This window comes from Mesorhizobium sp. STM 4661 (assembly GCF_000359125.1).
GTDB lineage: Bacteria > Pseudomonadota > Alphaproteobacteria > Rhizobiales > Rhizobiaceae > Mesorhizobium.
Genome location: NZ_CAAF010000054.1, coordinates 53,807 through 98,594 on the forward strand (window position 1 = coordinate 53,807; position 44,788 = coordinate 98,594).

At 62.9% G+C, this 44,788-nt stretch carries 45 protein-coding genes and 2 pseudogenes (1 of these 47 only partly in view); 38 read left to right on the forward strand and 9 right to left on the reverse strand.

Annotated features, from left to right (window positions below; all coding sequences use genetic code 11):
* The 3 genes from MESS4_RS17510 to MESS4_RS17520 all read left to right on the forward strand — a co-directional run.
* A protein-coding gene (locus MESS4_RS17510; RefSeq protein WP_006333486.1) for a tagatose-1,6-bisphosphate aldolase crosses the window boundary here: on the forward strand, window positions 1–670 show its 3' portion. The gene continues 236 nt to the left of window position 1, outside the view; 670 of the gene's 906 nt are visible here — the last part of the coding sequence; the start codon falls outside the window, past its left edge; its stop codon occupies window positions 668–670.
* A gap of 35 nt (window positions 671–705) precedes the next feature.
* Window positions 706–2,157, forward strand: coding sequence for an ROK family protein (locus tag MESS4_RS17515; RefSeq protein ID WP_006333488.1), 1,452 nt, complete (start codon window positions 706–708; stop codon window positions 2,155–2,157).
* A 106-nt stretch (window positions 2,158–2,263) separates the two neighbouring features.
* A complete protein-coding gene (locus MESS4_RS17520; protein WP_006333490.1) occupies window positions 2,264–2,731 on the forward strand; it encodes a DUF1203 domain-containing protein in 468 nt (155 codons plus the stop codon).
* A 421-nt stretch (window positions 2,732–3,152) separates the two neighbouring features.
* Here the strand turns inward: MESS4_RS17520 and MESS4_RS17525 are convergent, their stop codons facing one another.
* Window positions 3,153–4,451 (reverse strand): outer membrane beta-barrel protein, encoded by a 1,299-nt coding sequence (locus tag MESS4_RS17525; RefSeq protein ID WP_006333493.1) that lies wholly within the window; start codon window positions 4,449–4,451, stop codon window positions 3,153–3,155.
* Window positions 4,452–4,650: 199 nt separating this feature from the next.
* Window positions 4,651–5,766, reverse strand: a complete 1,116-nt coding sequence (gene ald, locus MESS4_RS17530; protein ID WP_006333494.1) for an alanine dehydrogenase — start codon at window positions 5,764–5,766, stop codon at window positions 4,651–4,653.
* A 159-nt stretch (window positions 5,767–5,925) separates the two neighbouring features.
* On the opposite strand from ald, the gene MESS4_RS17535 reads away from it, so the two are divergent.
* On the forward strand, window positions 5,926–6,399 hold the full coding sequence (locus tag MESS4_RS17535; RefSeq protein WP_006333495.1) for an Lrp/AsnC family transcriptional regulator: 474 nt from the start codon (window positions 5,926–5,928) through the stop codon (window positions 6,397–6,399).
* Here MESS4_RS17535 and MESS4_RS17540 read toward each other — a convergent pair.
* Entirely contained in the window at window positions 6,396–7,058 is a 663-nt protein-coding gene (locus tag MESS4_RS17540) for a 5-formyltetrahydrofolate cyclo-ligase (RefSeq protein ID WP_006333496.1), read from the reverse strand. The genes MESS4_RS17535 and MESS4_RS17540 overlap by 4 nt on opposite strands.
* 56 nt (window positions 7,059–7,114) lie before the next feature.
* On the opposite strand from MESS4_RS17540, the gene MESS4_RS34995 reads away from it, so the two are divergent.
* The 3 genes and pseudogenes from MESS4_RS34995 to MESS4_RS17550 all read left to right on the forward strand — a co-directional run.
* Complete coding sequence (locus tag MESS4_RS34995; protein ID WP_280110239.1) at window positions 7,115–7,237, forward strand: hypothetical protein; 123 nt, start codon at window positions 7,115–7,117, stop codon at window positions 7,235–7,237.
* On the forward strand, window positions 7,234–8,499 hold the full coding sequence (locus tag MESS4_RS17545) for an NAD(P)/FAD-dependent oxidoreductase (RefSeq protein WP_006333501.1): 1,266 nt from the start codon (window positions 7,234–7,236) through the stop codon (window positions 8,497–8,499). Before MESS4_RS34995 ends, MESS4_RS17545 begins: the two co-directional genes overlap by 4 nt.
* 15 nt (window positions 8,500–8,514) lie before the next feature.
* Window positions 8,515–9,456: pseudogene (locus MESS4_RS17550) on the forward strand (5'-nucleotidase C-terminal domain-containing protein); the annotation flags it as partial.
* A gap of 30 nt (window positions 9,457–9,486) precedes the next feature.
* Here the strand turns inward: MESS4_RS17550 and MESS4_RS17555 are convergent.
* Window positions 9,487–10,758 carry a cyclopropane-fatty-acyl-phospholipid synthase family protein gene (locus MESS4_RS17555; protein ID WP_006333506.1) on the reverse strand — a complete coding sequence of 424 codons (1,272 nt, stop codon included), beginning with the start codon at window positions 10,756–10,758 and terminating at the stop codon, window positions 9,487–9,489.
* Window positions 10,759–10,997: 239 nt separating this feature from the next.
* Between MESS4_RS17555 and MESS4_RS35000 the strand changes: the two genes are divergently transcribed.
* From MESS4_RS35000 to MESS4_RS17635, 17 genes and pseudogenes are all read left to right on the forward strand, one after another.
* On the forward strand, window positions 10,998–11,132 hold the full coding sequence (locus tag MESS4_RS35000) for a hypothetical protein (protein ID WP_006333508.1): 135 nt from the start codon (window positions 10,998–11,000) through the stop codon (window positions 11,130–11,132).
* Window positions 11,133–11,237: 105 nt separating this feature from the next.
* Window positions 11,238–11,534: a Dabb family protein gene (locus MESS4_RS17560; RefSeq protein ID WP_006333509.1), complete on the forward strand. Its 297-nt coding sequence runs from the start codon at window positions 11,238–11,240 to the stop codon at window positions 11,532–11,534.
* Between the two features lie 42 nt (window positions 11,535–11,576).
* Entirely contained in the window at window positions 11,577–12,455 is an 879-nt protein-coding gene (locus tag MESS4_RS17565; protein WP_006333511.1) for a VOC family protein, read from the forward strand.
* Window positions 12,452–13,294 (forward strand): 3-deoxy-8-phosphooctulonate synthase, encoded by an 843-nt coding sequence (gene kdsA, locus MESS4_RS17570; protein ID WP_006333512.1) that lies wholly within the window; start codon window positions 12,452–12,454, stop codon window positions 13,292–13,294. The genes MESS4_RS17565 and kdsA overlap by 4 nt, the downstream gene beginning before the upstream one ends.
* Before the next feature lie 75 nt (window positions 13,295–13,369).
* Entirely contained in the window at window positions 13,370–13,573 is a 204-nt protein-coding gene (locus MESS4_RS17575) for a dodecin family protein (RefSeq protein ID WP_006333513.1), read from the forward strand.
* A gap of 86 nt (window positions 13,574–13,659) precedes the next feature.
* Window positions 13,660–14,025: a PRC-barrel domain-containing protein gene (locus MESS4_RS17580; RefSeq protein ID WP_006333514.1), complete on the forward strand. Its 366-nt coding sequence runs from the start codon at window positions 13,660–13,662 to the stop codon at window positions 14,023–14,025.
* 399 nt (window positions 14,026–14,424) lie between these two features.
* Window positions 14,425–15,699, forward strand: a complete 1,275-nt coding sequence (gene eno / locus MESS4_RS17585) for a phosphopyruvate hydratase (RefSeq protein WP_006333515.1) — start codon at window positions 14,425–14,427, stop codon at window positions 15,697–15,699.
* A gap of 152 nt (window positions 15,700–15,851) precedes the next feature.
* Complete coding sequence (locus MESS4_RS17590) at window positions 15,852–16,175, forward strand: septum formation initiator family protein (protein ID WP_006333516.1); 324 nt, start codon at window positions 15,852–15,854, stop codon at window positions 16,173–16,175.
* Window positions 16,176–16,369: 194 nt separating this feature from the next.
* Complete coding sequence (pdhA, locus tag MESS4_RS17595; RefSeq protein WP_006333517.1) at window positions 16,370–17,410, forward strand: pyruvate dehydrogenase (acetyl-transferring) E1 component subunit alpha; 1,041 nt, start codon at window positions 16,370–16,372, stop codon at window positions 17,408–17,410.
* Between the two features lie 15 nt (window positions 17,411–17,425).
* The gene (locus MESS4_RS17600; RefSeq protein WP_006333518.1) at window positions 17,426–18,811 is read left to right on the forward strand and encodes a pyruvate dehydrogenase complex E1 component subunit beta; all 1,386 of its coding nucleotides are present in this window, start codon (window positions 17,426–17,428) and stop codon (window positions 18,809–18,811) included.
* An 18-nt stretch (window positions 18,812–18,829) separates the two neighbouring features.
* Window positions 18,830–20,262, forward strand: a pseudogene (locus tag MESS4_RS17605) (pyruvate dehydrogenase complex dihydrolipoamide acetyltransferase).
* Between the two features lie 14 nt (window positions 20,263–20,276).
* Entirely contained in the window at window positions 20,277–20,702 is a 426-nt protein-coding gene (locus MESS4_RS17610) for a hypothetical protein (RefSeq protein WP_006333519.1), read from the forward strand.
* Window positions 20,699–21,337 carry an SGNH/GDSL hydrolase family protein gene (locus tag MESS4_RS17615; protein WP_006333520.1) on the forward strand — a complete coding sequence of 213 codons (639 nt, stop codon included), beginning with the start codon at window positions 20,699–20,701 and terminating at the stop codon, window positions 21,335–21,337. Before MESS4_RS17610 ends, MESS4_RS17615 begins: the two co-directional genes overlap by 4 nt.
* A gap of 19 nt (window positions 21,338–21,356) precedes the next feature.
* Window positions 21,357–22,802 carry a dihydrolipoyl dehydrogenase gene (lpdA, locus tag MESS4_RS17620; protein ID WP_006333521.1) on the forward strand — a complete coding sequence of 482 codons (1,446 nt, stop codon included), beginning with the start codon at window positions 21,357–21,359 and terminating at the stop codon, window positions 22,800–22,802.
* Between the two features lie 103 nt (window positions 22,803–22,905).
* Window positions 22,906–23,163, forward strand: a complete 258-nt coding sequence (locus MESS4_RS17625) for a GlsB/YeaQ/YmgE family stress response membrane protein (protein WP_006333522.1) — start codon at window positions 22,906–22,908, stop codon at window positions 23,161–23,163.
* 136 nt (window positions 23,164–23,299) lie between these two features.
* Window positions 23,300–24,265: a lipoyl synthase gene (lipA, locus tag MESS4_RS17630; protein WP_006333523.1), complete on the forward strand. Its 966-nt coding sequence runs from the start codon at window positions 23,300–23,302 to the stop codon at window positions 24,263–24,265.
* 12 nt (window positions 24,266–24,277) lie between these two features.
* On the forward strand, window positions 24,278–24,736 hold the full coding sequence (locus MESS4_RS17635; protein ID WP_006333524.1) for a type II toxin-antitoxin system RatA family toxin: 459 nt from the start codon (window positions 24,278–24,280) through the stop codon (window positions 24,734–24,736).
* Between the two features lie 3 nt (window positions 24,737–24,739).
* Here MESS4_RS17635 and MESS4_RS17640 read toward each other — a convergent pair whose 3' ends face one another.
* Complete coding sequence (locus tag MESS4_RS17640; RefSeq protein WP_006333525.1) at window positions 24,740–25,222, reverse strand: CinA family protein; 483 nt, start codon at window positions 25,220–25,222, stop codon at window positions 24,740–24,742.
* Complete coding sequence (locus tag MESS4_RS17645) at window positions 25,219–26,448, reverse strand: bifunctional 2-C-methyl-D-erythritol 4-phosphate cytidylyltransferase/2-C-methyl-D-erythritol 2,4-cyclodiphosphate synthase (protein WP_006333526.1); 1,230 nt, start codon at window positions 26,446–26,448, stop codon at window positions 25,219–25,221. The genes MESS4_RS17640 and MESS4_RS17645 overlap by 4 nt, the downstream gene beginning before the upstream one ends.
* Before the next feature lie 221 nt (window positions 26,449–26,669).
* On the opposite strand from MESS4_RS17645, the gene dusB reads away from it, so the two are divergent.
* From dusB to hflX, 8 genes are all read left to right on the forward strand, one after another.
* Complete coding sequence (gene dusB / locus MESS4_RS17650; RefSeq protein WP_006333528.1) at window positions 26,670–27,713, forward strand: tRNA dihydrouridine synthase DusB; 1,044 nt, start codon at window positions 26,670–26,672, stop codon at window positions 27,711–27,713.
* Entirely contained in the window at window positions 27,710–28,852 is a 1,143-nt protein-coding gene (locus tag MESS4_RS17655; RefSeq protein WP_006333529.1) for a nitrogen regulation protein NR(II), read from the forward strand. The genes dusB and MESS4_RS17655 overlap by 4 nt, the downstream gene beginning before the upstream one ends.
* Window positions 28,849–30,309, forward strand: a complete 1,461-nt coding sequence (ntrC, locus tag MESS4_RS17660; protein ID WP_006333530.1) for a nitrogen regulation protein NR(I) — start codon at window positions 28,849–28,851, stop codon at window positions 30,307–30,309. The genes MESS4_RS17655 and ntrC overlap by 4 nt, the downstream gene beginning before the upstream one ends.
* A gap of 177 nt (window positions 30,310–30,486) precedes the next feature.
* Window positions 30,487–32,775 carry a PAS domain-containing sensor histidine kinase gene (locus MESS4_RS17665; RefSeq protein ID WP_006333531.1) on the forward strand — a complete coding sequence of 763 codons (2,289 nt, stop codon included), beginning with the start codon at window positions 30,487–30,489 and terminating at the stop codon, window positions 32,773–32,775.
* On the forward strand, window positions 32,765–34,126 hold the full coding sequence (locus MESS4_RS17670; protein WP_006333532.1) for a sigma-54 dependent transcriptional regulator: 1,362 nt from the start codon (window positions 32,765–32,767) through the stop codon (window positions 34,124–34,126). The genes MESS4_RS17665 and MESS4_RS17670 overlap by 11 nt, the downstream gene beginning before the upstream one ends.
* A 102-nt stretch (window positions 34,127–34,228) precedes the next feature.
* A complete protein-coding gene (locus tag MESS4_RS17675; RefSeq protein ID WP_006333533.1) occupies window positions 34,229–35,092 on the forward strand; it encodes a D-amino-acid transaminase in 864 nt (287 codons plus the stop codon).
* A gap of 145 nt (window positions 35,093–35,237) precedes the next feature.
* The gene (hfq, locus tag MESS4_RS17680) at window positions 35,238–35,483 is read left to right on the forward strand and encodes an RNA chaperone Hfq (RefSeq protein WP_006202172.1); all 246 of its coding nucleotides are present in this window, start codon (window positions 35,238–35,240) and stop codon (window positions 35,481–35,483) included.
* Window positions 35,484–36,878: a GTPase HflX gene (gene hflX, locus MESS4_RS17685; RefSeq protein ID WP_006333534.1), complete on the forward strand. Its 1,395-nt coding sequence runs from the start codon at window positions 35,484–35,486 to the stop codon at window positions 36,876–36,878.
* A 6-nt stretch (window positions 36,879–36,884) separates the two neighbouring features.
* Here the strand turns inward: hflX and mazG are convergent, their stop codons facing one another.
* Both mazG and MESS4_RS17695 read right to left on the reverse strand, forming a co-directional pair.
* On the reverse strand, window positions 36,885–37,709 hold the full coding sequence (gene mazG, locus MESS4_RS17690) for a nucleoside triphosphate pyrophosphohydrolase (RefSeq protein ID WP_006333535.1): 825 nt from the start codon (window positions 37,707–37,709) through the stop codon (window positions 36,885–36,887).
* A 143-nt stretch (window positions 37,710–37,852) separates the two neighbouring features.
* Entirely contained in the window at window positions 37,853–39,037 is a 1,185-nt protein-coding gene (locus tag MESS4_RS17695) for an amino acid aminotransferase (protein ID WP_006333536.1), read from the reverse strand.
* Window positions 39,038–39,221: 184 nt separating this feature from the next.
* Here MESS4_RS17695 and MESS4_RS17700 point away from each other — a divergent pair, with 184 nt between their 5' ends.
* Both MESS4_RS17700 and phnX read left to right on the forward strand, forming a co-directional pair.
* The gene (locus MESS4_RS17700) at window positions 39,222–40,382 is read left to right on the forward strand and encodes a TIGR03364 family FAD-dependent oxidoreductase (RefSeq protein WP_006333538.1); all 1,161 of its coding nucleotides are present in this window, start codon (window positions 39,222–39,224) and stop codon (window positions 40,380–40,382) included.
* A complete protein-coding gene (gene phnX, locus MESS4_RS17705) occupies window positions 40,379–41,194 on the forward strand; it encodes a phosphonoacetaldehyde hydrolase (protein ID WP_006333540.1) in 816 nt (271 codons plus the stop codon). Before MESS4_RS17700 ends, phnX begins: the two co-directional genes overlap by 4 nt.
* Window positions 41,195–41,253: 59 nt before the next feature.
* Here phnX and MESS4_RS17710 read toward each other — a convergent pair whose 3' ends face one another.
* Window positions 41,254–41,745, reverse strand: a complete 492-nt coding sequence (locus MESS4_RS17710) for an anthrone oxygenase family protein (protein WP_244441154.1) — start codon at window positions 41,743–41,745, stop codon at window positions 41,254–41,256.
* Window positions 41,746–41,805: 60 nt separating this feature from the next.
* Here MESS4_RS17710 and MESS4_RS17715 point away from each other — a divergent pair, with 60 nt between their 5' ends.
* The 4 genes from MESS4_RS17715 to MESS4_RS17730 all read left to right on the forward strand — a co-directional run bounded on the left by MESS4_RS17715 (window position 41,806) and on the right by MESS4_RS17730 (window position 44,453).
* Entirely contained in the window at window positions 41,806–42,315 is a 510-nt protein-coding gene (locus MESS4_RS17715; RefSeq protein WP_006333542.1) for a TetR/AcrR family transcriptional regulator C-terminal domain-containing protein, read from the forward strand.
* A gap of 105 nt (window positions 42,316–42,420) precedes the next feature.
* Complete coding sequence (locus MESS4_RS17720) at window positions 42,421–42,939, forward strand: sigma-70 family RNA polymerase sigma factor (RefSeq protein WP_006333543.1); 519 nt, start codon at window positions 42,421–42,423, stop codon at window positions 42,937–42,939.
* Complete coding sequence (locus tag MESS4_RS17725) at window positions 42,939–43,712, forward strand: anti-sigma factor (protein WP_006333544.1); 774 nt, start codon at window positions 42,939–42,941, stop codon at window positions 43,710–43,712. The genes MESS4_RS17720 and MESS4_RS17725 overlap by 1 nt, the downstream gene beginning before the upstream one ends.
* A 24-nt stretch (window positions 43,713–43,736) precedes the next feature.
* Complete coding sequence (locus tag MESS4_RS17730; protein WP_006333545.1) at window positions 43,737–44,453, forward strand: Bax inhibitor-1/YccA family protein; 717 nt, start codon at window positions 43,737–43,739, stop codon at window positions 44,451–44,453.
* The last annotated feature ends 335 nt before the right edge of the window (window positions 44,454–44,788 follow it).

A 44,788-nucleotide genomic window follows, 5' to 3' on the forward strand; every position in this document is an offset into this window, starting at 1 on the left:
GCGGGTGGTCGACGAGGGCGTGCTGAATCGTGATACGGCGCTGCTCATCGGCCTCGACGCCTCCGGCTTCGACGTCTCGCCCGATGGCTACCGCCTGTCGCGCCTGGTTCCCGGCATCGACGCGCGCCGCGTCCGTGAATTGGGCGGCACGGGCGGCAAGATCATGGTCTATCTCAGGGCCGACAAGCCTGAAGCCAACGAGCACAACATCGCCATCCTGCGCCAGTGCATCGCCGACTTCGGGCAAGAGGACCTGCTGCTCGTCGTCGAGTTCCTGACCTACCAGATCGAAGGGGAAAGCCCCGAAGACTATGCGGCCAAAACGCCCTGGCTTGTCGAAGAGGGCACCCGGATTTCGTTGGAGTGCGGAGCAAAGGTGCTGAAGCTTCCTTACCCTGGAACGCCCGAAGCTTGCGCCAATATCACCAGAATGGCCGGCGACGTGCCATGGGCGGTGCTTTCCGCCGGCGTCAACCACGCGACCTTCCTCGGCCAGGTCGAGATCGCCATGCAGAACGGTGCGTCGGGCGTCATCGCCGGCCGTTCCCTGTGGAAGGACTGCATCTCGCTCGACCGTGACATTCAGCGCGAAAGGCTTAAGACCATCGCAGTGCCGCGATTGCGCGAAATCCAGGCTGTGATCGGGCACTACCGGCAGAAGGCCGCCTGATATCCGCGTTTGATCACTGGCACGTGCAGGACGTCATGCCTCTCAGCATAGGAATCGACATCGGCGGCACCAATTTGCGTGCCGCCCGCATTTCCGGCACGGGCGAAATCCTCGACCGCATTTCCGAGAAGAGCGCGCCGGACCCGGAGCTGGTTCTCTCCCGGATCGCCGATATGGTGCGCCGGCTCGATACCCCCGGGGTTGCAGCCATCGGCATCGGCGTTCCCGGCCGCGTCGATGCGCGGCGCCGCACGGTCCTGTCCGGCGGCTATGTCAACCTCGCCTCGGTCGCATTGGCGCAGCGGCTGGAAGACACGGCCGGCAAGCCCGTCGTCGTCGACAATGACTGCAACATGGCGCTGGTCGCCGAAATGGCTCTCGGCGCCGGCCGAGGCCATGACAGCATCGTCATGTTCACGATCGGGACCGGCATTGGCGGCGCCGTCGCCCAGAACCGGCAGATCATGCGTGGCCGGGCAACGGCAGGCCAGCTCGGCCATATCACCGTCGACGTTAACGGCGAAACCTGCGCCTGCGGCCGGCGCGGTTGCGTTGAAACCACCAGCTCGGGCACGGCGCTTGGCCGTCACATCGCGCGGGCAGGCTTAGGTCCTGACGTTTCGGTCGACCGGCTTTTTGCCCGCGACTTGGCCGGCGACATCCAGGCGCGCGGCATACTGGAAGCCTGGGCCAGGCCGCTGCGTGCCGCAATCGATACGACCGTTGCCGTGCTCGACCCCGATCTGGTTCTGCTTGGCGGCGGCCTTGGCCGGGCGGCGCACAAGGCGCTTGCCTGCGCGCCGGCGCTGGCGCCCTGGTATCAATGCAAGGTGGAACCGGCACAGCTCGGCGACGACGCCGGCGTGATCGGCGCCGGCCTGCAGGCATTGGCGGCGGAGGCGGGCACGACACAGGCGCCGGCATCGCCGTCTGCCCAACCCGGCCGTGCCAGGCGGGCCGTGCTCGTCAATGGTATTCCGGCCAGCGGCAAGAGCACCGTTTCGCGCGGCATCGCCGACCGCATGGGATGGCCATTGCTTGCGCTCGATACGGTCAAGAATCCATTCCTCGAAGTGCTCGGCGGCGGCGACCGCGAGTTCAACCGCACGCTCGGCCGCGCCAGCTACCAGGCGATCTGGTCGGTCGTCGGCGAGGCGCCCGCTGGCACAACCGTGGTCGTCGACGCCTGGTTCGGCTTCCAGCCGCGCCAGCTTCTCGAGGACCATTTGCGAAAGGCAGGTGTTGAACAGACCGCCGAAATCTGGTGCCACGCGCCCGGCGAGGTTCTTGCCGAGCGCTATCGCGCCCGGCTCGACCAGCGTCCAGCCGGTCATCCGGGTGCGGCCTATATCCCCGAGCTGATCGAATTGGCCAGGCGTGCCGAGCCGCTGCGGCGTGGACCGCTTTTCGACGTCGATACGACGAAGCCGATCGACTTTGATGCGATCACGGAATGGCTGAAGGTCGCGATTGAGGGCAGCAATTGACCAGCGCAACTGCATTTCGAATGGTCCTCAAGCATTTGGCATGAATCGGGTGGGAAGTGCCGGCGTGAAAGCATAATTTTCGGTCAACGACACCGGAGATTTCATCATGACCATCCAGTTCAAAGCCTTGCCTACTGAAGATGTAAGGGCCTTGCAGCGCGGCGGACCGGATGCCTATGGCAGGACGCCTGAGCGCAAGATTTCCGATGGCGACGGCGTGCCTTGCCGCCACTGCCTGAAGAACGTGGCGGCCGGCGATCCCTATCTCATCCTCGCCTTCCGGCCGTTTCCGGAGCTCCAGCCCTATGCCGAGACCGGACCGATCTTCCTGCACGCCGAGGAATGCGAGCGCGCCGCCGCGGCCGATGCGCTTCCCGAAATGCTCGAAAGCACCGACTACATCGTGCGCGGTTACGGCACGGATGACCGCATCGTCTATGGCAGCGGCGGCGTTATCCCGACCGGCGCCATCGCGGCCCGGGCGGAGGCCCTGTTCGAGCGCGACGACATCGCCTATGTCCATGTCCGCTCGGCCCGCAACAATTGCTATCAATGCCGCATCGAGCGGGCGTGACGGCTTGCAAAAAGATGCCCGCCGATGGTCTGGCGGGCAGTTGGGAAAAAATAGTCGCGACAGAAGCTGCGGTCGAAGCCGCCGGCAAAGCCCGGTATTCGCCGGCGTTTGGAAAGCGGCTTGAGCCATCAGGGAACGACACCTGTATAGGCACAGTTTTCGGACGCCGAATGTGAAATGCTTCACACAGCGCATGCTTGGTCATGGCGGCGCGCGAAAAGGCCGGTGACGGCTGTCGCACAGCCGTCGCACAAGTGCGCTAGGAGGTGGCTGTCGATAGATTGCCGACCGCGGATGGACCGGCGGCACGTCTCGACATCGAGGAAGCGGGGCTTTGGCTCCGCTTTTTTGTTGCCCCACTTCCGCCCAAAGAAAAGCCCGCCGGAACGACCGACGGGCTTTGACCGCTGCCTGGGCGGTTTTAATTGAACTTGTACTTCGCACCGATGCGAACGGTGTGGAAGGAAGGCTTGGTGGTGAGGGTGTCGTCCGGCAGCCCGATATCGGATGAGAAATCCTTCTCGGAGAACTGCGAATAGCGATATTCGAGCCCGACGGTCATGTTGCTGGACAACGCTGTTTCCACACCGCCGCCCACCGAGAAGCCGCTGGAACCCCAGTCGAGTATGTCGCCGATCGGCGAAGACGCATTCAGATCGAAATGCTGCCAGGAATAACCGCCGAGCACATAGGCGAGCGTCGATTCGTTGACTTTCATACCGACACGGCCCAGCACGTCGAACCCGTAGTCGGTATCGAGGTTGATCGATCCGCCCGGGATATTCAGCTCTGAAGTCATGCCGGAATAGCGGGCATCGACCATGACGCCTGCCACCCAGCTGCCGAAATCGTGGTCGTAGCCGGCGTTCAATTCGCCGAAGACGCCTTCGCCGCCGAGCCCGTTGAACTCCAGGTCGCCGAGCGGTGGAACGTTGATCTGATGCACCGATGCGCCCGCGCCGGCCGCGCCACCGATGTAGAAGCCGGTCCAGTTGTAGGCAGGGGCCTCAAAAGACGCGACGCCACCGTTCTGGGCGCCAAAGCGATAATTGGCCGCAACCTGGAACGTATGCCGCGACGTGTCGAGATTGAGAGCACCGTCCGGCGCACCGAGATCGGCAAGAAGATCATCCTTGGTGCCGAAGCGCGTATAGCGATATTCGGTTTTGATCGTCCAATTGCTGTTGATGGCGGTCTCGACGCCGGCTCCAACGAAATATCCGCTCTGATCCCAATCGAAATCAAAACCGGCGTTCGTGTCGAGCTTGTATTTCTGCCAGGAATAACCGCCGAGCACATAGCCCAAAGTGTTTGGCGTGAAGAGATAGCCTGCGCGCAAACCAGCGTCGAAGCCGTAGGTCTCCTTGACCGAAGCATCGAACCCAGCGACGTCGAGCGAGGTTTCAATGTTGCCGACATGGGCGTCGACAAGTCCACCGAGCAGGAAGCGCGGCGATACCATGTAGTCATAGCCAGCGGTGAGTTCGCCGTACACGCCTTCGCCGCCGATGCCGTTCAACGACAGGCCGGGAATGAAGTCGCTGCTGAGCTCGTGGACGTTGGCGCCGGCGCCAACGCCAAAGCCGACATAGATGCCGCTCCAGTTGAAGCCGGACGCCTCTACCGGCGCGACCACGTCGGCGGCATGAGCGGCCGAACCGAGCGCCAGAATGGACGCTGCGCCAAGAAGCAAAAATTTCGCGGATTTTAAGCTGATCATCATTACCCCCTAGAAGAACCCGAAATCTCCCTAGCACCCGTCCGCTACGGTAGCTGTAACAAAAATGCCACAGAAAAGCCGAATTGCACGCAAAACGGGTAAGCCGGCTCAATCGACCGTAAACCGTGAAATTTGCTTGTGGAAAAATGAGCCGCCGAGGGGTGTCGGCGGCTCTATCGGGGAGGAATCCGGGGCGGGTTCAGGCGGCGAGAACGGCCTTCGGCTCGACCAGCTCGTAGCCGAGCGCTTCGGCGACCGCGCGGTTGGTGATCTTGCCCTTGTGGACATTGAGGCCGTTGCGCAAATGATGATCGTCGACCAGAGCCTTCAGGCCCTTGTCGGCGAGTTGCAGGCCGTAATGCAGCGTAGCGTTGTTGAGCGCGTGGGCCGAGGTGACCGGCACCGCGCCCGGCATGTTGGCGACGCAGTAATGGATGACGCCGTCCACCTCATAGGTCGGTTCGGCATGGGTTGTGGCATGCGAGGTCTCGAAGCAGCCGCCCTGGTCGATGGCGACGTCCACGAGCACCGAACCCTTCTTCATGCCAGACAGCATTTCGCGCGACACCAGCTTCGGCGCGGCGGCGCCGGGGATCAGCACGGCGCCGATGACGATGTCGGCGGAGAAACATTCCTCTTCCAGCGCCTCGACAGTGGAATAGCGGGTATGGACGCGGCCGGCAAAGAGATCGTCGAGCTGGCGCAGGCGCGGGATCGAGCGGTCGATGATGGTGACATCGGCGCCAAGCCCGGCCGCCATCCTGGCCGCATGCAGGCCGACGACGCCGCCGCCGAGCACGGTGACCTTGCCGGGCAGCACGCCGGGCACGCCGCCGAGCAGCACGCCGCGGCCGCCATTGGCCTTCTGCAGCGCCGTCGCGCCAGCCTGGATCGACAGGCGGCCGGCGACTTCCGACATCGGCGCGAGCAGCGGCAGCCCGCCGCGATCGTCGGTGACGGTCTCGTAGGCGATTGCGGTGACGCCGGAGGCCAGCAGGCCCTTGGTCTGCTCCGGATCCGGAGCGAGATGCAGATAGGTGTAGAGGATCTGGCCGTCGCGGAGCTGGACCCACTCGTTGGGCTGCGGTTCCTTGACCTTGACGATCATGTCGGACTTGGCGAACACGTCCGCGGCCGTCTTGGCGATGGTGGCGCCGGCGGCGCGGTAGGCGTTGTCGTCGGCGCCGATGCCGGCGCCGGCGCCGGTCTCGACCAGCACCTCATGGCCATGCGCGACATATTCGCGGACCGAGCCCGGCGTCAGGCCGACGCGGTATTCATGGTTCTTGATTTCCCGGGGGCAGCCGACGCGCATTTTCTTTCTCCTGATCCGGCCCTTCTTGGGCATGTTCCCTGTATCGATGTAGTGAACCACGAATCGTTCCGTGAGTGTTTGCGAATGCGCTTGCACCGGAGGGTGCACTTCGATAATCCTTGCGCGAAATCTAAGGATTTTCGCAGGAATCCCGAAGAAATGCCGCTGGACAGGATCGATATCGCCATTCTCGAGACATTGCAGAAGGATGGCCGGATACCCAATGCGGCACTTGCCGAGAAGGTCGGGCTGTCGCAGTCGGCCTGCTCGCGGCGGCTGGACAATCTGGAGAAATCCGGAACCATTCGCGGCTACCACGCCCGGCTCTCCAATGCCGCCCTTGGCCATCAGATGACCGCGATCGTGCATATATCGCTGTCGGGACAGTTCGAGAAGACGCTGTCGGATTTCGAGGCGGCGATAAAGCGCTGCCCGAACGTGCTGTCCTGCCACCTTATGTCGGGCGAATACGACTACATCCTGCGCATCGCCGCCAAGGACCTTGTCGACTACGAGCGCATCCACAAGGAATGGCTGTCGGCCATGCCGCATGTGACGAAGATCAATTCGTCCTTCGCCTTGCGCGAGATCGTCGACCGGACGGCCATGGGGCTGAAGCCGGAGATGGCCTAGGTTGTGAAGAATGCCTCTGTCACCACCCGGTCCATCGGAATGTCGTGCGGCTGCGGGTAGATGGTGGCGATGCGTTGCATCTCGTAGCCGACGCCGATGACCAATGGCTTGAACGGCATCGCCGCCAGTGTGCGGTCGAAGAAGCCGCCGCCATAGCCGAGGCGATAGCAACTGGGATCGATGCCGACGATCGGCGAGATGACGATATCGGGCAGCACCGGATCGCCTTCTGCCGGAATTGGGATGTTCCAGACGCCTTTTTCCAGCCGGTCGCCCGCAGCGTAGGCGCGAAAAATAAGCGGCTGGCCTTTCTCGATGACGACGGGCAGCGCCGTGCGGCCGCCACGCGCGTTGATGGACGCCATCCACGGGCGCAGGTCCGGCTCGCCGCGGAACGGCCAGTAAAGGCTGACCATACGGCCGGCAATGTCGCCGATCACGGCGTCGATGCCTTCGGCGATGCGCTTTGACATTGCCGTTCGCGCGTCAGCCGGGACAGCAAGGCGGACCGCGATGAGGCGCTCGCGCTCGGCCTTGCGCCAGCGTCTTACGTCGGTCCAGTCGGACAGGGGCGCGCGGAATTCCGGATCGAGCTCATGCATGAAGCAAGGCGGGGAGGCGTATTGCGCCGGACCTTCATCGTCGCGATCATTGACCATGCTTCACCCTCTGCGTGCTGTTTCGATTAGGCTATCTCAGGAGTGCGAGTTGCGGCATGCGCATCGACGACATCAAGCGGCGAGTCCTGGGCAATCATCCGTGGTCTGGCGTTGTTGCACTGCACAAAAATGCCTATATCACGCAGGGTGAAGTGCTCATCATGGGTGAAACGGGATGAACCAGGCCAACCATCATGTCGTCGTTGTCGGCGCGGGTTTCGGCGGCCTCGAATTCACCCGCGCGCTTGCCGGCGCGCCGGTGCGCGTCACCATGATCGACAAGCGCAACCACCATCTCTTCCAGCCGCTGCTCTACCAGGTGGCGACCACGGCACTGGCGACCTCGGAGGTCGCCTGGCCGATCCGCCATCTCCTGCGCAAGCGCAAGGACGTGACGACGCTGCTCGCCAATGTCAGCGGCGTCGACCGCGCCGGCAAACGCGTGCTGCTCGATGATGGCGGCACGGTCGACTACGACACGCTGGTGCTGGCCACCGGCGCCAGGCACGCCTATTTCGGCCATGACGAATGGGAGCCGTTCGCACCCGGGCTGAAGACGCTGGAGGACGCCACGACAATTCGACGGCGCATGCTTCTGGCCTTCGAGCAGGCCGAGCGTGAAACCGATCCGGTCAAGCGCCAGGCGCTGCTGACGCTGGCGATTGTCGGCGGCGGACCGACCGGCGTGGAACTGGCCGGCACGATTGTCGAACTGGCGCACGACACGCTGCGCGGCGAATTCCGCAACATCGATACACGGCAGACACGTGTGGTGCTGATCGAGGCCGGCGAGCGCATCCTTCCCAATTTCGCGCCAGAACTTTCCGACTACGCCAGGAAGGCGCTCGAGCGGCTCGGCGTCACGGTCGAACTCGGCCGGCCCGTCACGCGCTGCGATGCCGAGGGCGTTGTCTTCGGTGAAACGCAACTGCCGGCCAGGACAATCCTGTGGGCGGCAGGCGTCGCCGCTTCGCCGGCCGCCGAATGGCTGGGCGCGGCGGCGGACCGCGCGGGCAGGGTACTGGTCGAACCCGACCTCACCGTGCCGGGAAGTCCTGAGATTTTCGTCATCGGCGACGCCGCGCACGTCCTGCGGCCGGATGGCCGCATGGTGCCCGGTGTGGCACCCGCCGCCAAGCAGCAGGGCAAGCATGTCGCGGCGACAGTCAAGGCCCGGCTTGCCGGCGACACCGCTCCACGTCCTTTCTGCTACAGGCATGACGGCGACCTGGCGACGATCGGCAAGCGCGCCGCCGCCATCGATTTCGGCTGGATGAAGCTCACCGGCCGGCTTGCCTGGTGGCTGTGGGGCTTCGCGCACATCTATTTCCTGATCGGCTTCCGTAACCGGCTAGCGGTTTCGCTTAGCTGGCTATGGATATATGCGACGGGTCAACGCAGCGCGCGGCTGATCACCCAGGGCGATGACGACAAAGGCTGACCTCGCCGTTGCTGACAGCGGGTCGACAACAAGAACAAGCCGACGGTCGAAGATGACAAGCGCGTCATCGCCGCGCTCGAGCAGGATCATCAGGCGACGCTGGCCTATGTGCGCCGCCCCGTCGGCAAGACCTCTGCGCCGCTCTATTCCTATTTTGCGCTGGTCGCCGACGATCCGTCGGTACAGGTCGTCAGCCAGGCGCAGACCTGGTATCTGAAGGACATCCTCAAGAACACGCAGTGGAAGGACGTGCCGCTGCTGTCGGCGGCCGCACCCTTCAAGGCCGGCGGTCGCAACGGCGCCGACTACTATACCGACGTGCCGGTGGGCGATATCGCCATCAAGAACGTCGCCGACCTCTATCTCTACCCGAACACCGTCCGCGCCGTCGAAATCACCGGGGCGCAAGTCAAGGAATGGCTGGAAATGTCGGCCGGCATCTTCAACAGGATCGAGCCGGGCAAAACCGACCAGGCGCTGATCAACACCGATTTTCCGTCCTACAATTTCGACGTCATCGATGGCGTTACCTACAGGATCGACCTGTCGCAGCCGCCGAAATACGACGCCAAGGGTGGGTTGGCCAATGCCGGCTCGAACCGCATCGTCGACCTGATGTTTGACGGAAAACCGATTGATCCAGCAGGGAAATTCGTCGTCGCCACCAACAATTACCGCGCCGGCGGCGGCGGCAATTTCCCCGATATCAATGCCTCTAGGATCATCTATGAGGCGCCGGACACCAACCGCGACGTGATCGTGCGCTACATCGTCAGCGAGGGAACGATCAATCCGTCGGCGGACGGCAACTGGTCGTTTGCGCCGCTGCCTGGAACCAGCGTCGTGTTCGAGACCGGCGCCAGGGCGAAGGATTTTATCGGCGAGGTGAAGTCGCTGAAGATCGAACCCGCGGGCGAGGGCGAAGCGGGGTTTGCGAAATACCGCATCCTCCTCTAGGCGGACCGAGCGGGCAAACGTCCGCTCGCACTATGCCTTGTAGACCACCTGGCGGACATCGATGTAGCTGGCGCGGAAGCCGGCTTCGCAATAGTGCAGGTAAAATTCCCAGAGCTTCTTGAAGCGATCGTCGAAACCGAGCGGAACGATCTTTTCCCATGACGCCCGGAAGCGGTGGCGCCATTCGGCGAGCGTGCGGGCATAGTCGTCCGGGAAGACGCGCTCGCGCAGATGAGCAAGGCCATGGTCCTTGCCGAGCGCTTTCAGGATCGACGGCGTCGGCAGCATGCCGCCCGGGAAGACGTAGCGCTGGATGAAATCCGGACGGGCGCGATAGGTGTCGTAAGCAGCCTCGTTGATGGTGATGATCTGCAGACCGGCCGTTCCGCCGGGCTTCAGGCAAGTCTTCATCTTGCCGAAAAACACCGGCCAATATTTTTCGCCGACCGCCTCGAACATCTCGATCGAGGCGATACGATCATAGGTGCCGGTCTCGTCGCGATAATCCTGCAGCTTGATGTCGACCTTGTCGGCCAGTCCCGCCTTCTGGATGCGCGCTTTGGCGAAATCGTGCTGCTCGCGGCTGATCGTCAAGCCGGTGACGCGGCAGCCGATCTCGCGCGCGGCGAATTCGGCAAAACCGCCCCAGCCGCAGCCGATCTCCAGCACATGGTCCTTCTTGCCAATTCCGGTATCCTTGGCCAGCGCACGGTATTTGGCGGCCTGCGCGCTTTCCAGATCGTTGGCGCCGGTCGCATAGAGCGCCGACGAATAGGTCATGCTCGGATCCAGCCATTCCCTGTAGAACGCATTGCCGAGGTCGTAATGCGCCGAGATGTTGCGCTTCGAACCCGAGCGGGTGTTCTCGTTGAACCAGTGGCGGATGCGCTGGACGGTGTTGATCAGCCAGCTGGCGCCGCCCGCGACACGCTCGCCGATGGCCGAGTTGACGACGAACAGTTCGAGGAAACTGGTGACGTCGGGGCTTTCCCAATCGCCGTCCATGTAGGATTCGGCAACGCCGATTGTGCCGCCGGTGAAGGCACGGGAAGGCAAGCGCCAGTTCTTCAGCACCAGCTCGGCGTCCGGACCAGGCCCCTTGCCGCCGACGAGGACGGCGCGGCCGTCCGGCATCCTCACCTTGAGCGAACCGCGCGGCAGGTTCATCGCCGCCGACAGCACCATGCGCGCCTTGGCCGGCAGGCCTTTGACGATTTCGGCGAAATTGACTTCGTCCAACCTGACCGCGTCGCCCAATGCAACGCCGCCCAATACAGCGCCCTTGTGTTCCTTATAAGCCATGTCATGCCCCCGGACTTCTGCGCAACCAGCGTAAAAATGCCGGTTTCAACACTCTCGCAGTTCATTCGCCAGGTTCGAACGTCGCCCCCTGATGAATCCCGCCGCAATCTTTCACGTCATCAAAGGGAACTTCAAGAGCAAAGCGGACGCATATTAGCGGAAAGATGTTGGGGAAGGGCGCCGGCCAGCATCGGAATCACTCTGGCTGCGGCAGCCGCTCTCATGCGATAGTTTTAGCCATGCGTTATGTCATCGTCATCGCCGCCGTTACCTTCTTCCTCATCTGGGACGGGATCTACAATCAGGGCCGCTATCTCGACTACACCGTCAGGGAGATAACGCGCGTCGTGAACTACGCCACCAGCTTGGTCTAGGGTTTCTTTCCCCGCGCGACATGGTGCCGGCGCGACATCGTTGCCGGTTGACGCGATCGTTTTGCCCGCACAAAACACGCCTGCATATCGATCGAGGAGGCTGGTTTGATCCGGCATATCGTTTTCTTCAGCGCGCGCGACAAAGAGGATGTGGAGGCCGTACGCACTGGCTTGCTGGCACTGGGCAAGATACCCCATTCCCGCTTTTTCGAGGTGACGCTCAACACCAAGGTCGACCCGCTCTCGGACGAAATCGATGTGGTCGTCTATGCCGAGTTCGAGGATGAAGCCGCACTTGCCGCCTATAAGGCGCATCCTCTCTATGCCGAGACGACCAGCCAGGTCAGGCCGTTGCGCGAATTGCGTTATTCGGCCGACGTGGTGGCGGCGGCAAGCGGCTGAAACGCTTGAACCGTCTCCCGGAATGATGCACACCGCGCCGGCATGACCGAGACGACGCCCGCTCATCCGCTTGACCATCTTGTGCTGCCGACCGCGAACCTCGACACGGCGCGGGCGCGGCTGGTCTCGCTTGGCTTTGTCGTGGCGCCGACCGGCATCCATCCTTTCGGAACGGAAAACTGCTGCGTCTTCCTTGGAGACGGCACCTATCTCGAGCCGCTCGCGGTAGGCGACGCGCAAGCGGCGGCGCGGGCGATCGCGGAGGGAAATGTCTTCGTCGCGCGCGATCGCGCCTATCGCAACCGATGCGGCGAGGAGGGATTTTCGGCAATGGTGCTCAGCACCGGCAATGCCGATGCCGATCACGCGCGCTATGTCGAAGCAGGCCTGTCGGCGGGCGACGTGCTGAGCTTTTCGCGTGCCTTTGCCGACACCGCGGGAAAGAGCGACATGGCATCGTTCAAACTGGCCTTCGCCTCTGGAACCGGGGCGACGGACGCGTTGCTGTTTGCCTGTGAGCGGATCAACGCGCCGAAAGTGGACCGCACCGCGCTGCAAACCCATGCCAATGGCGCAACCGGCATCATCGAAGTCGTGGCGGTCAGCGACAGGCCATCCAGTCAGCGCCGATTGTTTGCGGTCGCGGCGGATACGGAGGAGGGCGCTGCGTTTCGCTTGCCGAACGCGAGTTTGACCTTGCTTCAGCCCGCTGCGTTCGAAACGCGTTTCGGCCTGCCTGCCGGTGCGCCGTCAGAACTCCGCTTCGCAGGGTTAGTTTTTTCGGTTCACCGCGCCGACACCGTCGCAAAGCTCCTTGCAGCCAATTGCGTCGCACACGACATAGACGGCAATGATAATGATATTGTCGTACGGCCGGCGCCCGGACAGGGTGCGGTTTTCATTTTCCGGGAGATCCCATGAGCAAGCCCTTGGCCCCCAATTCGTCGGTAACCGTCGGCAATGTCGTCTTCGACAACAACGCGGCCTTGGCGCTGATCGCCGGCCCGTGCCAATTTGAATCGCGCCAGCATGCTTTCGACATGGCCGGCGCGCTGAAGGAGCTTACCGGCAAGCTCGGCATCGGGCTCGTCTACAAGACCAGCTACGACAAGGCCAACCGCACCTCGCTGTCGGCGACGCGCGGTGCAGGCATGGAGGCAGCACTTCCCGTCTTCGACGAACTGCGCAAAACGTTCTCGCTCCCCGTTCTGACCGATGTCCACACAGAAGAACAGTGCTCGATCGTCGCGCCGCATGTCGACGTTCTGCAGATACCGGCTTTCCTGTCGCGCCAGACCGACATGCTGGTCGCCGCCGCCAGGACGGGCAAGGTGATCAATGTCAAGAAGGGACAGTTCCTTGCTCCATGGGACATGAAGAACGTCGTGGCCAAGATCACTGGTTCGGGCAATGCCAACGTGTTGACGACCGAGCGCGGCTCGTCCTTCGGCTACAACACGCTGGTGTCCGACATGCGTGCCTTGCCTGTTATGGCCGAGATCGGCGCGCCGGTGATTTTCGACGCCACGCATTCGGTGCAGCAGCCGGGCGGGCAGGGCGGTTCCTCTGGTGGTGAGCGTCGCTTTGTCGAGACGCTGGCGCGCGCCGCGGTCGCGGTCGGCGTTGCCGGCGTCTTCATCGAGACCCACCAGGATCCCGACAATTCAACCTCTTCCGATGGCCCGAACATGGTGCCTCTGAAGGACATGCCGGCACTGCTCGAAAGGCTGATGGCGTTCGATCGAATCGCCAAGGGTTGAAACGCACGCGCTTGTGGTCCGCAAGAGCCGGCTGTACGCTTGCCCGGCAAATGAGCACCTTGGCAGGAGGAAGCCATGTCCGTCGCCCGCGTCACCGAGATCACATCATCGTCGAAGAAGAGCTTTCAGGACGCCATCGAAAAGGGAATTGCGCGCGCCTCGAAGACCCTGAAGAATGTCGAAGGCGCCTGGATTCAGGACCAGAAGATCGTCGTTGAGGACGGCAACATCGCGGCCTACCGCGTCAACATGAAGGTCACCTTCATCCTCGCGGAGTAGCCGGTCGGAGATCAAAGAAAGTCTGGAACCTTCGTCCGCCCCCCTCATTGTCAACGCATGGCGTCAACAACAGAGAGGAGCACACCATGACGACCCAGACTGGACACACCGAAGCCATTGCCGCTTCGCGAGTCATCGGCACGTCGGTCTACAATACCGAAGGCAAGCATATCGGCAGCATCGAGGACGTCATGCTTGACAAGACGTCGAACGGCATCATGTTCGCGGTGATCGGCTTTGGCGGATTTCTTGGCATCGGCGAGAAATACCACGCCATTCCGTGGGCGAGCCTCGACTATGATGAGGACAAGGGCGGTTACGTCGTGCCCTTCACCAAGGAGCAGCTAACAGCCGCTCCCGCCTATTCGATCAACGAACTGGCAGGCTCAGACGGCGAGGCCGCGCGCGACGCGTCATACAATTACTACAAGGTCGAGCCTTACTGGCACTGACCCGACGCAAGTATGCTGGAATCGGAAAGGCCCCCGTCAACCGGGGGCCTTTCCATATGCGGCGGAAACTATTCCGCAATTTGCAGGGCCGGCAACGGTGACGATCCCTGCTGGGGCTGCTGATTGTCGCATGACGTCAGGAACGCAGCTGCAATCAGGAACAAACTCACGATACCGCTCAACTGGGACATGGCGAAACTCCTCCTGTTTCGCCCCGCGCAAACGCGACCATAAACGAGAACCAAGCCAGCCGCGCATGACTTATGATGACAGCGATTTGCGCTTCGTGAATCGGCTGGGAAAGCGGCGCGGCAATATTTGCGAACGCCCCGATTGCCTTTTGCGGCACTTTGGCTAAGACGTGCGCGACGCTTCGTCAGATCAATCGGGGACATTGCAATGACCGCCATCATCGACATTGTCGGGCGTGAAATCCTGGACAGCCGCGGAAACCCGACCGTCGAGGTCGACGTCGTGCTCGAAGACGGTTCGATGGGCCGCGCCGCGGTGCCGTCCGGCGCCTCGACCGGGGCGCATGAGGCGGTCGAGCTGCGCGACGGCGGCGCACGCTATCTCGGCAAGGGCGTGCTCAGGGCCGTCGAGGCCGTGAACGGCGAGCTGTTCGAAGCGGTCGGCGGCATGGAAGCCGAGAACCAGATCCACATCGACCGGACCATGATCGAGCTCGACGGCACGCCCAACAAGAGCCGGCTTGGCGCCAATGCCATTCTCGGCGTGTCGCTGGCGGTGGCCAAGGCCGCGGCGGATGCGGCCGGCCTGCCGCTCTACCGCTATGTCGGTGGCACCAAGGCGCATCTGCTTCCAGTGCCAATGATGAACATCATCAATGGTGGGGCGCACGCCGACAACCCGATCGATTTCCAGGAATTCATGATCCTGCCGATCGGCGCGCCGACGCTGCGCGACGGCGTGCGCTGGGGTTCGGAGATCTTCCACACGCTGAGGAAGAAGCTGAAGGACGCCGGTCACAACACCAATGTCGGCGACGAAGGCGGCTTCGCTCCCAATCTGAAAAGCGCGCCCGCCGCGCTCGATTTCATCATGGAATCGATCGAAGAGGCCGGCTTCAAGCCTGGCGAGGAGGTCGCGCTCGGCCTCGATTGCGCCGCGACCGAATTCTTCAAGGACGGCAATTACGTCTATGAAGGCGAGAAGAAGACCCGCGATCCGAAGGCCCAGGCCAAATATCTGGCCAAGCTCGCCGCCGACTATCCGATTATCTCGATCGAGGACGGGCTGGCCGAGGACGACTGGGACGGCTGGAAAATGCTGACCGATCTCATCGGCAAGAAGACCCAGCTCGTTGGCGACGATCTGTTCGTCACCAACACGGCGCGGCTGCGCGACGGCATCCGCATGGGCGTCGCCAATTCGATCCTGGTCAAGGTCAACCAGATCGGCTCGCTGACCGAAACGCTCGACGCCGTCGAGACCGCGCACAAGGCCGGCTACACCGCCGTCATGTCGCACCGTTCGGGTGAAACCGAGGATTCGACCATCGCCGATCTCGCCGTCGCCACCAATTGCGGGCAGATCAAGACGGGCTCGCTGTCGCGCTCGGATCGCATGGCCAAGTACAACCAGCTCATCCGCATCGAGGAAGAGCTCGGAAAGCAGGCGCATTACGCCGGCAAGTCGATCGTCAAAGGCTGATCCGAAAGATATGGCCGGAAACGAAAGGGCGGGCCATTCCCGCCCTTTTTGTTTTCAACACCCCAAATCCGGGCATCCGTAACCGTCCATTAAGCACAATCGGGCGAAAATGGACGCTGCCGTTTGAATAGGCGGCCGCGAGGATTGGGACGATGTGGACACGTCAGCACAAGCAGAGAAACACCGGTCGGCTGATCATTCCCTCGCTCTGCGTGGCGTTCCTGGCCTATTTCGGTTTTCATGCCTATCACGGCGAATTCGGCATCTATTCCAAGTACCGGCTCGAAGCGCAAACCGTCGACCTGCAGGGCAAGCTCGACGCCGTCAAGGCACGCCGGGTCGATCTGGAACGCCGCGTCCAGCTGATGCATGAAGGCACGCTGGAAAAGGACATGCTCGACGAGCAGGCGCGCAAGGCGCTCAACCTGTCCCATGCCGACGAAATCACCATCATGCTGCCGTCGCCGGCCAGATAACTGGATTCAAGTTAATCACCGATATTTTCAACGATTTTAATCGCTTAGATGCATGCCAGCCATGCATTTTTCAGCATGGCGAAACCTATTCTCGCATGTTAGCCTGCTCCAAATCGGTGGGGAGGACTGATCTCCCTCAGAGCGGATTTCATCTTGCTCTAATGTCCACAAAGAGACGCAACAGGGAGTGATGCATGGCCACCGCCGCCAGAAAAGCGCCTGCCAAATCGAGATCCGATAGCAAATCGTCGGGACTTTCAGCACCCAAGCCAGCCGACTTTACCAAGGACGAGGAACTTGCCGCCTACCGGCATATGCTGCTCATCCGCCGCTTCGAGGAAAAGGCCGGCCAGCTCTACGGCATGGGCTTCATCGGCGGCTTCTGTCATCTCTATATCGGCCAGGAAGCCGTCGTCACCGGCATGAAGATGGCGCTGGTCGACGGCGACCAGATGATCACCGCCTACCGCGACCACGGCCATATGCTGGCGATGGAACTGTCGCCGCGTGGCGTCATGGCAGAACTGACCGGACGCCGCGGCGGTCTGTCCCGGGGCAAGGGCGGCTCCATGCACATGTTCTCCAAGGAGAAGCATTTTTACGGCGGCCACGGCATTGTCGGCGCGCAGGTGTCGCTCGGCACGGGCTTGGCCTTCGCCAACCGCTATCGCGGCAACAACAATGTGTCGCTGACCTATTTCGGCGACGGCGCCGCCAATCAGGGCCAGGTCTATGAAAGCTTCAACATGGCCTCGCTGTGGAAGCTGCCGGTGATCTACATCATCGAGAACAACCGCTACGCCATGGGCACTTCGGTCTCGCGGTCGTCGGCCGAGACGGATTTTTCCCACCGCGGCGCCTCCTTCAAGATCCCCGGCATCCAGGTCGACGGCATGGACGTGCGTGCGGTCAAAGCCGCCGGCGATCTCGCCACCGAATGGTGCCGCGCCGGCAACGGGCCGCTGATCCTCGAAATGCAGACCTACCGCTATCGCGGCCATTCGATGTCGGATCCGGCAAAGTACCGGTCCAAGGAAGAAGTGCAGAAGATGCGCTCCGAACATGACCCGATCGAGCAGGTCAAGGCGCGGCTGCTCGACAAGAAATGGGCCACCGAGGACGAGCTCAAGACCGTCGACAAGGAGGTCCGCGACATCGTCGCCGACGCCGCCGAATTTGCCCAGAACGACGCGGAGCCGGATCCGTCCGAGCTCTGGACCGACATCGTATTGTAACGAGAGGGCAAGGACATGCCGATCGAAATTCTCATGCCCGCCCTCTCGCCGACGATGGAAGAGGGCAATGTTTCCAAATGGTTGAAGAACGAGGGCGACAAGGTTGTCGCCGGTGACGTTCTCGCCGAGATCGAGACCGACAAGGCAACGATGGAAGTCGAGGCGGTCGAAGAAGGCACGCTGGCCAAGATCGTGGTTCCCGCCGGCACCGAAGGCGTCAAGGTCAACGCTGTGATCGCCGTGCTTGCGGTTGACGGCGAAGACATCGACAAGGCTGGCGAAGGCATCGGCGAAGAGCCTCCCGAAGCTGAAACAGCAGCGCCGGCGCCTGTTGCGGCCAAGAGCGAGGCTGCGGCACCCGTTGCCGCCGCTCCAAAGACCGAAATCGCCGCCGATCCGGATATCCCGGCCGGCACCGAAATGGTCTCGACCACGGTACGCGAGGCGTTGCGCGACGCAATGGCCGAGGAAATGCGCCGCGACGGCGACGTCTTCGTCATGGGCGAGGAGGTTGCCGAATACCAGGGCGCCTACAAGATCACGCAAGGGCTGCTGCAGGAATTCGGACCGCGGCGCGTCGTCGACACGCCGATCACCGAGCATGGCTTCACCGGCGTCGGCGTCGGCGCGGCGATGGCCGGCCTGAAGCCGATCGTCGAGTTCATGACCTTCAACTTCGCCATGCAGGCAATCGACCAGATCATCAACTCCGCCGCCAAGACGCTCTATATGTCCGGCGGCCAGATGGGCGCGCCGATTGTCTTTCGCGGGCCGAATGGTGCTGCCGCCCGCGTTGCTGCCCAGCATTCGCAATGCTACGCCGCCTGGTACAGCCACATTCCCGGCCTGAAGGTGGTGATGCCTTACACGGCCGCCGACGCCAAAGGCTTGCTGAAGGCCGCGATCCGCGACCCGAACCCGATCATCTTCCTCGAAAACGAAATCCTCTATGGCCATTCCTTCGACGTGCCTAAGCTGGACGATTTCGTGCTGCCGATCGGCAAGGCGCGCATCCACAAGACCGGCAAGGACGTCACGATCGTCTCCTTCGGCATCGGCATGACCTATGCGGTCAAGGCGGAGGCCGAATTGCGCGGCCTGGGCATCGATGTCGAGATCATCGACCTCAGGACCATCCGCCCGCTCGACTTCGACACCATCATCGCCTCGGTCAGGAAGACCAACCGTCTGGTGGTGGTGGAGGAAGGCTACCCGCAGAGCTCGGTTGGCGACCATATCGCCAACCAGGTCTCGCAGCGTGCCTTCGACTTTCTCGACGCGCCGGTCATCACCATTGCCGGCAAGGACGTGCCGATGCCCTATGCGGCGAACCTCGAAAAACTGGCACTGCCCAATGTCGGCGAGGTCGTCGAGGCGGTCAAAGCCGTCACGTATCGCTGAGCGAGGCGGGAGGAAAACATGCCGATCAACATCACCATGCCGGCCCTGTCGCCCACGATGGAAGAGGGCAACCTTTCCAAGTGGCTTGTGAAAGAAGGCGATAAGGTTTCGCCGGGCGACGTGATCGCCGAGATCGAGACCGACAAGGCGACGATGGAAGTCGAAGCGGTCGATGAGGGCACGGTCGCGAGGCTGGTCGTTCCGGCCGGCACCGAAGGCATCAAGGTCAATGCGCTGATCGCCGTGCTCGCGGCCGAGGGCGAGGATGCAAGTGCCGCCGCGAAGAGTGGCGGCAATGCCGCGCCGGCAAAGGCCGAGGCGCCCAAGCAGGATAAGGCGCCAATCCCCCCACCCGTGGGGGAGATGTCGACGAAGTCGACAGAGGGGGCGCTGTCCCGCCTGCGTCTCAGCCTGTCTCGCCCCCCTCTGGCCCCACCGCCGCGACCCCCACCCCGGCCGGAAGGCCGGCCGACCCTCCCCACAAGGGGGAGGGTGAAGGTCGCACCTTCGCTTCGCCACTCGCCCGCCGCATCGCCAGGGAAGCCGGCGTCGATGTCTCTGATGTGACGGGCTCCGGCCCGCATGGCCGCGTCGTCAAGGCCGATGTCGACGCGGCGATTTCTTCCGGTGGCGCCAAGGCGGCGCCAGCCGCGAAAGCCGCGCCCGCTGGCGCTCCAGCTCCTGCTGCCGCGCCAAAAACCATGTCGGATGAGCAGGTGTTGAAGCTGTTCGCCGAAGGCTCCTACGACCTTGTCCCGCACGACAATATGCGCAAGACGATTGCGCGCCGCCTGGTCGAGGCCAAGAGCACCATCCCGCATTTCTACCTGACGCTCGACTGCGAGCTCGATGCGCTTCTGGCATTGCGCACCCAGATCAACGCCGCAGCGCCGGTGAAGAAGACCGACAAGGGCGAGGCGCCGGCCTACAAGCTGTCGGTGAACGACATGGTCATCAAGGCGATGGCGATGGCGCTGATGGCGGTGCCGGACGCCAATGCGTCGTGGACCGACAGCGCCATGGTCAAGCACAAGCATGCCGATGTCGGGGTTGCGGTGTCGATCCCTGGCGGACTGATCACGCCGATCATCCGGCGCGCCGACGAAAAGACGCTTTCCGTGATCTCCAACGAGATGAAGGATCTCGCCAGCCGGGCGCGCGGCCGCAAGCTGAAGCCGGAGGAATATCAGGGCGGCACCACGGCGGTGTCCAATCTCGGCATGTTCGGCATCAAGGACTTTGCCGCCGTCATCAACCCGCCGCATGCGACGATCCTGGCGGTGGGTGCGGGCGAGCAGCGTGCCGTGGTCAAGGACGGCGAGATCAAGGTTGCCACCGTCATGTCGGTGACATTGTCGACCGATCATCGCGCCGTCGACGGGGCGCTGGGCGCCGAACTGCTCGTCGCCTTCAAGCGCATGATCGAAAATCCGATGGGCATGCTGGTCTAGAAAGGAAAAAGGCGGTGCGGAAATTCTTCACCAGCCTTTTTGCCTTCATCCTTTCCGGTTTGGCCGGCGGGCTGGTGGCGCAGCAACTAGCCGTGGCTACAGGTGCTCAGGAAGAATATATCCTCGTCTTCATGGCTTCGGTGCTGGTCACCGTCATCCTGACGGTCGTGTTTTTCATCGCGCAGTTTATGTCGAATCCGCAAAGGGCGATAAACCGGATGACGCTGATCGCGGTTGCGTTTTTTGTGCTGGTCGGGGTTGGCCTGATCGCCTGGACCTTCTCTCAGCCGCCGGGCAAGAGCCAGTGGTCGGGCGATCTTCCGGTTGTCGCCGGTCTCGTTCTACCCGGCATCGCCACTGCGCTGGTGCAGTGGCTGTTCGTGGGCTGGCGTGTCAGGCGCTCGCAGGCAGGTTTTGGCAGGAGCGGGGCAAACGCATGAAAACGGTCCTCTGCTATGGCGATTCGCTGACCTGGGGCTATGACGCGGCAAGTCTCGACCGCCACCCGCTCGAAGACCGCTGGCCGAGCGTGCTGGGGAAAGCGTTGGGCGGCGGCGTCGAGGTCATCGCCGAGGGCCTCAACGGCCGCACCACGGCCTTCGACGACCATCTGGCCGGGGCCGACCGCAACGGTGCGCGGCTGCTGCCGACGATCCTGATGACGCATGCGCCGATCGACCTCATTGTCATCATGCTCGGCGCCAACGACATGAAGCCGTGGATCCACGGCAATCCTGTCGCCGCCAAGCAAGGTATCCAGCGCCTGATCGATATCGTGCGTGGCCACGATTATCCCTTCGATTGGCCGGCGCCGCAGATCCTGATCGTTGCGCCGCCCGCGGTCAGCCGCACGGACAATGCCGAATTCAAGGAGATGTTCGCCGGCGGCGATGAAGCCTCGCAGCGATTGGCGGCGCAATTTTCCGCCCTTGCCGATGAAGCCGGCTGCGGTTTCTTCGACGCCGGTTCGGTGGCGACAACCACGCCGCTCGACGGTGTTCATCTCGACGCCGAAAACACGCGAAAAATAGGCGCGGCGCTGGCGCCGCTCGTGCGCGTCATGCTGGAACTCTAGGGAATCGAGGAGAAAATCCGTGGCTGAGAACTACGACGTCATCATCATCGGCTCCGGCCCCGGCGGCTATGTCACGGCGGTGCGTTCCGCACAGCTCGGCTTCAAGACGGCGATCGTCGAGCGCGAGCATCTCGGCGGCATCTGCCTCAACTGGGGCTGCATCCCAACCAAGGCGCTGCTGCGCTCGGCCGAGATCATGCACCATTCGGATCATCTGAAGGACTATGGCTTGAAGATCGACGGCAAGGTCAGCGTCGACACAGCGGCGGTGGTCGACCGCTCGCGCAAGGTTTCGCTCAGGCTCAACGGCGGCGTCGCCTTCCTGATGAAAAAGAACAAAGTGGACGTCATCTGGGGCGAGGCCAAGCTGTCAAAGCCCGGTGAAATCGTGGTTTCCAAGACAGCCAAGAAGCCGATGGAGCCGCAGCCGCCGGCGCCGAAGGGCGTCAAGGGCGAGGGCACCTACACGGCCAAGCATATCATCCTGGCGACTGGCGCCAGGCCGCGCACGCTGCCCGGTATCGAGCCGGACGGCAAACTGATCTGGACCTATTTCGAGGCGATGGTGCCGAAGGAAATGCCGAAATCCCTGCTGGTGATGGGCTCGGGCGCCATCGGCATCGAATTCGCCTCCTTCTACCGCACCATGGGCGCGGAGGTGACCGTGGTCGAGCTGTTGCCGGCGGTGATGCCGGTCGAGGATGCCGAGGTCTCGAAATTCGCGCAGAAGCAGTTCGAGAAGCAAGGCATGAAGATCATTCTCGAGGCCAAGGTGACCAAGGTCGAGAAGGGCGCCAACTCGGTCACCGCTCATGTCGAGATGAAGGACGGCAAGGTCGAGAAGATTACCGCCGACCGCATGATTTCGGCCGTCGGCGTGCAGGGCAATATCGAAAATCTCGGCCTCGAAGCGCTCGGCGTGAAGACCGAGCGCGGCTGTATCGTCGTCGACGGCTACGGCAAGACCAATGTCCCTGGCATCTATGCCATCGGCGATGTCGCCGGCCCGCCGATGCTCGCGCACAAGGCCGAGCACGAGGGCGTGGTCTGCGTGGAAAAGATCGCCAATTTCCCCGGCGTGCATGCCACAGAGAAGCTGAAGATCCCGGGCTGCACCTACTGCAATCCGCAGGTCGCCTCCGTCGGTCTGACCGAAGCCAAGGCAAAGGCGGAGGGCAAGGACATCCGCGTCGGCCGCTTCCAGTTCGCAGCCAACGGCAAGGCCATCGCGCTCGGCGAGGACCAGGGTTTTATCAAGACCATCTTCGACAAGAAGACCGGCCAGTTGCTCGGCGCGCATATGGTCGGCGCCGAGGTGACCGAGCTGATCCAGGGGTTTGTCGTGGCGATGAACCTCGAAACCACCGAGGAAGAGCTGATGCACACCATCTTCCCGCATCCGACGCTGTCGGAAATGATGAAGGAAAGCGTGCTCGACGCCTATGGCCGCGCGCTGAACGCGTGATAAATTGGCCGGGTGAGATTCACACGCAAGCGCCTGGGGGAACTCAACGCAAGGTAGTTCGTTTCCGAATGCATTTTCACCTGTCACCAAGAGGAGTGGGCATATGGACGTGAATGGCGTGGGCTGGATCGCAGCCATCATCATCGGAGGGCTGGCAGGCTGGTTCGCCGAGATGTTCATGAAGAGCAACACCGGAATCTTGATGAACATCATTCTCGGCATCGTCGGCGCCGTCGTGCTGAATGCCATTCTGCAGGCGCTCAATATTGGTTCCTTCGGCGCGGGTTGGATCGCCTATCTGATCACCGGCTTCATCGGCGCCTGCCTGCTGATCTGGGTGGGACGCCTGGTGCGCCGTTAGTTGATTCAGCTCGTGCCATGCGAAAACGGCTGTGGCGGCATGCGCCGCTGTGGCCTTTTTCTTTGTGCTGAAAAGTCCTAGATGACTTGTGGAAAGCGAACGCCGGGAAGGCGCTCGCGATTAAACCGGGTTTCAGATGGTCACCGTCCTCGACACGATCGCCAACGCGCCGCGCCTGCGGCACCCCGAAAAGGCACACAAGCCTGACCAGGAGGTGCTGCGCAAGCCCGACTGGATCCGCGTCAAGGCGCCGGTGTCGAAGGGCTACGCCGAAACGCGCGAAATCGTGAAATCGCACAAATTGGTGACGGTGTGCGAAGAGGCCGGCTGTCCCAATATCGGCGAGTGCTGGGAAAAGAAGCACGCCACCTTCATGATCATGGGCGAGATCTGCACGCGTGCCTGCGCCTTCTGCAACGTGGCTACCGGTATACCGACCGCGCTCGATGCCGACGAGCCGGCGCGTGTCGCGCATGCGGTCAAGCAGATGGGCCTGAGCCATGTGGTCATCACGTCCGTCGACCGCGACGATCTCGCCGATGGCGGTGCGCGGCATTTCGCCGAGGTCATCCGTGCAATCCGGGCGGCGACGCCGTCGACGACGATCGAAATCCTGACGCCCGACTTCCTGCGCAAGGAAGGCGCGCTGGAGATCGTGGTGACGGCCAAGCCCGACGTGTTCAACCACAATCTCGAGACGGTGCCGTCGAACTATCTGACGGTGCGGCCGGGCGCCCGCTATTTCCATTCGATCAGGCTCCTGCAGCGGGTCAAGGAGCTCGATCCGTCGATCTTCACCAAATCCGGCATCATGGTTGGGCTGGGCGAGGAGCGGAACGAGATCCTGCAACTAATGGACGATCTGCGTTCGGCCAATGTCGACTTCATGACCATTGGCCAATATCTGCAGCCTTCGAAGAAGCACCACCCGGTCATCCGCTTCGTCACGCCGGAGGAATTCAAGTCCTTCGAGACGATCGGCAAGACCAAGGGCTTCCTGCTGGTGGCGTCGAGCCCGCTGACGCGCTCGTCGCACCACGCCGGCGACGATTTCGCCAGGCTGCGCGCAGCGCGCGAAGCGCAGCTCAGAAAATCAGCCTAACGCGCTGGTTTCATGCCGAAATTCGAAGCCATACGCAGCGTCGCCCATACGCCGGAACAGATGTTCGCATTGGTCGCCGACGTCGAAACCTATCCGCAATTCCTGCCGCTGTGCGAGGCGTTGACGGTGCGTTCGCGCAAGGAGCGTGATGGCCGGACGATTCTCGTCGCCGACATGAGCATCGGCTACAAGGCGATCCGCGAAACCTTCACCACGCAGGTGTTGCTCAAGCCCGACGAGAACACCATCGACGTCAAATACATCGATGGCCCCTTCAAATATCTGAGTAATGTCTGGCGCTTCGATCCGGCCGGTAGTGGCTGCGAGGTCCACTTCTTCATCGACTATGAGTTCAGGAGCCGCATTCTCGGCGCGGTGATGGGAACCATGTTCGACCGCGCCTTCCGCATGTTCGCCGAGGCCTTCGAGAAGCGCGCCGATATCATTTACGGCCCAACGCCGACAGCCTGATCCTCATCCGAGCGCGTGCAGCCCCAATTCAAGCGCGTGCTTGACCGTTTCATGGCGAATGAAATCGCGGCCCTTGTCGGCAAACAGCTGGCGTTCGGCGACCACCGGCCGGCCGGTCACGGCGACGCCGAACCAGACGATGCCGACGGGTTTTTCCGCCGAGCCGCCGCCCGGGCCGGCAATGCCGGTGACGGCAAGGGTGAGCCCGGCGCGCGAGCGTGCCAAGGCGCCGGCCGCCATCTCGATCGCCGTTTCGCGCGAGACGGCGCCATACGCGTCAAGCGTGGCGGCGGAAACGCCGAGCATCTCCATCTTGGCTTGGTTGGAATAGGTGATGAAACCGCGGTCGACGACGGCGGACGAGCCGGCGATGTCGGTCAGGGCGGCAACGATCATGCCGCCGGTGCAGCTTTCGGCCGTCGCCAGCATGATGCCGCGCCGCTGGCAGGCCTGGAGCAGGGCGTTTGCGAGGTCGCTGCTGCTCATTCGGGCACGTCGCCGGGAAACACGACGCTGGCGGTCGCGATGGCAGCTATGCCTTCCTCGCGGCCGACAAAGCCGAGCTTTTCGTTGGTTGTCGCCTTGATCGAGATGCGGTCCGGGGAAATTCCCAGCATTGCCGAAAGGGCTTCGGTCATCGCTAGGCGATGCGGGCCGATGCGCGGCGCCTCGCAGATCAGCGTGATGTCGGCATTGGCGATGCGCCCGCCGCGTTCGCGCACCAGCTTGGCCGCATGTTCGACGAAGATCCGCGAGGCAGCACCCTTCCATTGCGGATCCGACGGCGGGAAATGCGTGCCGATGTCGCCGGCGCCGCACGTGGCGAGCAGCGCGTCGGTCAAGGCGTGCAGGCCGACATCGGCATCCGAATGGCCGGACAGTTTCCTGTCGTGCGGGACAGGGACGCCGCACAGCGTGACATGGTCGCCGGGCTCGAAGGCGTGGACGTCGTAGCCATTGCCGGTGCGGATGTCCGGAAAACGCGGCCGCTCGCCGGAAAGCCGCTGATCGGCCATCGCAATATCCCTTGCCCAGGTGAGTTTGACATTGTCCGGGGAGCCCTGAACGATTTTCACCGGAATATGCGCCCATTCGGCAATCGCGGCATCGTCGGTGAAGTCCGCTTTGCCCAGACGATGGGCTTTTTCGTGGGCGGCCAGGAGCGGCCAGAACGGAAAGCCTTGCGGCGTCTGGGCGGCATGAAGCCCGATCCTGGACACAGTCTCGCCAATCATGCCAGCGGCCGACTCGCGTTTCAGCGTATCGGCGACTGGCAAAGCGGGCAGCGCTCCCTGGCGCTCGCCGATGGCTTCGATCGTGCGGTCTATCAATTCCGCGTCGACGAACGGGCGCACGGCATCATGGACGAGAACCCGGCCCGGCGCATGGCTTCTCAGTGCGAGCAGCCCGAGCCGGACGGAGTCTTGCCTGGACGCGCCACCGGTCACGGCGATGACCCGGTCGGCGTTGGCGCCGGCTGCGCCGCGAAAAAGCGCACCGTCGTCGGCATGGATGGCGACGACGACAGGACCGATTCCCGGATGCGCCAGAAACATGTCCAATGTGCGCGCGATGATGGCACGGCCGCCGATGCGCTGATACTGCTTCGGTCCGTCGGCCTGTCCAGCGCGCGCGCCGCGCCCTGCGGCGACGATGACCACACCCACCTTGTCGTTTGCTGCGTCGGCTGGTTTTTTGCTTGCGTCCGTCATGGCGAGAGGCTTAGCGCACGATCCCGAAAAGTGTAATCGGTTTTTGCTGCGCTGACCTTCGGTTCGGAAAAGATCGTGCGCCAGATATTAGTTCCAAAGCGGCTTGTAGCGAAGGCCAGCATTTTCCCAAATGCGCCTTGATGTGGCGTCATTCCGCGTTGCACATTGCTGCCATTCTGGCTAGAGAATGTGCAGCAATCGAAAATGCTTGGTTTTTGTGCATGCCTGACTTGACCGAACTTGACTTGACCAAATTGGCTTTGCCGCTCGACGTCGGGGGCGTGAGAATCCGCAACCGCGTCTTTCTCGCACCCATGTCTGGTATATCAGATGAGCCGTTCCGGCAACGCGCCCACGCGCATGGTGCCGGGCTGGTCGTGTCGGAGATGGTGGCGAGCGGCGAATTGGCCAAGGGCAGGGCAGGCTGCGATCTGCGCATCCGTCATTCCGGGCTGCCCGTCCACATGGTCCAGCTTGCCGGCCGCGAGGCGGCGCATATGGCCGAGGGCGCGCGAATCGCCGCGGGCGAGGGCGCCGACATCATCGACATCAACATGGGCTGCCCGGCCAAGAAGGTAACAGGCGGCTATGCCGGTTCGGCGCTGATGCGCGATCTCGACCACGCGCTGTCGCTGATCGAGGCTGTGGTCGGCGCCGTCGAGGTGCCGGTCACGGTCAAGATGCGGCTCGGCTGGGACGAAAGCGCGCTCAACGCCCCTGTTCTGGCACGGCGCGCCGAGCAGGCCGGCGTCAGCATGGTGACGGTGCATGGCCGCACACGCTGTCAGTTCTACCAGGGCAAGGCCGACTGGCGCGCCATCGCCCGCGTCAAGCAGGCCGTGTCGATCCCGGTCGTCGCCAATGGCGATGTCGGCTCGGCGGCGGAGGCAGCCATGATCCTCGACCAGTCCGGCGCGGATGCCGTGATGATCGGCCGTGCGCATTACGGCGCGCCCTGGACGGCAGGCGGCATCGCGGCTGCCGCGGCAAGGGAGGCAGCGCCCGGCGTGCCCGAAAACAGGCAAGCGCTCGCCGACTACATCGTTTCCCACTATGAGGACATGCTGGCGCTCTATGGCAGCGAAAGCGGGCTGCGCCAGGCGCGCAAGCATCTTGGCTGGTATCTCGACCGTCATGCCGCCGGTGTCGCTGACGATCGGCGCAAGGCCATACTCACATCTTTTGAGCCCGCGCGCGTCATCGACCTGTTGCGCGAGACGTTTTCCAGCACTGTGGAAGCGGCGAACCTGCGGAGTGCAGCATGAACGCCACGATCGCAAAGAAAATTGAAATGGCGGACGCCGCCCACATCGTGCTGAACACCATCCGCCGGCCGGTGATCATGGTCGATGCGCAAGGCTTCATCATCTTCGCCAATGCCGATGCCGAGGATTTCTTCCGCTCGAGCGCGACCATGCTCGCCCGCAACACCTTGTCGAAACTCATTCCCTTCGGCAGTCCGCTGCTGACGCTGGTCGACCAGGTGCGCGAGCGCCGGGCGCCGGTCAACGAATACCGGGTCGACGTGTCGTCGCCGCGCCTCGGCATCGAGAAGGTCGTCGACCTCTATGTCGCGCCGGTGCCGGAATTTCCGGGCTCCGTCGTTGTCATGTTCCAGGAACGGTCGATGGCCGACAAGATCGACCGGCAAATGACGCATCGGGGAGCCGCGCGTTCGGTGACCGGGCTTGCCGCCATGCTCGCCCACGAGATCAAGAACCCGCTCTCCGGCATCAGGGGCGCTGCCCAACTGCTCGAACTGTCGGCTTCCGACGAGGATCGCGCGCTGACCCGGCTGATCACCGACGAAACCGATCGGATCGTGTCGCTGGTCGATCGCATGGAGGTGTTTTCCGACGAGCGGCCGATCGACCGTTATCCCGTCAACATCCATGTCGTGCTCGACCATGTGAAGGCCATCGCCAAGAACGGTTTTGCCAAGCGGATCAAGATATTGGAGGATTATGATCCATCCTTGCCTCCGGTTTTCGCCAACCGCGACCAGCTCATCCAGGTGTTCCTCAACCTGGTCAAGAATGCCGCCGAGGCCATTGGCAGCGATCCGCAAGGCGAGATCAGCCTGTCGACGGCTTTCCGGCCCGGCATTCGTGTTTCCGTGCCGGGAACGCAGGATCGCGTTTCGCTGCCGCTGGAATTCTGCGTGCGCGACAATGGCTCGGGTGTTTCCGAGGACATCCTGCCGATCCTGTTCGATCCTTTCATCACCACCAAGCCGAACGGCTCGGGACTTGGTCTGGCGCTGGTTGCGAAAATCGTCGGCGAGCACGGTGGCATCATCGAATGCGATTCGACGCCGCGCAGCACGACGTTCCGCATTCTGATGCCGGCCTGGAAGGAAACGTCGCTTGGCACCGACGATGACGGCGAAGGAGACCGCAAATGACGGTTCGCGGCAATATTCTGGTCGCCGACGACGATGCGGCCATCCGCACGGTCCTCAATCAGGCGCTTTCGCGCGTCGGCCATGAGGTGCGTGTGACCTCCAACGCGTCCACGCTGTGGCGCTGGGTGGCGGCCGGTGAGGGCGATCTCGTCATCACCGATGTGGTGATGCCGGACGAGAACGCTTTCGACATGCTGCCGCGCATCAAGAAGGCGCGGCCGGAACTGCCCGTCATCGTCATGAGCGCCCAGAACACCTTCATGACCGCGATCCGCGCCTCCGAGACCGGCGCCTACGAATATCTGCCGAAGCCGTTCGACCTGACCGAGCTGCTCAACATCGTCAACCGGGCGCTTTCCGAGCCGAGGCGGCCGAAAATCGACACGCGGGCGGACGAGCCGCCGGAATCGATGCCGCTGGTCGGCCGCTCGGCGGCCATGCAGGATATCTACCGCATGCTGGCACGCATGATGCAGACCGACCTGACGGTGATGATTTCAGGCGAATCGGGCACCGGCAAGGAACTGGTGGCACGCGCGCTGCACGAATATGGCCGCCGTCGTGGCGGCCCATTCGTCGCCATCAACATGGCGGCGATCCCGCGCGACCTGATCGAATCGGAACTGTTCGGGCACGAGAAGGGCGCCTTCACCGGCGCGCAGAACCGCTCCACCGGCCGTTTCGAGCAGGCCGAAGGCGGCACGCTCTTCCTCGACGAGATCGGCGACATGCCGATGGAAGCGCAGACGCGCCTGCTGCGCGTCCTGCAGCAGGGCGAATATACCACCGTCGGCGGCCGCACGCCGATCAAGACCGACGTGCGCATCGTCGCCGCCACCAACAAGGATCTGCGCACGCTGATCAACCAGGGGCTTTTTCGCGAGGATCTGTTCTATCGCCTGAATGTCGTGCCGCTGAGGCTGCCGGCGTTGCGTGAGCGATCCGAGGACATTCCCGATCTCGTCCGGCACTTCTTCAAGATCGGTGCCAGCGAAGGCCTGCAGACAAAACGTATTTCCACCGGCGGCATCGAGTTGATGAAGCGCTATCCGTGGCCTGGCAATGTGCGCGAGCTCGAAAATCTTGTCCGCAGGCTGGCCGCGCTCTATTCGCAGGACGAGATTTCCGCCGAGATCATCGAGGCGGAACTGAAGACCGGCGAGCGGCCGGTCGTTCCCGGCGGCGGCAACCTCATTCCCGACGATCTGTCCATCGGCCAGGCGGTGGAACATTTCCTGCAGCGCTATTTTGCTTCCTTTGCCGGCGAATTGCCGCCCGCCGGCCTCTATCAGCGCATTCTCTCCGAGGTCGAATACCCGCTGGTCCTGGCCTCGATGACGGCGACCCGCGGTAACCAGATCAAGGCCGCGGAACTGCTGGGGCTGAACCGCAATACGCTGCGCAAGAAGATCCGCGAACTCGGCGTCAACGTCTACAAATCGTCCAGGCAACCTTAGTCAGGCAACCTCAGAGAGACGTCGAAAGCGATTCCCGATTTTCGGGCCGATGCGATGGATCCCGCACCCTTTTCCGGGGACAGATCGCCGAAAGATTTCCGTCCAGGTCACACTTGTTGCATAATCGCCACAATGCGTTGCATAGATCCGACGCAATCATTGGCTCCAGACGGCAACATGGCTTCACAGGCACCGACACTGAGCGAACCGCTTTTCAGCAAACCCGGCCCAAGGGACGGGCGGCGGCTGCTTGCGCTGCCCGGCGTGGTTGCGATTGCCGGGGCGCTGGTCACGGCGGCGATCTCCTTCGCCATTCTCGTCGGCGCCACGCCAATCGTCCCGAACGAGAAGACGACGCTGGCGCTTATCGCCCTCAACGCCGCGTTCGTCCTGTTCCTGATCGCGCTGGTCGGCCGCGAAGTGCATCGCATCTTGATGGCGCGCCGGCACGGCAAGGCGGCGTCGCGGCTGCATGTGCGTATCGTGGCGATGTTTGCGCTGGTCGCCGCAATTCCCGCGATCATGGTGGCGATCATCGCCTCGATCACCCTCGACATCGGCCTCGACCGCTGGTTCGAAATCCGCACCAAGACCATCGTCAACTCGTCGCTGTCGATTGCGGACGCCTATGTGCAGGAAAACGCGCGCAATCTCCAGGGCACGACGCTGTCGATGGCCTACGACCTCGATGCGTCACGCACGCTCTACGGCCTCGACCGAACCGGTTTTCTCGATCTCATGAACAAGGAAGCCGTTGGCCGTTCGCTGGCCCATGCAGCACTCATCAAGCCCGACGGGTCTTTCGTCATGAGCGCCAAGACCGATGCGGATTTTGCCATGCCGGAACCGCCGGAAGGCGCCGTCGCCAGTGCCGCCGATGGCAAGCCGGTGCTGATCGAGCCGAAAACACGCAACATCATGGGCGCCATCGTCAAGCTGCGCGAGATCGAAGGGCTCTACCTCTACACCATTCGCCTCGTCGACCCCGAAGTGATCAAGGCGCGGCAGATCGTCCGGTCCAACACCGACGAATACCGCGGCCTCGAAGACAATCGCCGCACCTCGCAAGTGGCCTTCGCGCTTCCCTATTTGTCGCTGACGCTGATCATCATCCTGTCCGCCATCTGGACCGGCATTGCGGTCGCCGACCGCCTGGTGCGGCCGATCCGTCAACTTATCGGCGCGGCCGACGAGGTCGCGACCGGCAATCTCGACGTTGCCGTGCCCGTTCGACCCTCCGATGGCGACGTCGCCTCGCTCGGCGACACCTTCAACAAGATGCTGCTGGAGCTGAAATCGCAGCGCAACGAGATCCTGTCCGCCAAGGATCTGATCGACGAGCGGCGGCGGTTTTCGGAAGCGGTGCTTGCCGGCGTCACCGCCGGCGTCATCGGCGTCGATCCCTATGGCATCGTCACCATCGTCAACCGGTCGGCCGAGACGATGCTGGCCATATCGGCCACCGCCGCACTCGGGCAGAACCTGTCGGCCGTTTTGCCGCATGTCGGCCGCGTCTTCGAGATCGGCCGCAAGTCGGGCAAGCCGGTCTATCGTGAGCAGGTGACCTTCTACCGCGCCGGCACCGAGCGGACCTTCAATGTGCAGATCACGATCGAGGCTGGCGATGACGGTTCGGAGGAAAAATCCTACGTCGTGACGGTCGACGACATCACCGATCTGGTCCAGGCGCAGCGCTCGTCGGCCTGGGCCGATGTGGCGCGGCGCATCGCCCACGAGATCAAGAATCCGCTGACGCCGATCCAGCTTTCCGCCGAGCGCATCAAGCGCCGCTACGGCAAGGTCATCACCGAGGATCGCGAGGTTTTCGACCAGTGCACCGACACCATCATCCGGCAGGTCGAGGATATCGGCCGCATGGTCGACGAGTTCTCCGCCTTCGCGCGCATGCCCAAGCCTGAAATGAAGTCCCTCGACTTGCGCGAATCATTGCGCGAGGCCTCGTTCCTCGTCGAAGTGAGCCGCGCCGACATCACTTTCGAGCGTGTGTTCGGCAACGAACCGCTGAAAGGCACCTTCGACAGCCGGCTGATGGCGCAGGCTTTCGGCAATGTCATCAAGAACGCGGCCGAGGCCATTGACGGACTTGATCAGAAGGATCGTTCGGACGGCATAATCCGGATTCAGGCCGGGCGCCAGAATGGCGCGATTCGCATCGACGTCATCGACAATGGCAAAGGCTTGCCGCGCGAGAATCGCCAGCGGCTGCTGGAGCCCTATATGACGACGCGCGAAAAAGGTACCGGGCTCGGCCTCGCTATCGTCAAGAAGATCGTGGAGGACCATGGCGGCCGGCTCGAACTGCATGACGCGCCGGCGGACTTCCACGGTGGGCGGGGCGCGATGATCAGCATCATCCTGCCGCCTGCGGCCGTTACCGCGCCATCGCGCGGCGAGGGCAGGACGGAAAACGAGAGAGAAACTGAAAAGGTCGGTAATGGCGTCTGACATTCTCATCGTCGATGACGAGGAAGACATCCGCGAGCTCGTCGCCGGTATTTTGAGCGACGAAGGTCACGAAACCCGCACGGCATTCGATGCCGACAGCGCGCTGGCGGCGATCGCCGACCGGGCGCCGAGGCTGATTTTCCTCGACATCTGGCTGCAGGGCTCGCGGCTGGACGGGCTGGCGTTGCTGGACGAGATCAAGACGATGCATCCCAACCTGCCGGTGGTGATGATCTCCGGCCATGGCAATATCGAAACGGCGGTCTCCGCGATCCGCCGCGGCGCCTACGACTTCATCGAAAAGCCGTTCAAGGCCGACAGGCTGATCCTGATCGCCGAGCGTGCGCTGGAGACATCGAAGCTGAGGCGGGAGGTTTCGGACCTCAAGCAGCGCAGCGGCGAGACCTTCGACCTGATCGGCATGTCGTCGGCGATGAGCCAGCTGCGCCAGACCATCGAGCGCGTCGCGCCGACCAACAGCCGCGTCATGATCATTGGCCCGTCAGGCTCGGGCAAGGAGCTTGCGGCCCGCGCCATCCATACACTGTCGATGCGCAAGAGCGCACCGTTCGTCACCTTGAGCGCCGCCAACATCACGCCCGAGCGCATGGAGATCGAGCTGTTCGGCACCGAATCGAACGGCGTCGAACGCAAGGTCGGCGCATTGGAGGAAGCCCATCGCGGCATCCTCTACATCGATGAAGTGGCCGACATGCCGCGCGAGACGCAGAACAAGATCCTGCGCGTGCTGGTTGAACAGCAGTTCGAACGGGTAGGCGGCACCAAGCGGGTCAAGGTCGATGTCCGCATCATCTCGTCGACCTCGCAGAACCTGGAGGCGATGATCGCCGACGGGCGTTTCCGCGAGGATCTCTATCACCGCCTGGCAGTGGTTCCGGTCATGGTGCCTGGGCTGGCCGAGCGGCGGGAAGACATTCCCTATCTGGTCGACAATTTCATGAAGCAGATCGCTCGTCAGGCCGGTATCCGGCCGCGGCGCATCGGCGACGACGCACTGGCCGTGCTGCAGGCTCACAACTGGCCGGGCAATGTCCGCCAGTTGCGCAACAATGTCGAGCGGTTGATGATCCTGGCGCGCGGCGACGATGTCGATGCGCCGATCACCGCCGACCTTTTGCCCGCCGAGATCGGCGACGTCATGCCGCGCACGCCAAACCAGTCCGACCAGCACATCATGGCGCTGCCGTTGCGTGAAGCGCGCGAACAGTTCGAGAAGGACTACCTGATCGCCCAGATCAACCGTTTTGGCGGCAACATCTCGAAGACCGCCGAATTCATCGGCATGGAGCGCTCGGCGCTGCATCGCAAGCTGAAGTCGCTGGGCGTCTGACCGGCGGCCTGCCGCGGGCTTTGCCGCTTCTGGCCCACGCATTTGTCGGTTACGCCGGTGGCGGAATCGCTAAGAAAGCCGGGAATATCCTGAGGATTGCAGATGCCGCGCATTGCCTATGTGAACGGGCGCTATGTCGCTCACGCCGACGCTTTTGTGCACATCGAGGATCGTGGCTACCAGTTTGCCGACGGCGTCTACGAGGTCTGCGAGGTGGCGCGCGGCTTCATCGTCGACATGCCGCGCCATCTCGCCCGGCTGGACCGATCGCTGCGCGAGCTCTCGATCGGCTGGCCGGTCACCCCAGGCGTGTTGCCGCTCATCCTGCGCGAAGTGGTGCGCCGCAACCATGTCGCCAACGGCCTGGTCTATCTCCAGGTGACGCGCGGCGTTGCCAGCCGCGACTTTGTCTTCCCGGCGGCCGGCACGAAGCCATCGCTGGTGGTGACGGCCAGGAAAGCCGATCCCGCCGTTGCCGCCAAGCGGGCCGAGAGCGGGATCAAGGTCATCACAGTGCCGGAGAATCGCTGGGACCGGGTCGATATCAAGACCGTCGGCCTGCTGCCCAACGTGCTTGCCAAGCAGAAGGCCAGGGAAGCGGGCGCCCACGAAGCCTGGTTCGTCGATGCCGACGGCACCGTCAAGGAAGGCGGGTCGTCGAACGCCTGGATCATCACCAGGGATGGCGTGCTGGTGACGCGGCCGGCCGAGCACGGCATCCTGCGCGGCATCACCCGCACCACGCTGTTCGAAGTGGCCGCCAAGCTCGGGCTGACGGTTGAGGAGCGGGGCTTTTCGGTCGCCGAAGCCAAGGCCGCGCGCGAGGCTTTTATCAGTTCCGCGACGACGATTGCCATGCCGATCGTGTCGATCGATGGAGTTCCCGTGGCCAACGGCCATCCCGGCTCAATAACACTTTCCTTGCGGCAGGCCTTTTTTGACGTTGCGGAAAAAAGTCCGGCCTGATAACCGCACAGGTGGAATGAACATCAATATATCTCGTTCTGCTTGTCGTTACTGACGGCAAGAGGGTGTTTGTACGCTTGACATGCGCCGGTTAATTTGGCGCATTGGCCTGCAAACCGAAGGGGATCGGCGAAAGACAAGAACAATGGCGGAACGATCGCAAAACCTTCAGGACCTGTTCCTGAACTCAGTTCGCAAGAGCAAGAACCCGCTCACCATCTTCCTCATCAACGGCGTGAAGCTGACCGGCGTGGTCACTTCATTCGATAATTTCTGTGTTTTGCTGCGTCGTGACGGCCATTCCCAGCTCGTCTACAAGCACGCCATTTCCACGATCATGCCGAGCCAGCCGGTTCAGATGTTCGATGGCGAGGAAAGCCAGGGCGCCTGATTGGCACGTGAGAAAGACGCGGACCGCAGCGTTCGTGGAAAAAAATCATTACATCAGCCCGGGACGGAGGCCAAGGGGCCGACACGGGCCGTCGTCATCGTGCCCGTGCTCACCCGCCAGCAGCGCGGCGACGATGAGACGAATCGCCCGCGCCTGACGCGTTCGGCCGAGGCTCGTCACGACGAGGCGGTCGGGCTTGCCCGCGCCATCGATCTTGACCCGATCCACACGGCAGTCGTGACCGTCAACGATCCGCGCCCGGCGACCTTGCTCGGCAGCGGCAAGGTGGCGGAGTTCGCGGAGATCGTCAAAGAGGGCCATGCGGAGCTGGTCATTGTCGATCACCCGCTGACGCCGGTGCAGCAGCGCAATCTCGAGAAGGAATTGAACGCCAAGGTGCTGGATCGCACCGGGCTGATCCTGGAGATCTTCGGCGAGCGCGCGCGCACCAAGGAAGGCACGCTGCAAGTCGAACTTGCCCATCTCAACTACCAGAAGGGCCGGCTCGTCCGCAGTTGGACCCACCTTGAACGCCAGCGCGGCGGCGCCGGCTTCCTCGGCGGTCCCGGCGAAACGCAGATCGAATCGGATCGGCGTGTCCTGCAGGACAAGATCATCAAGCTGAAGCACGAGCTGGAAACCGTGCGCCGCACCCGCGACCTGCACCGCGCCAAGCGCAAGAAGGTGCCGTTTCCGGTGGTGGCGATCGTCGGCTACACCAATGCCGGCAAGTCGACGCTGTTCAACAAGCTGACCGGCGCGGGCGTGCTGGCGGAAGACATGCTGTTCGCCACGCTCGATCCGACGCTGCGTCGCGTGCGCCTGCCGCACGGCACGCCGGTCATCCTTTCGGATACGGTCGGCTTCATTTCGGACCTGCCGACGCATCTGATCGCGGCCTTCCGGGCGACGCTGGAAGAGGTGGTCGAAGCCGACCTCGTCATCCATTTGCGCGATATTTCGGACCCCGATACCGCCGCACAGGCCGAGGATGTCGAGCGCATCCTCGCCGATCTCGGCGTCGATGCCGGCGACGCCAAGCGCGTCATCGAAGTGTGGAACAAGATCGACCGGCTCGACGAGGGCAACCGGGCGCGGTTGCTCGCCGACGGTACGGACGGCAACAAGACGCCGCCGATCGCCATATCGGCCGCCACCGGCGAAGGCATCGATGCGCTGAAGGCGATCATCGAGACAAGGGTGTCGGGCGAGCTGGCAACGCTGACAATCACGCTCACGCCGGCTCAATTTGGCCTTGTCGACTGGCTCTATCGCAATGGCGACATCGTTTCGCGGGCCGACAATGAGGATGGCAGCGTGACCGTTTCGCTCAAGGCGACGCAAAGCGCGCGCGAAGAGATCGAAACCAGATTGCACCGTAAAAACAACGGGTAAGGGCCTCTACTTTGCGCTTTTGGCTTGTTGCCAAAGTGCCTCCATGTCGTCGAGAGTCGCTTTTTCAAGCGTGTTCCCGGACGCTTCCAGCGCCCGCTCGACATAGTGGAAGCGCGACCGGAATTTCTCGTTGGTTCCGCTGAGCGCCGCTTCGGAGTCAAGTTTGAGATGACGGCCGAGATTGACGACGGCAAACAGCATGTCGCCGAACTCATCCTTGATTGGCGCCGTATCGCCCTTGGAAAGTGCCTCGCGCAATTCACCGATCTCCTCTTCGATCTTGTCGAGGATCGGCGTGGCCTCGCTCCAGTCGAAGCCGACGCGGGCCGCTTTTTCCTGTAGCTTCAGCGCCCGGGTCAGCGCGGGCAGGGCGACCGGCACGCTATCGAGAAAGCCTTTCCCGTGGTCCTCCGGGTCGTGGCCACGGGCGAGGCGGGCGCTGCGTTTCTCAGCCTTTTCCTGCGCCTTGATCTTTTCCCACATGCCCTTGGCCATGCCGGCGCTGCGTGCCGTCTCGTCGCTGAAGACATGCGGATGACGGCGGATCATTTTCGTGGTGATGGCCTGGACCACGTCGCCGAAGGCGAATTCGCCCGCTTCCTCGGCCATCCGCGCATGATAGACGACCTGCAGCAGGAGATCGCCGAGCTCGTCGCGCAAATCGTCGAGATCGCCGCGCGCGATCGCGTCCGCCACCTCATAGGCTTCCTCGATCGTATAGGGCGCGATGGTCGAAAAATCCTGCTCGATGTCCCACGGGCAGCCGGTCTTCGGCGCCCGCAGCGCCGCCATGATCTCGATCAGCCGGGAAATGTCTTTCGAAGGTTTCATCGGGCGAATGCTACCGTGCGCCCGGCCGCGCGGCCAACGCTGTCAGCCGGCGAGGGCGCCTTGTCCACAGCTGCGCGGACCAGACCATGATCCCGAAAAGTGGAAGCCGGTTTTCGGAAAAGATCATGGTCAAGCAAAAGGCGTCAGTCGAGCACCGAGACGATCGCCTTGGCGAGTGCGCCCATCCCGTCCTCGGGCAGGCCTGCCACATTGATGCGGCTGTCACCAACCATGTAGACGCCATGCTCGGCGCGCAACCGCTCGACCTGCGCCTCGGACAGGCCAAGGCGGGAAAACATGCCGCGGTGGCTGGCGACGAAATCGAAGCGGTCGGAATTGGACTGCCGCCGCAGTGCCTCGGCGAACTGGACGCGAAGCCTGAGCATGCGCAGCCGCATCTCCTCGAGCTCCGCTTCCCAGTCGGCGCGCAGCGCGGCATCTTCCAGCACGATGCGCACGGCGGCCGCGCCATGGTCCGGCGGCATCGAATACATGGCGCGCGCCGCCGACAGCATCTGGCCCATCGCCACATCCGCCTGGGCGCCGTCCTTGGCCAGGATCATCGCCGCCCCGACGCGGTCGCGATAGACGGCAAAGTTCTTCGAGCAGCTCGAGGCGACGACCATTTCCGGGACTTTTGCGGCCATGATGCGCAAGCCCGCGGCGTCGGCGTCGAGGCCTTCGCCAAAGCCCTGATAGGCGATGTCGACAAAAGGCAGCAGGCCGCGTTCGACGACAAGATCGGTGATTTCGGCCCATTGCGCGGTATCGAGGTTGGCGCCGGTGGGGTTATGGCAGCAGCCATGCAGCAGCACCACATCGCCGCTCTTTGCAGTGCGTAGCGCAGCCAGCATGTCAGCGAAGCGCACCGCACCGGAAGCAGCGTCGAAATAGGGATATTCGCGGATCTGCAGGCCGGCCGCTCGCATCACCGGCATGTGGTTCGGCCATGTCGGGTCGGACAGCCAGATCGTCGCGTCGGAGCGCGTCCGCTTGAGCAGCTCGGCCACCAGCCGGAGAGCGCCGGAGCCGCCAGGCGCCTGCGCGGCCCGGATGCGCGTCATGTCGGCCGCAAGGCCGAAGGTGAGCTTCGCCATCGCGGAATTGAAGCCGGTGTCGCCGGCAAGACCGAGATAGGTCTTGGTATCCTGGCTCTGCAGCAGGCGCTTTTCGGCTTCGCGCACCGCGCGCATAACCGGCGTCTTGCCGTCGCGATCCTTGTAGACGCCGACGCCGAGGTCGACCTTGTCGGTGCGCGGATCGGCGCGATAGAGGCCGATCAGGGCAATGATCTTGTCGGCGGGGGCGGGCTGCAGGTTTTCGAACATCAATATGGTCCCGTTGGCGGCGGAGTGATACGCAAATCGGCCGCCTTGCGCCAGCGGTTTCATATGCGCCGGACCGAATGCCGTGTGATCGGCAAGACGGAAGCGAGCTCTACACGTTCCTGTCACATCGGCGTAGTTTGAATAGGCATTTCCGGGACAAGCGCGAGAATGACGGCGTGAGACAATGATGAGCCGGCAAGAACAGTTCGACCTTGCGATTGTCGGCGCCGGCATTGTCGGTCTGGCACATGCGCTCGCCGCCGTCAGGCGTGGCCTTTCCGTGGTCGTCATCGATCGCGACGCGCAGGCCAATGGCGCTTCGGTGCGCAATTTCGGCTTCATCACGGTCAGCGGCCAGGAACGCGGCCAGGTGTGGCGCCGAGCGATGCGCTCCCGCGACATCTGGCTGGAGGTGGCCGAGCCAGCCGGCATCGATGTCATCCAGCGCGGCGCGGTCGTCGTCGCCCGCCGCCCGGAGGCGCGCGCGGTAGCCGAAGCGTTCTTGCGGACCGAAATGGGCGAGGGCTGTCTGCTGCTCGAACCCGATGAGCTTCGGGGCCAGTACCCCCAGCTTGCCGGACGGGATTTCGCCGGCGGCTTGTGGAGCCCGCACGAGGTGCGTGTCGAATCGCGCGAAGCGATCCCACGGCTGGCGGCCTGGCTCGCCGAACGCCACGGCGTCGCGTTCCGCCGTGAAACGGCGGTGCGCTCGATCGAGCCGCCTGATATCGAGACCAGCCGCGGCGTTGTCCATGCCGGCAAGGTGATCGTCTGTCCGGGCGACGATCTGGCGACGCTTTATCCCGAGCGCATCGCGCAATATGCCGTCACCCGCTGCAAATTGCAGATGATGCGGCTTGCCGAGCCCGGCTACCGGCTGCCGGTATCGGTGATGTCCGACCTCGGGCTCGCCCGCTATGCCGGCTACGCCGCCTTGCCGGAAGCCGCGGCCCTGCGGCGCAAGCTCGAAGTCGATCAGCGCGACGCGCTCGACAATGGCGTGCATCTGATCGTCGTACAGAGCGCCGACGGCACGCTGGTGGTCGGCGATTCGCATCATTACGCAACGACGCCCGACCCGTTCGCTTCGGAGCGCGTCGACGAAATCATTCTCGATGAATTCAGCGCCGTCTTTGGCGGACCGACGCCACGCGTCCTGGAACGCTGGACCGGGATCTACGCCTCGGCGTCCGACCGCACCATGTTCGCCGACGCGCCGCGGGAAAATGTGCGCCTCGTCATGATCACCAGCGGCACCGGCGCCAGCACATCCTTCGCGATCGCCGAAGAGGTGATCGCAGAGCTTTTCGGTTCCACCATCGCAGACGCCAGGAAGATCGCATGATGGCCACCCAGGGTTTGCTCCGCGCCGTCGTGTTCGATTGGGCCGGTACTGTCGTCGATCACGGCTCGCTGGCGCCGATGGGCGTATTCGTCGAGGCTTTCGCCGATTTCGGCGTGGCGATCAGGGTGGACGAGGCCAGAGGCCCGATGGGAATGGCCAAGCGCCCGCATATCGCCGCGCTGCTTGCGCTGCCGAGGGTCGCGGCGTCCTGGACAAAGCAGCATGGTCATGCGCCGACCGACGCCGACATCGATGCCGTCTATAACGTCTTCGTGCCGAAGAACCGTGCGGTGGCGGCGCAATACTCGGATGTCATTCCGGGCGTTGCCGAGGTCGTCACGGCGCTGCGCGCCCGCGGCCTCAAGATCGGCTCGACGACCGGCTACACGCGCGACATCATGGCAGAAATCCTGCCGGTGGCCGCCGGGCAGGGGTTCTCGCCGGATTGCCTGGTATGCACCGGAGACACTCCCGACGGGCGGCCGACGCCTTTCATGCTGTGGAAGGCACTGACCGAGCTTGGCGTCTACCCGCCATGGCTGAGTGTAAAGGTCGACGACACCGAGGTCGGCATTGCCGAAGGCACCAATGCCGGCGCCTGGACGATCGGTGTGTCGGTGACCGGCAACGTCTTCGGCCTGACGCTGGCGGAGACGCAGGCGCTCGCGCCTGATATCTTCAGGAAGAAGCGCGCCGAAGCCTCCGCAAGGCTCACCGCCGCCGGCGCCCACTACGTCGTCAGCGGCGTCGCCGACCTGATGCCGGTCATCGCGGCGATCGAAGGAAGGCTTCAGCGCGGCGAGAGGCCTTGAGCGCCTGAAGGCGACTGGGCGGGGAACGGCCGGCGCGAGCCATTTGCGATTATGCGGGTTTAAAACACTCTATCCGGCTGCAGCCTTGCCAGACCGTAGCCGGCGAGAGCCAAGGCGATGCCTGAGGCAATGGTTCGCATCTGGTTCCAGAACTGCCATCGGCCTGAATAGTCCCGCCAGATCTCTCGCGCGGTCTCGGCATCATCGGGAATGACAGTGGCGGCCAGCGCCTCGTCCATCGGCACGTTCACTGTCAGCGTGAGAACAAGGCCAAAGGCTAGATAGACGGCCCCCGCGGCAGCGAACCAGAACGCCGGTAGCTTGTAGCCGTTGAAACGCATTGCGGCAGCCGTCACACCCAGAACGACCGGCGTCAGAAAGAATGCGGGAAAGAAAACGGCATTGCGAACCGACGCATTCATCGCCTGCATGGCCTTGATTGCCGTTCGGGGATCAGCATGGTCGAGGCCCCACATCGTCGAGCAGACCCAGGCATAGAAAAATCCGAAAATCGCCCCACAAAACACGATCGATGTGACCGACAGTCCCACTCGCAGATCGAGGAGGCGGCCTACAAGCTTCTGAAAGCAAGAGGCTACGGCGGCACTTCAATGCTCAGTATCGCCAAAGAGGCGAAGGCATCCAACGAAACGCTCTATCGCTGGTATACCGACAAGACAGGCCTGTTCAAGGCGATGGTCGAAAGCAATGCAAGGGCGACGAAAGCGGTGCTGGACGCGGCAATCAGGGATGAGGCAGATCCGCTGGTGAGCCTCGAAAAAGTCGCCCCGATCCTCCTTTCGATGTTGCTTGGCGAGAAAGCAGTCTCCCTCAACCGCGCGGCTGCTTCTGACGAAAGCGGCGAATTGGGTGCGGCTATCGCCACAGGGGGGCGCGATTCGGTGCTTCCGTTGATTGAGAGATTGATTGAGCGCGGCCTGGAGACCGGCGCTCTGGCCGCGCCATCCGCTGATGTGGCGGCCAACTGGTTTTTGAACCTGTTGATTGGTGATCTGCAGATCAGGCGGGTCATTCGCACTCTGCCCATTCCTTCAGACACGGATGTCCATTCCAGAGCGATCGCTGCATCAAGCGCGTTCAGAAAGCTTTGCGGCACGTGAAAGTGAGATTGATATGGCACGATGTCCTCCCGCATCGCGCAAAAAATTTAGCAGCGAAGGGATTAAAATCCTTATGTGCTCCGTAAACAGGGCATGAAACGATCGATGCCACGCTTCGATATCATGGGACAGCTCGGTTCGCTGCGCCGCTACGCGCGCTCGTTGACGCGCGACAGCGCCGATGCCGAGGATCTGGTGCATGATGCGTTGGTGCGGGCCTATGAGCGGCGCGGCACCTTCCGCTCCGGCGGAAACCTGCGCGCATGGCTCCTGTCGATCGTTCACAATGCCTTCATTGACGGCTTGCGGTCCCGCAAATCGGAAGCGGTGCGCCTCGAACAGGCCAGATACCTTGCCGACGCCAATATGGACGCTCCCCAGGAGCATTCGGTCCGCTTGGCGCAGGTGCGTGAAGCCTTTTTCAAATTGCCCGAAGAGCAGCGTTCGGCGCTGCATCTCGTCGCTATCGAGGGACTTACCTACAGCCAGGCGGCCGAGGTCAGCGGCGTGCCGGTCGGAACGTTGATGTCACGCATCGGTCGCGCCAGGGCGGCGCTGCGCGAGATGGAGGACACGTCGCCGGCGCGGGCAAAAAGCCACCTCAGGATCGTGGGAGATCAGTGATGAACGAACTGCGCGATCCGGTAATCGATGCCGACCTTGATGCCTATGTAGACGACCAGTTGGACATTGCACGCCGCATTGAAGTTGGCGCGTTTCTTTCGACCCGTCCGGAGGCGGCGGCGCGGGTGATGTCAGACCTCAGGACGCGCGACGAACTGCGCATGGCGCTTGCCGGATCCGAGAGCATGGCGCGGCCGACAACGGCCGATGCGGCACGCCGGCTGGAGCGGGGTCTGGCCCGGGGCCGCGTCTTCGTGGCGTTGCAGCGGGCGGCGGCGGTTGCTGTCTTTGTCGCCGCGGGCTGGCTGGCGAACAGCATGCTCGGGCCGATATCGGTCACCAAAGTCGTCGCCTCGACCCAGCCGCCTGTCTATCTGCAGGACGCAATCCGGGCGCACAAGACGACGATCGTGCGCGAGACCATGTCGTCCCAGCTGGAAGCGCCGAATTACAACGCGGACGAAATCCGCGCCGCCACGGCGATCGTCATGCCGTCGCTGCCGAAGGACTGGAGGGTCCGCGACGTCCAGATCTATCCATCGCAGTTCGGCCCGAGCGTCGAAATGGCTGTCGAAACAAAGGATATGGGATTGGTCTCGCTCTTCGCGATCAGACCCGGAACGTTCGACGTGGTCAAGCCGACCGTCGCCCCTTCGGGTGACATCTCCTCGGCTTATTTCCAGGTCGGCGAAGTCGCCTACGCAGTCGTTGCCCGAAGCGGTGTACGCGACCTCGATCGCGCCGCCGAAACGCTTGCCAGTACGCTTTACTGATCCCGCCTCACCAGGAGAATTCGCATGAACATTCCTAACCTAAGATATAGCGCGGGTGCCGGCGCCCAAACCGGAGCCGTGTATGACGAGGGCCTGCGCCAGCACATGCTGCGCGTCTACAACTACATGGGGGTCGGCCTCGTCGTCACCGGTATCATCGCCTATGCGGTGGCTTCGACGCCCGCACTCTACGTGCCGATCTTTTCCAGTCCGCTGAAGTGGGTGGTGATGTTGGCGCCGCTTGCCTTCGTGCTCTTGTTCTCGTTCCGTATGCAGACGATGTCCGCTGCCGGCGCCCAGGCTATGTTCTGGGCATTCTGCGCGGTCATGGGCTTGTCGCTCGCTTCCGTGTTCCTGGTCTTCACCGGCACCAGCATCGCGCGCACCTTCTTCATCGCCGCCACCATGTTCGGCGCCACCAGCCTTTACGGCTACACGACCAAACGCGACCTGACCCAGTTCTCGTCCTTCCTGATCATGGGCCTGATCGGCGTGGTGATCGCCAGCGTCGTCAACATCTTCCTCGGCTCGACGGCGCTGCAGTTCGCGATTTCGGTGATCGGCATCGCCGTGTTCATCGGCCTTACCGCCTGGGACACGCAGACGATCAAGGAACGGTATGCCGAGAATGTCGGCGCGGAATCACAGCAGAAGCTCGCCGTCTTCGGCGCCTTCTCGCTGTATCTGAACTTCATCAACATCTTCCAGCTGCTGCTGAATTTCACCGGCGAGCGCGAATAATCGGACCGACCGTAGCAGGCAACACTTCGAACCTTGCCGTGGCCGAAGGGAAACCTCCGGCCACGGTTTTCATTTGAGGCGGCGCGCGAATACGCTATCTCGCCTGTAGCGTGAATGCGTTCGTCGCGGCTGTGTGAGGTGGGGCGTAGCCTGGCCGCTTCTTGAGTTCACGCGGGGCCTTTTGCTAGCCTGCCGGCCACACCAGCCATCGGTGAGGACATATGCAACAGGATAGTCTGACGCTTCACGGTAACGGCATCTCGGCGACCATTGTCGGGCAGGGCGACATTCCAACTTTGCGGAATCAAGACATTTCTATTTTGCGGCAATATGAA

Coding starts and splice junctions, on each gene's coding strand:
- MESS4_RS17515 (WP_006333488.1), top strand. CDS start 706: ATGCCTCTCAGCATAGGAATCGACATCGGCGGCACCAATTTGCGTGCC.
- MESS4_RS17520 (WP_006333490.1), top strand. CDS start 2,264: ATGACCATCCAGTTCAAAGCCTTGCCTACTGAAGATGTAAGGGCCTTG.
- MESS4_RS17525 (WP_006333493.1), bottom strand. CDS start 4,451: ATGATCAGCTTAAAATCCGCGAAATTTTTGCTTCTTGGCGCAGCGTCC.
- ald (WP_006333494.1), bottom strand. CDS start 5,766: ATGCGCGTCGGCTGCCCCCGGGAAATCAAGAACCATGAATACCGCGTC.
- MESS4_RS17535 (WP_006333495.1), top strand. CDS start 5,926: ATGCCGCTGGACAGGATCGATATCGCCATTCTCGAGACATTGCAGAAG.
- MESS4_RS17540 (WP_006333496.1), bottom strand. CDS start 7,058: ATGGTCAATGATCGCGACGATGAAGGTCCGGCGCAATACGCCTCCCCG.
- MESS4_RS34995 (WP_280110239.1), top strand. CDS start 7,115: ATGCGCATCGACGACATCAAGCGGCGAGTCCTGGGCAATCATCCGTGG.
- MESS4_RS17545 (WP_006333501.1), top strand. CDS start 7,234: ATGAACCAGGCCAACCATCATGTCGTCGTTGTCGGCGCGGGTTTCGGC.
- MESS4_RS17555 (WP_006333506.1), bottom strand. CDS start 10,758: ATGGCTTATAAGGAACACAAGGGCGCTGTATTGGGCGGCGTTGCATTG.
- MESS4_RS35000 (WP_006333508.1), top strand. CDS start 10,998: ATGCGTTATGTCATCGTCATCGCCGCCGTTACCTTCTTCCTCATCTGG.
- MESS4_RS17565 (WP_006333511.1), top strand. CDS start 11,577: ATGACCGAGACGACGCCCGCTCATCCGCTTGACCATCTTGTGCTGCCG.
- kdsA (WP_006333512.1), top strand. CDS start 12,452: ATGAGCAAGCCCTTGGCCCCCAATTCGTCGGTAACCGTCGGCAATGTC.
- MESS4_RS17575 (WP_006333513.1), top strand. CDS start 13,370: ATGTCCGTCGCCCGCGTCACCGAGATCACATCATCGTCGAAGAAGAGC.
- MESS4_RS17580 (WP_006333514.1), top strand. CDS start 13,660: ATGACGACCCAGACTGGACACACCGAAGCCATTGCCGCTTCGCGAGTC.
- eno (WP_006333515.1), top strand. CDS start 14,425: ATGACCGCCATCATCGACATTGTCGGGCGTGAAATCCTGGACAGCCGC.
- MESS4_RS17590 (WP_006333516.1), top strand. CDS start 15,852: ATGTGGACACGTCAGCACAAGCAGAGAAACACCGGTCGGCTGATCATT.
- pdhA (WP_006333517.1), top strand. CDS start 16,370: ATGGCCACCGCCGCCAGAAAAGCGCCTGCCAAATCGAGATCCGATAGC.
- MESS4_RS17600 (WP_006333518.1), top strand. CDS start 17,426: ATGCCGATCGAAATTCTCATGCCCGCCCTCTCGCCGACGATGGAAGAG.
- MESS4_RS17615 (WP_006333520.1), top strand. CDS start 20,699: ATGAAAACGGTCCTCTGCTATGGCGATTCGCTGACCTGGGGCTATGAC.
- MESS4_RS17625 (WP_006333522.1), top strand. CDS start 22,906: ATGGACGTGAATGGCGTGGGCTGGATCGCAGCCATCATCATCGGAGGG.
- lipA (WP_006333523.1), top strand. CDS start 23,300: ATGGTCACCGTCCTCGACACGATCGCCAACGCGCCGCGCCTGCGGCAC.
- MESS4_RS17635 (WP_006333524.1), top strand. CDS start 24,278: ATGCCGAAATTCGAAGCCATACGCAGCGTCGCCCATACGCCGGAACAG.
- MESS4_RS17640 (WP_006333525.1), bottom strand. CDS start 25,222: ATGAGCAGCAGCGACCTCGCAAACGCCCTGCTCCAGGCCTGCCAGCGG.
- MESS4_RS17645 (WP_006333526.1), bottom strand. CDS start 26,448: ATGACGGACGCAAGCAAAAAACCAGCCGACGCAGCAAACGACAAGGTG.
- dusB (WP_006333528.1), top strand. CDS start 26,670: ATGCCTGACTTGACCGAACTTGACTTGACCAAATTGGCTTTGCCGCTC.
- MESS4_RS17655 (WP_006333529.1), top strand. CDS start 27,710: ATGAACGCCACGATCGCAAAGAAAATTGAAATGGCGGACGCCGCCCAC.
- ntrC (WP_006333530.1), top strand. CDS start 28,849: ATGACGGTTCGCGGCAATATTCTGGTCGCCGACGACGATGCGGCCATC.
- MESS4_RS17665 (WP_006333531.1), top strand. CDS start 30,487: ATGGCTTCACAGGCACCGACACTGAGCGAACCGCTTTTCAGCAAACCC.
- MESS4_RS17670 (WP_006333532.1), top strand. CDS start 32,765: ATGGCGTCTGACATTCTCATCGTCGATGACGAGGAAGACATCCGCGAG.
- MESS4_RS17675 (WP_006333533.1), top strand. CDS start 34,229: ATGCCGCGCATTGCCTATGTGAACGGGCGCTATGTCGCTCACGCCGAC.
- hfq (WP_006202172.1), top strand. CDS start 35,238: ATGGCGGAACGATCGCAAAACCTTCAGGACCTGTTCCTGAACTCAGTT.
- mazG (WP_006333535.1), bottom strand. CDS start 37,709: ATGAAACCTTCGAAAGACATTTCCCGGCTGATCGAGATCATGGCGGCG.
- MESS4_RS17695 (WP_006333536.1), bottom strand. CDS start 39,037: ATGTTCGAAAACCTGCAGCCCGCCCCCGCCGACAAGATCATTGCCCTG.
- MESS4_RS17700 (WP_006333538.1), top strand. CDS start 39,222: ATGATGAGCCGGCAAGAACAGTTCGACCTTGCGATTGTCGGCGCCGGC.
- phnX (WP_006333540.1), top strand. CDS start 40,379: ATGATGGCCACCCAGGGTTTGCTCCGCGCCGTCGTGTTCGATTGGGCC.
- MESS4_RS17715 (WP_006333542.1), top strand. CDS start 41,806: ATGCTCAGTATCGCCAAAGAGGCGAAGGCATCCAACGAAACGCTCTAT.
- MESS4_RS17720 (WP_006333543.1), top strand. CDS start 42,421: ATGCCACGCTTCGATATCATGGGACAGCTCGGTTCGCTGCGCCGCTAC.
- MESS4_RS17725 (WP_006333544.1), top strand. CDS start 42,939: ATGAACGAACTGCGCGATCCGGTAATCGATGCCGACCTTGATGCCTAT.
- MESS4_RS17730 (WP_006333545.1), top strand. CDS start 43,737: ATGAACATTCCTAACCTAAGATATAGCGCGGGTGCCGGCGCCCAAACC.